Source organism: Nonomuraea sp. NPDC049129 (assembly GCF_040648495.1).
GTDB lineage: Bacteria > Actinomycetota > Actinomycetes > Streptosporangiales > Streptosporangiaceae > Nonomuraea.
In genome coordinates this window covers 1-56113 of sequence record NZ_JBEZDU010000040.1, presented here as the reverse complement: position 1 = coordinate 56113, position 56113 = coordinate 1, and the positions used below count along the sequence as shown (strand labels likewise).

Below are 56113 nucleotides of genomic sequence, written 5' to 3'. Positions count from 1 at the left end.
TCGGGGTCGGGCTCGAGGGGCGACGGACTCTGCGTCTCGACCGGGTGCGCCGGCGACGGCGCGAACAGGTCGTCCATGTAGAAGTCGAGGAAGACCGGCCCGCGGTGCGGCGCGACGGCCGTGCGGAAGGCCGCCTCGACGTCCTGGCCGATGGAGTCTGCTCCGGTCGCGGTGAACGACAGCTTGGTGATCGGCCCGAGCAGCGGCGGGTGGTCCATCTCCTGCAGGGCCCCGCTGCCCCAGCGTGAGCGCGGGGCCCGCCCGCCCATGACGACCACGGGGGAGCCGTTGAAGTGCGCGGTCGCGACGCCGCTGATCCCGTTGGTGATGCCGGGGCCCGCCGTGAGGACGGCCAGCCCGGGTTTCCTGGTCAGCCGGGCCGTGGCCTCCGCGGCGAACACGGCGCTCTGCTCGTGGCGTACGTCGAGGATCCGCATGCCCTCGTGCACGGCGCCGTCGTAGAGGGGGAAGACGTGCCCTCCCGACAGCGTGAACATGGTCTCGACACCATAGGCCTTGGACACGGCGACGGCGGCGTCACCGGCGTGCTTCGCAGACTCCATGCCGGGAACCTACCAACGAGCCATCAGAGTAAACAGATGTCAACGGTTGCGTCGTCACGCAGCCATGGCGGCCGGTTCCCGGTCCTCACCTGCAGCAGACATTCGCCATGCCGGCCGGCGCCTGCACAGTGATCTTCCTTGGCGAGGCAGGCTCCTTCATGATGTCGAGGTTGACGTTCTTGGCAAGCGCGTCCACGTCGTAGGACAGGCCGGGGACCAGCACGGTGACATCGCCTCTGGTTCTGACGACCGCCCGGACCTTCGTCGGAGCGTTTTCGAAGGACAGGTCGACGCGGCCCGAGCCGATCTCCACGTCGGCCTCGCCGCCCGTGAGCCTGCTACCCGTGACATCGCCGGAACCACTCCTGGCCCAGACGGTGCCCGATGTCTCGGCCACCCGCAGCGGACCCGACTCGGAGATCATCCGGACGTTGCCGAAGATACCGTTGACCGCCAGCATGCCGTTGGCCGACTCCGCCGCTACATCGGTCTCCACCGGCACGAACAGCGCGTAGTCGACATCGCAGACCGGCGCGTGCCGCTCGTCCGTGCCTGGGCACGAGGCATCGAGCCGCAGCGTCCGGCCGTCCCAGTCCTCCTTGACGGTCGGCTTCGTCTTCGACCAGCGCACTGACCGTTCGAGGAACAGCTCGCCCGCCTCGCCGGGATGGATGCTGACATTCACGCTTCCGCGCCCCGCGATCACCTTCAGCTGTGACAGCTTGAACGAGATGCTCCTGCTGGTCGTCTCCGTCGGTGGACTGGCGTGGGCGAACCCATCCCAGAACGCGGTACCGCTGATCAGCAACGCGCACACGGTCGCCACGGCGCCCGCGCTCAGCCACAGCGCCCTCATGGCAGACTCCTGATCTTGAGGAACTGCAGGACGGCGAGGACCCGGCGGTGGTCGCCCTCGGCCGGGGACAGGTCGAGCTTGGTGAAGATGTTGCCGATGTGCTTGCCGACCGCTCCCTCGCTGAGCACCAGCTCCTGCCCGATGCCCGCGTTGGAGCGGCCTTCGGCCATCAGCTTGAGCACTTCGCCCTCCCTGGGCGTCAGCCGGTCGAGCGGGTCGCTGTGCCCGCGCAGCAGCAGCTGGGCGACGACCTCGGGGTCCAGCGCGGTGCCGCCCGCCGCCACCCGGCGCAGCGCGTCGATGAAGTCGGTCACGTCGGCCACCCGGTCCTTGAGCAGGTAGCCGACGCCGCCGGTGGCCGAGGCGAGCAGCCGGGCCGCGTAGCGCTCCTCCACGTACTGCGACAGGACCAGCACCGGCATGTCGGGATGCTCGCGGCGCAGCACGAGGGCCGCGCGCAGGCCCTCGTCCGTGTGTGTGGGAGGCATCCGTACGTCCGTGACCACCAGGTCGGGCAGGTGCTCCTCAGCGGCGCGCAGCAGGCCCTCCGCCTCGTCCACGGCCGCCACCACCCGCATGCCGGCCGCGTCGAGCAGCCGGACGAGCCCTTCGCGCAGAAGTACGGAGTCTTCCGCAAGTACTACTCGCACGACAGGTCCACCTCAATGGAGTCTTCCGCCAGAACTACTACTCGCACGGCAGGTCCACCTCGATCGTGGTCGGCCCGCCGAGCGGGCTGGACAGGCGGAGCGTCCCGTCGACCGAGTCGATCCGCTGGAGTAGGCCGCGCAGGCCGGTGCCGCCGTCGAGCCGGGCGCCACCGCAGCCGTCGTCGAAGACGCGCAGGCACAGCCGGTCGCCCTCGCGGACCACGCTCACCTGGGCCTTGGTGGCCGCCGCGTGCTTGGCGATGTTGGTGAGGGCCTCGGACACGATGAAGAACGCCACCGCCTCGATGGTAGGAGAAGCGCGCAGATCGATGTCGACGCGCAGCCGCACCGGGATGGGGGCGCGCGCGGCGATGCCGGAGAGCGCCGCGTCGAGGCCCTGGTCGTTGAGCACGGCGGGATGCAGGCCGCGGACGAAGTCGCGCAGCTCTTTGAGCGCCTGCTTGGACTCCTCGTGCGCCTGCGCGATCGCCTCGCGGGCGGGCTCGGGCAGGTCGGTCAGCGTGGCGCGGGCCAGCCCGAGGTTCATGGCCAGCGAGACCAGCCGCTGCTGGGCGCCGTCATGCAGGTCCCGCTCGATGCGCCGCCGCTCGGCGTCGGCCGCGTCGATCACCCCGGCGCGGCTCTCGGTCAGCGTCTCGATCCGCTGCCCCAGCTCGTGGCGGCTGGGGCCGAGCAGAGTGCGCGCCACCGACAGGTCCAGACGCGCCATTCCCCGCGCCAGCGTCGGAGCCACCAGCAGCAGGACGAACCCGACCGCCATGTACACGGAGACCACGCCCGGTTCCCTCAGGTTGAACTCGAACACGAGCGGACGCTTCTGCAGCATCGGCTGCAGGAACGCCGTCAGCCCCACCCCGGCCGCTCCCCACGCGGCCGCCACCAGGACGGTCCCGGCCAGCCCCACCAGCGGCGAGAGCAGGTGGTAGCCGATCTGCCGCCAGGTGATGCGGCTGCGCCAGGTGGTCGGCGAGCGCACCGGCGGGATGCGCGCCCCCAGGAACGCCTCGAACCGGGAGCGCTGCACCCGGGTGAAGAGCGGCAGACCGCGGCGCATCAGGGGCGGCACCGCGGCGCACACGAGGGTCAGCCCGGCGAGGATCACGCCGACAGGCAGCCCGATCACGACATGCGCCGTGTCCAGCCAGGCGCGTGCCGACCACGGGCGGGGGACTTTCATGGCACCAACGGTATTGACCTCCGGGGCTCGCGCGACATGGGCTTGGTGTGTGCCTGCGGGGTAGGGCTAGCCCCACCCCGCGGGCGAAGAGGGGCCAGCCTCACAGCGGTGGGACGGACCAGCCCTTCTCCCTGTACAGCGGGGCGTGCTCGGCGTTGACGAACAGCCGATCCTCGGGATTGGGGATGCGGAAGTAGCTCTGCGGGTGCAGCAACTCCCTGGCGTTGTCCGACAGGTCGAGCACATAGCGGTCGGGCGCCCGTCGCTGGGCCAGGAAGCGCAGCTCGAACGGCAGCAGCGCGAGCGGGTTCGCGTGGTCCCAGAGGCCCAGCCCCGCCTCACGGGCCCGCCGTACGGCCTGCCTGGCCCGGCCCAGCGCCCCCGCTTCGGCGACCGTCCTGGCGCTGCCCGGCGCCGGCACCGCGTCGGCCAACCGGCCCTCCTGGCGGACGAACGGGTCCACGTTGGGCCAGATGAAGTAGGGGATCACGTGCCCGGCCGCGAGCAGTCGCTCGTTGTACGGATCGGGGCGGGGCTTGTCGCGCTGGTCGCGGTTGACGTAGCAGAGGAGCCTGCCGTACCGGTCGAGGATCTCGTACGCGAAGGCCAGCCTGATCTTGAACGTTTCGTCGGTGAGGCCCTGCTCAGTGATGTCGAGCTGCATCATGGTCTTGAGCGCCTGGGTGGCCGGGGCGGCATGGGCGGCGTGGTTGGGCGCGGCCGCCGGGCCCAGCCTGCCCAGCAGGTTGTTGTGCAGGGCCGTGCGGAGCGTGAGCTCCTGGTAGCCCTTCTCGAACGGGTCGGTGAGGAAGGTCGTCCAGGCGGGCTTGTCGATGGAGACGAAGCCCTTGGGGAAGTCGGGGAAGTTCGGGTTGCGGGGTAACTCGAAGCTGACTTCGGGAGCGTCGACACCGAGCAGACGTACGCCGAAGTTGCCGTCGGCCGCGATGTTGATCGTGTCGCCGTCATGCACGATCTTGTTCACCGGCTGGGCCGCGCCTTTGGAGCGGCCGAGAAGAGCGTGTCCGACTGTGACGCCGGGAACGGGTTGTTCGATCGCCTTTGCCATGCCTGCATCATCACCCCGCGATGGCCGCAAGTCCCGAAATAGTTGAACGAATCGGTATTGCGGGCCGTCTCACGTGGTGACGGATGAGCTGGAGGTCCAGATGTTACAGATCGGGGTAGCCGTGGCAGCCGCCGCGGCGATGTCCATGGGGGCGGGCGTGCTGCCCGACGGGATGCTCTTCCTGGAGACCCACCCACCGGCCAAGAAGTGGGAGACCTACAAGACGACGGAGTCGAAGAGCCTCCCGCTCCGGCTGAACCCGTGCGAGCGCCGCACCGCCTCGACCGCCGACCGCCTGGCGACCCGGGCCGTCCACTACCGCTCGGAAGACACGATCAAGTACGAGCAGCTCGTCGTCTACAAGAGCGTCTCCGCCGCCCGTACGGCGATGCGGGGGCTGCGCGCGGACCTGTCCCGGTGCGCGAACTTCGGCAAGGGCCCCGACCGCCACCACTACTACACCAAGCCCCTCAAGGTGGGCGACGACGCTCTCCGGGCCGGCAGCAGCTTCTTCGAGAGCGGTGAGCAGACGGTCGTCGTGCGGAACGGCGCGACCGTCTACGTCGTGGGCGGATCGGGCTGGGCGGCGAAGAGCCTGCCGCTCAAGCGCTTCAAGGGCCTCATCTCCCAGGCGGAGCGGATGAGGGCGAAGGTCTGCGACCTGCCGAAGGCGGCCTGCTGAAGAAGCTGCCTCACGGGCGGCGCAGGCGCGTGACGAACTTGTAGCGATCGCCGCGATAGAGCGACTGCGCCCACTCGACCGGGTTTCCGTCGGCGTCGAAGGCGTGCCGCGTCAGGAGCAGCATCGGCAGCCCGACGTCCACGCCGAGCGCCTTCGCGTCATAGGGCGTGGCGAGCACGGTCTCGATGATCTCCTCGGCGTCGGTGAGCCGGACGTTGTAGGCGTTGTGCAGCGTCTCGTACAGGGACGCGTGCACCTCGAGCTCCCGCCGCAGCCTGGGGAAGCGGCGGGCCGACAGGTGAGTGGTGTCTATCGAGACGGGCTCCCCGTTGGCCAGGCGCAGGCGGTGGATGCGCAGGACGCGTCCGCCCGGGTTGATGGCCAGCCGCCGCGCGAGCGGCTCGTCGGCGGTGATGTAGCCGATCTCCAGGATCTTGGTGTCGGGCTCGAGGCCGGCCGTGCGCAGGTCGCCGATGTACGACGTCAGCTGCAACACCTGCGCCACCTTCGGCTGGGCCACGAAGGTGCCCTTGCCCTGGATGCGCAGCAGCCGCCCCTCGACGACCAGCTCGGTCAGCGCCTGACGGACGGTGGTGCGCGAGGTCTCGAAACGTACGGCCAGCGTCCGCTCGGGAGGCAGCGCCGCGCCGGGAGGCAGGCTCTTGGTGAGCTCGAGCAGGCTCCGTTTCACGTCGTAGTACTTCGGTACGCGAGGGCCGTCGTCCGTCACGCTCTCACCTTCACTTCTGCCACGGCGGTGAGGGCGTGTCTGATCACCGCGAGATCATCGGAACTCAGATTGGCCCGAGCGGTCAACCACCGGCACGACACAGGCAGGGGCGCGCTCGTCGTCAGACCGGGCTCGCCCGCCGTGATACATGCCGGATCGGGCAGCTCAGGTTGATTGTGAAGGATATACACAGTGGCAGGCGTGGCCGCAACCGAGGCGGTAGCCGAGCTCGGGACAAAGATGAGTGACGTGTCGATCACCTCCGTTGCGCGCCGAACGGTCCCGCTCCGAGGATCGACCGAACGGAACAGTGTGACGGTTTTCACAGTGTGAGATTCCCGAAAATCAGCGGTTGACCGCACGGCGACACGCCCGTGTTCATCGGTGTTCGCGGCCTGGTGAGCACGCCGGCGGGAGGGGCGGGCCGGGTCGCCGGTTTGGTTGTTGCGGCGGAAAGCACGCATGATGCACTCGTGCCGACTCTCAGCGACCTCGTCGTCCGCCACACCGCTCTCGACGCGGCGGACCTCGACTGGCTGCACTCTCTGGTCTCCGACTGGCAACTGCTGGCCGACCTGTCGTTCGCCGACCTCATCCTGTGGGCGCCGCTCCAGGGCGAGGGCGGCGGCTGGATCGCGATCGCGCAGATGCGCCCGACCACCGGACCCACCGTCTACCACGACGACATCGTCGGCACCGTCGCGGCCAAGGGCGAGCGCTACCTGATCGACACGGCGTGGAACGAGCGGCGCATCTGCCGCGAAGGCGACCCCGACTGGTCGACGGGCGTGCCCGTCCGCGAGGAGACCATCCCCGTACGGCGGGCGGTCCCCGTCGGCGAGGCCCGCTTCCTCGCGGTGATCCAGCGCTCCACCAACCTGTCCTCGGCGCGCACCCCGTCGCGCCTGGAGCTCACCTACCTGCAGAGCGCCTCCGACCTGGCGCAGATGGTGGCCGAGGGACGCTTCCCGTTCTCCGGCGAGGAGCCGATCCTGGTCCGCTCCCCGCGCGTCGGCGACGGCCTGCTGCGGCTGGATAGGGCGGGGCGCGTGACGTACGCGTCTCCGAACGCGCTGTCGGCCTACCGGCGGCTCGGTCTGCACGCGGATCTGGTCGGGGCCGAGCTGGGCCGGGTGACCGCCACGCTCTGCTACTCCGACGAGCCGATCAACGAGGACCTGATGATCGTGGCCAGCGGGCGCGCGGCCAAGGAGACAGAGGTCGAGTCCGGCGGGACGATCGTGCAGCTCCGGGCGATCCCGCTGATCGTCGGCGGCGGCCGCATCGGCGCGCTGGTGCTCATCCGTGACGTGACGGAGCTGCGCCGCCGCGAACGTGAGCTGATGACCAAGGACGCGACCATCCGCGAGATCCACCACCGGGTCAAGAACAACCTGCAGACGGTGGCGGCCCTGCTCCGGCTCCAGGCACGGCGCCTGCGCGTGCCCGAAGGGCGGGAGGCGCTGGAGGAGGCGGTGCGGCGGGTCGGCTCGATCGCGATCGTGCACGAGACGCTCTCTCACGCGCCGGAGGAGTTCGTCGACTTCGACGACATCGCCGACCGCGTGATCGCGATGGCGGGCGAAGTGTCGGCGGCGGAGGCGGCGGTCACCCCGCGACGGATAGGCAGCTTCGGCACCCTTCCGTCGCTCATCGCCACACCTCTGGCGATGGCTCTCACCGAACTTCTCCAGAACGCCTTGCAACACGGCCGCCCCAAACACCTGCAAGTGGTCGTGGAACCGACTCCCGACAGGCTGCACGTGACCGTCTGGGACGACGGTCAGGGTCTGCCCGACGACTTCGAGCTGGACAATTCCACGAGCCTGGGCCTGCAGATCGTCCGCACGCTCGTGGTCGGCGAGCTCTCGGGCAAACTCTCGATCGCCCCTCGCCTGGAGGGCGGCACAGAGGTGACGCTCTCCATCCCACTGCCGGCCGCCTGACGGCGTGCCCTTGTCACGGGCGCGCTTATCGGCGGCCCGCCACGTGCGGGTTCAGCGCGCGTCTCCCTGGAGGCCCTCCACCACGGATGGCGGGTAGGGCCGGCCCATGCCTGCCGTACGAGCTGCGGATCGGGCGGTTCGGCTAGGCGGAGGCGCGAGCGCGGGCACGGGCGCTGCGGCGCTTCAACGCCCTGCGCTCGTCCTCGCTCAGGCCGCCCCAGACGCCGGCGTCCTGGCCGGACTCAAGGGCCCACTTCAAGCACAGGTCGACCGCCGAACACGAGCGGCACACCTGCTTGGCCTCTTCGATCTGCATGAGTGCCGGGCCGGTGTTGCCGATCGGGAAGAACAGCTCGGGGTCGACGTCACGGCAGGCAGCTCGGTGGCGCCAGTCCATGCGTTTCACTCCTTAGTAGATGGAACCTCTGGTCGGCTCCGTGCGGCTACTACTTTGTGAAGAGTTTCACTAACTCGCGCGAGCAACGACCCGGATCCTGCGTTGGACCGGGGTTGCCCGCTGAGCGTCGGAGCGGACCCGGTAAGGCTTGTTAAAGGTCCTACGTTCCGACGTCAAAGTTGAGCCTGTCAGCCACTGAGAGTGCACGCAAGAGGGTTGGTAGGAAGTTTTGGTGTGGATGGATGTCGGATGCGTCACACAATGACCGAATGTAACCAGCTAGACCAGAACTTGTAATGCGTTCGGGATAGAGCGGAATGTCACTGATTCCCGTTCCCCCAGGTAGTCGCCGTCCAGCTCGAAGGCCACAGGGCGGTCTGCCGCGAGCGTGAACTCGGACTCGTCGTGGAGCTGGACGAGGTGCCGGCCCGATGGAAGGGTGTCACGCTCCGTGAGGATCTGCCGGATGGCGGGAAGTATCGAGGTCACGCCTATCTCTTGGAGTCCCAGCAGGTCGAGCCCGGTCTCGAAGCCGGCCCAGGGTGTGGGCAGGACCGGCCGGGTGCCGATGTAGGTCCAGGGCGAGGTGTTGGAGATGATCGCCATGTACACGCCCTTGGCGGCGGGAATGCCGGGGCCGCTCAGCGTCATCGCCGGGTGGCGCTTGTCAGTGGCGAAGTAATGGCGCAGCGCGGTGTTGACGTAACGCGTGGGTGTCGCCTTCCGGCCCGTGCCGCGCAGCCCCTCGACGGCCCGGATGACCTCGGCGTTGTACCCCATCCCACCGCCGAAGGTGAAATATCGGCTCTGATCCTCCCAAAGGGCTTGCCCCAACCCCACGGTCCTGCGGCGGCCGTCACGCAGCGCCTCGAGCACAGCGCCCGTGGCCTCGACCGGGTCGTTCGGCAGGCCCAGGTCGCGGGCGAACACGTTCGCGCTGCCCCCGGGGATGACGATCAGCGCGGGCCGCCCGGCGCTGGGGTCGTCCTGGTACGCGGGGTCGTCGCCGTTGACGGCGTTGAGCAGGCCGTTCACGGCCTCGTTGATCGTCCCGTCGCCGCCCAGCACGGCCACCACGTCGTAGCCCTTGGCGTGCGCGGTGGTGGCCAGCGCGGCCGCGTGGCCCCGGTACCGGGTCTGTTCCACGGTCAACTCGACGGCGGCGCCGAGCGCGCGGATCAGTACGTCACGCCGGCGGGCATTCGTGGTCGTGGCCTTGGGGTTGACCAGGAGCATCGCTCGCATGTCGTTCAGACTAGCCGGTGCCCGATATCTGGCTTATCGGCCATTAGTCGGAATCTGGAGGCGGCGAGGGGCACCGATAGGGTTTGGGGCGTGAACCGACCTTGGACACTTCTCGCCGCCGCGCTCATCGTCGCCCTGGAGGGCCTCGTGGCGCTCGGTCTCGGTCTGTACGTCGCGGTGGAGACGCTGGCCGGCGCGGCGGAGGACATCACCAGCGCGCTGGCCGAGTCGGCGTTCGGGGTGCTGATCGGCGCGGGATTGGTCTGGGTGGCCTGGGGCGGCCTGTACAAGATGGAGCGATGGGGGAGATCGCCCAGCGTGCTGGCCCAGATCTTCGTGCTCCCGGTCGCGATCACGCTCATCCAGTCGGACAAGCCGCTCTATGGGATCCCGCTGATCGTGGTGGCCGTCGCCGGCCTCGGCACGTTGCTCGCGCCCCCCACCACCCACGCCCTATATGGCGAGGACTCGCAGAAGGGTTAGCTGTCGAGGGTCGGTCGTCGGCCCTCGATCGCGTTAGTCGTCCAGGGTCAGTCGTCCGCGGTCAGGCCCTCGCGCAGCTGGGCCAGCGTGCGGGCCAGCAGCCGTGAGACGTGCATCTGCGAGATGCCCAGCTCGGTGGCGATCTGCGACTGGGTCATGTTGCCGAAGAAGCGCAGTAGCAGGATGCGCTTCTCACGGGGCGGCAGTCGTTCGAGCAGCGGCTTGAGCGACTCGCGGTATTCGACGCCTTCGAGCGACTCGTCCACGATGCCCAGCGAGTCGGACACGGCGGGCGCGTCGTCGTCACCGGAGTCGGGCGCGTCGAGGGACACGGTGGAGTAGGCGTTGGCCGACTCCAAGCCCTCGAGGACCTCCTCCTCGGTCATCTTGAGGTAGGCGGCCAGCTCCGCGACGGTCGGTGCCCGGCCTTCGCGCTGCGACAGCTCGCTGATCGCCTTGGTCAGCGACAGCTTGAGCTCCTGGAGACGGCGCGGCACGCGCACCGCCCAGCCCTTGTCACGGAAGTGGCGCTTGATCTCGCCGACGATCGTGGGCGTGGCGTAGGTGGAGAACTCCACGCCGCGGTTGAGGTCGAAGCGGTCGATGGACTTGATCAGTCCGATGGTGGCGACCTGGGTGAGGTCGTCGAGCCACTCGCCCCGGTTGCGGAAGCGGCGAGCCAGATATTCGACCAGAGGAAGGTGAAGCTCGACCAGCTCGTCCCTGATGCGCTGCCGACGCGGCTCGTCAGGCCCCAGCTCGGACAGCTCGGCGAAGAGGATGCGGGCCCGCACCCTGTCGGGCACGGCGTGGTCGCTGGTGGCCATGGCTCCAGTCCTTTCCGTCACGCCGGCCTCGCCGTGCCTCGGCGCTTACGCAGGACGATCGCCATGCGATCGGGAGAGTCGATCACCGCTTCCACATCGTCTGCCAGGGCGGTCAAGACCATCCAGGCGAAGTCGTCCCGCTTTGGCGCGGAGCTGCCGACCGTCGCGACCTCGACCCTGACCTGCATTTCCTGCCCGGTCAGCTCGAACTCGGCGGTCAGATCGGTCCCGGGCACGGCCTCGCTCAGCAACATCGCGCACGCCTCGTCGACCGCGATCCGCAGATCCTCGATCTCGTCCAGCGTGAAGTCGAGCCGTGCGGCCAGTCCGGCAGTGGCCGTACGCAGTACGGACAGGTAGGCACTCGCGGCCGGGAGCCTGATGCTCACCACGTCGCGGATGCCGGCCACGCCCTCAGCCCGCGTCTCGGTTTCCTCGGTCACGTTCCTCCTCGCGAATACGGCGCTGACTGCAACTTACCGCCCCCGGGAGGTGGTTGGCGGAATCAGACTCGCCATCGACCGAAAAGGCTCTGCGCGGAAGGTCGCCGCACAGAGCCTTTGTGCCGATTTAGGCGGCCTTCGTCTCCCAGAAGATCTTGGAGATTTCGTCGATCTTGCCGAGAAGGTCCTCGGCCTTGGTGACCTCGACCGTGCCCTTGCCGCCGGCCGCGCCGGCGAGCTTCGTGGCCTCCCAGAAGAGCTGGTGAAGCTGGGGGTACTGCTCGAGGTGCGGGGGCTTGAAGTAGTCGGTCCAGAGCACCCACAGGTGGTGCTTGACGAGCTCGGCCCGCTCCTCCTTGATGGAGAGCGCCCGGGCCCGGAAGATCGGGTCCTCGTTGGCCGCGTACTTCTCCATGATCGCCTTGACCGACTCCGCCTCGATCCGGGCCTGCGCGGGGTCGTACACCCCACAGGGCAGGTCGCAGTGGGCAGAAGCGACATGCTTGGGTCGTAGCAGTCGTGCGAGCATCAGAAAGTCCTTCCTTGATGCTGAATCAGCTTGGTCCAACTACCGACCTTACTCGGGTCCAAACGCCTGCGGCGGAGGGGGTCACAGCCCATGAGAGTGCGTGTCGAGGGGGATTCGATGCGGCCGGCGCTGGTGCCCGGCGACTGGCTCCTCGTACGGCGTGGCGCCGCGGTGCATCCCGGCGATCTGGTCGTGGCGCGGCTCCCGGGCGAGCCCGAGCGGCTCATCGTCAAGCGGGCCCAATGGCACGGCGACGACGGCTGGTGGCTGGAGAGCGACAACCAGCGGGCCAGCGGGCGCCGCGACAGCTGGGACTTCGGCCCGGTGAGCGACATCGTGGGCCGGGTGGTGCTGCGCTACTGGCCGCTCCTGCGGCGGGCACGGTAGGCGGCGACGTTGGCCCTGCTGGCGCACCGGGCGGAGCAGTAGCGGCGCGAGCGGTTGGAGGAGGTGTCGAGGAAGGCCCGCAGGCATCGTGGCTCCTGGCAGCGGCCGAGCCGGTCGGCGCCCAGCTCGGCGACGAGCGCGGCCAGGCCCATCACGGCGCCGGCGGCGGCTGTGCCGTGCGCGTCCACAGCCAGGTGGAGGTGCCAGTGCTGCCCGTCGTGGTCCGACAGTTGGGGGCGCACCGGATGGCGCACGAGCAGCGCGTTCAGGCGCGCTACGACGGCCTGCTCGCCGCCGGTCCCGTCGAACACGGCCGCCAGTTCGTCACGCAGCTCCAGGAGCTCCGGCGGCGGGTGCGGATCGTTCACCAGCCGGACCGCCCACTCGGCGTAAGAGGTGAGGTCCATGCCGGAGTATTACACGAGCCGCGGGGCGCCCAGCCTCGGACGCCCCGCATATGGGCTCTCAGGGGCTGCGGGGCTCGCTTTGGAGGCCCCGCTGAAGGTCAGCCCTCCGGGTGCAGGACGCGCCTGAGGAAGGAGCGGGTCCGCTCCTGCTTCGGGTCGCCGATCACCTCGGTGGGCGTCCCCTCCTCGACGATCACCCCGCCGTCCATGAACACCACGCGGTCGGCCACCTCGCGGGCGAACCCCATCTCGTGGGTGACCACCAGCATGGTCATGCCCTCCTCCGCCAGCTTGCGCATAACGGCGAGCACGTCGCCGACCAGCTCCGGGTCCAGCGCCGAGGTGGGCTCGTCGAAGAGCATCAGGTCCGGGTTCATGGCCAGCGCCCTGGCGATGGCCACCCGCTGCTGCTGTCCGCCGGAGAGCTTGCCGGGATATTCGTCGCACTTGTCGCCGACACCGACCTTGGCCAGGTTCTCCCTGGCGACGATCTCGGCCTCCTTCTTGCTCCGGTTCAGCACCCGCTGCTGGGCGATCATCACGTTCTGCAGCGCGGTCAGGTGCGGGAAGAGGTTGAACTGCTGGAACACCATGCCTACGTGCCGCCGGGCCGCGTCGATGTCGGCGTCGGGATGGGTCAGCTCCAAGCCGTTGACGAACACCCGGCCCTTGGTCGGCGTCTCCAGCACGTTCACGCAGCGCAGCAGCGTCGACTTGCCCGAGCCTGAGGGGCCGATGACGCAGACCACCTGACCGGGTTCGACGGTGAAGTCGATGCCCTTGAGCACCTCGTTGTCGCCGAAGTACTTGTGGAGTTCCCTGATCTCTACGGCGTGCGTCACCGTTTCCTCCCCTGGCGCGCTTCGAGGCGGCGTACCACGAACCCGAGCGGAATCGTGATCAGCAGGTACGTGGCGCCGGCCACGATCAGCGGCGTGCTGTTGGCCTGGTCGATCGTGGTGTCGGAGCCGAACTTGGTCAGCTCGGTGGTCGCCGCCGTCACGCCCAGCGTGAAGACCAGCGAGGAGTCCTTGAACAGCAGGATCAGCTCGTTGGTCAGCGGCGGGATCACGATCCTGATGGCCTGCGGCAGGATGATGGAGAGCATCGCCCGGCCCGGCTTCATGCCGAGCGACCTGGCCGCCTCCATCTGACCCTTGGGCACCGCCTGGATGCCCGCGCGGAACGACTCGGCCATGTAGGCGGCGGCCACCAGGCCCAGCGCGAGCGCCACCGTACCGTAGACGTCGCCGGGGAGCTTGAACCCGGGGAACGCGATCGGCAGGCCGAACCCGAGCAGCAGGAAGATGATCAGCGCGGGCAGGCCGCGGAAGATCTCGATGTAGACGAGGGCGACCACCCGGTAGGGGACCACCGAGGACAACCGCATCAGCGCCAGCACGAGACCGAGCGCGAAGCCGATCACATAGCCGGCGACGGTGAAGATCAGGGTGTTCTTCAACGCGACCGTGAACAGCGTGGGGAACATCCCCGCGGCGACCTTGCCGTTCAGGAAGTTCTCGAAGATCTTCGGCCAGTCCGCGAGCAGGATCACCGCGAGGAGGACGAGGACGAAGACGGCGTACTGGATGGCGAGGCTGACGCGGCGGCGCTGGCGGGGGCTGAGCCCGCTTTTCGCGGGCTCAGCCGTGGTCGGCGTGGTCGTCATGATCAGGAGGTGGGCGTCGGGGTCGTGACGGGCGCGGCGCCCATCCACTCCTGGTACTCCTTGGTCCAGGTGCCGTCCTTGATGGCCTCGGCCAGGGACTCGTTGATGACCTTGAGCAGCGCGGCGTTGCCCTTCTTGACGGCGAAGCCGTACTGGGCGTGGGTCGGCACCTGGCCGGACAGCTCATAGGCGGAGGAGACGTTCGGCTTCTTCATCCAGTCGACGACGACCGGCAGGTCCTGGATCACCATGTCGACCTGGCCGGACTGCAGCGCGAGCAGCAGCTTGCCGGAGTCCTTGAACTCCTTGGCCTCGATGCCCTTGCTCTTGGCGAGCGTGAGGCTGGTCGTGCCGGCCTGCACGCCGACGCTCAGGTTCTTGCTCTTGGCGGTCTCGAGGTCGGGCACACCGGCGCCCTTCTTGGTCACCAGGCCGAGCACTTCGTCGAAGTAGGGGTTGGAGAAGTCGAGGTGCTGCTTGCGGTCCTCGGTGATCGTCATTCCGGCGGCGGCGACGTCGCACTTGCCGGCACTGAGCGCGGCACCGCCCTTGATCGAGTCGAAGTCGATGTCCACGATGTCCTGTGTCACGCCCAGCTTCTTGGCGACCAGGTCGATCATGTCCACGTCGAACCCGACGACCTTGCCGCTGGCGTCCTTGGACTGGAACGGCGGGTACGGCAGGTTGGTGCAGGTGGTCAGCTTTCCGGGGGCGACCAGCTGTACTCCGCCCGCCGCTGTGGCGGGTGCGGAGGACGAGGCGCTGGTGCCCGTCTGCGAGGTGCTGCCGCAGGCGGACAGCGCCAGGGCGGCGGTCAGGGCGAGCGCACCGGTGGTGTAGCCACGGCGCGTCCTGGGCCAGAGGGCCATGTGCGGGCCTCCTCGAGTGATATGTAAGGAAAGTTGGTTTTTGTGAAGTTTAAATGGCCTTTTGCTGCGGACCGTCATCTGAGAATTAACAATGCGTCAACAGAACGGAGTCGGTCCTGAGACAGACCCCATCTCAGCATGTGGCACTATGGAGCGACGGGTGACCCCCGTAACCCCTCTTACGAGACGATCGGGGAGGGGCACCTGGCGGCTACCGAAGCCAGGCCTCTCGCGCCGTCTGCCGAAGGTCTCATCCGTCCGATGACTACTGGGGTCGCTGTGACTACCACACCCGCTTCCGTTGAATCCCTCGATCTCGATCCCGCCTTCGCGTTGCATCGCGGCGGCAAGCTCGAGGTCCGATCCACCATCCCCGTCCGCAACGCCGACGACCTTTCCCTTGCCTACACCCCCGGGGTCGCCCGCGTCTGCACCGCGATCGCCGACACGCCGTCACTCGTCAACGACTACACCTGGGTCTCCAACGTGGTCGCCGTCGTCTCCGACGGCACGGCCGTGCTCGGCCTCGGCGACATCGGCCCGGCGGCCGCCATGCCCGTGATGGAGGGCAAGGCGCTGCTGTTCAAGGAGTTCGGGGGCGTCGACGCGGTCCCGATCTGCCTCGACTGCACCGACGTCGACGCCCTGGTCGAAACCGTCGTACGACTGGCGCCCTCGTTCGGCGGCATCAACCTGGAGGACATCAGCGCGCCCCGCTGCTTCGAGGTCGAAGACCGGTTGCGGGACCTGCTCGACATCCCGGTCTTCCACGACGACCAGCACGGCACCGCCATCGTGGCCCTCGCCGCGCTGACCAACGCGGCCCGACTGACCGGCCGCTCTCTGGGCGACCTGCGCGCAGTGGTGGCCGGAGCCGGCGCGTCCGGGGTCGCGGTCACCCGGATCCTCCTGGAGGCCGGCATCGGCGACATCGCGGTCGCCGACTCCAAGGGCATGATCTACGACGGCAGGGAAGGGCTCAACCCGGTCAAGCAGGCCCTGGCCCGCGACACCAACAAGGCGGGCCACAAGGGCTCGACCGAGGAGGCCCTGGCGGGCGCCGACGTCTTCCTCGGCCTGTCCGGCTCGACGGTGTCGGAGGCGGCCATCGCCTCGATGGCCGCGGACTCGATCGTGTTCGCCCTGTCCAACCCCACCCCCGAGGTGCATCCCGAGGTGGCCGCGAAGTACGCCAAGGTGGTCGCGACCGGCCGCTCCGACTTCCCCAACCAGATCAACAACGTGCTGGCCTTCCCCGGCGTCTTCCGCGGCGCGCTCGACGTACGGGCCACCACGATCACCGAGAACATGAAGGTCGCGGCGGCCGTCGCGCTCGCCGACGTGGTGGGCGCGGACGTCAGGGCCGACTACGTGATCCCCAGCCCGTTCGACGCGCGTGTAGCGCCCGCGGTGACCGCCGCCGTGGCCGCCCAGGCCCGCGCCGACGGGGTCGCCCGCCTGTAGTTCTGCGGGAAGCCGTAACTCCCTTAGGAAACCGCCAAATTTCCTTTACTCTCCGTGCTATAAAGAGGGCTCTCTGTAAGGATGCGGGCGCCGACTCCTGTTGCCGCGAGGAGAGCGATGGAACGCGAGCCCAATCGACTGCTACAGCAGCTGATCGCGGAGGCCGGCTTCTCCCACAAGGGGTTGGCCAGGCGCCTCAACGACCTGGGAGCCGCGCGTGGCACCCCTGGCCTGAAGTACGACCACAGCTCCGTGCTGCGCTGGATCGGCGGTCAGCGGCCTCGGGACCCTGTGCCGTGCCTCCTTACCGAGATTTTCGCACTCCGGCTCGGCAGGCCCTTCTCCCCCGTGGAGGTGGGCATGCCGGCCGTCGTTACACCCCTGGATCTCGGACAGGAGTTCACGCACACGTGGAAGGAGGGGGTCGCGACCGTGACGGCGCTGTGGCGGGCCGATATGGAGAGGCGGCGCTTCCTGATCGATTCGACTTTCGCGATTGGTGCGGGCTCGGTAGGGGCCGTCCGCTGGCTGACAGCCCCGCCGGAGGAACGCCCGGGCGGCTCCGGCGCACGCCGCGTCGGCAGGGCCGACATCACCGCGATCCACGAGGTCACCCGTTCCTTCGGTGAGCTCGACAACAGGTTCGGCAGCGGACGCGTCCGCGCGTCGGTCATCAAATACCTCGACACCGCGGTCTCGCCGCTGCTCAAAGAGGGCGCCTACGGCGAGGCCACGGGCAGGCAGCTGGCCGGGGCCGCCGCGGAGCTGACCCGCCTGGCCGGTTGGATGGCCTACGACCTGGAGCAGCACGGCCTGGCCCAGCGCTACCTGATCCAGGCGCTGCGCCTGGCCCAGGGCGCCGACGACCACGCGCTGGGCGGCGAGATCCTGGCCGGCATGGCGCACCAGGCCATCTACATGGGCCAGCACGCCCACGCGCTCGACCTGGCCAGGGCCGCCCAGCTCTCGGCCCGCCGCGCGGGCGTCCACACCCTGCTGTGCTCCGGCCTGGTGCTGGAGGCGCACGCTCAGGCGGGCCTTGGCGACGCGCGCTCCTGCGGCAGCGCGCTGCACGCGGCCGAGGTGGCCTTCGACTCGCGGGCTCCCGCCGACGAGCCGGCCTGGCTGAGCTACTTCGACGAGGCGTACCTGGCGGCCAAGTTCGCCCACTGCTTCCGCGACCTGGGAGAGGGGGAGCGGGTCGTCCGGCAGGCGCACCGCTCGCTCGACATGGACGGCCGCTACGTGCGCGGGCGGATGTTCAACCTGTCGCTCCTGGCGGCCGGATTGCTGCAGTGCGGGGAACTGGAGGAGGCGTGCAAGGTGGCGGAGACCGCGTTCAAGCTGGCCGGTGAGCTGCAGTCGGTGCGGTCTCGTTCGTACGCGGCCGACCTGCGTCGGCGGCTGGAGCCGTACAAGAGCGAACCCGCGGTGCGGGCGCTGCGCGAGCTATCCGCTGTTTGAGCCTCCCGCTATTAGATGAGCCCGCCGCCGGATCTCCGGCGGCGGGCTCGTTATGTACCTATCTATTACTGCATCATCTCGCCGTTGGGCCCGACGATCGACTTGGTCGCGGCGTACTGGGCCTTGTTGTAGACGTCAGCGGTCTCGCCGTCGAAGTAGGCGGAGCTGATGAAGTCGATCCGGCCGTTGCCGTCCTGGTCGTGGAACATGCTCGTCACGCCGTTGACGAAGCCGGTGCGCTTGTTGTTGTCGTACTTCATCAGCCAGGGGCCGCCGTCGGCGCCGGGGGTCATGGAGCACTTCAGCACCTGGTGCGTCTCGACCTTGAAGGTGTTGACCTGGTAGGTCTTCGTACCGGTCTTGCCGGCGCACCACTTGGGCGTCACGCCGGTGAAGGCCTTGTCGCCGTCGGGGTGGGGGGCGCTGGGGTAGCCGAAGGCGGTGACGGTCTGGCCCATGGGCTGGTTCCAGGCGACACCCTGGCCGCCGACGATGTCGCCGAGGCGGCCCAGGTCCTTGGCGATGCCGATGACGTACTCGGCCATGTAGAACTTGCGCGAGGTGCCGGGCTTGACCCACTTTTGTGTGTAGTAGTGGGTGATGGAGTAGTTGCCGAGCTTGTCGACGCCCTTCTCACCCAGGCCCTTGTAGGCGGCGTGCTCCAGCTGCGTCACGGGGAGCGTCTCGGGCGCGCCGAACTTGAAGCCGTTGCCCTTGCCGGTCCTGGCGGCGTCGTACTCCTTCTTACCGACCTCGACCTTCTCCAGGACCGCGCCAGGATAGTCGGGGCCCACCTTGTCGGCCGGGGTGTCGGCACCCTCGGACCAGCAGTTGCCGAGGGTCAGGACGCACTTGGCGTACTCGGCGGGGCTGATCTCAACCGGCTTGACCCACTTGTCGCCACGCCACTCCTGGAACTCCTTGAACGACACCTTCTTGTCGTTGGGGAGCGCGAAGCCGTTGTGCACGGCCACGAACGCGAAGTCGCCGTCGTAGTCGTCGTAGGTGTCGAGGTCGTAGGTGGTGAACGCGTAGGCGCCCGCGTACACGCCGAACGGCGCCTTGCCCTGGTAATAGCCGGGGACGAACACCCACTTGCGGAAGACGTCCTTGCCGCGCTCGTAGACGCAGTGGCCGGCCGTGGCGACCAGGTTGCGGTTCCTGGCCTGGACGGAGGTGGCCGAGCACCAGCGGTAGTTGCCGCCGCTGTCGAGGAAGAAGACCTTGCCGATGGTCTTGGGCAGGTTCACGGCCTTGGTCTTGGTGGCGGCGGGCGTGGTGCCGGTGGGGGAGGCCGAGCCGGGCTTGCCGTCGGGCGCCTTCGCCTGCGTGGAGACCAGCTTCTGGACGTCCTTGGCGTCGACGTTGTACTGCGTGGCCTTCTTGAGGGCGGCACCGTTGGCGTCGAGCCAGAAGTAGGCGTTGCTGTAGGCCTCGGCGGCCTTGGGCGCGAGCGGGTCCTGTACCCAGTCGGGGGCGGCGGCGTTGGCGGGGAGGGTGAGGGCGGCGGCGCTCAGGCTGGCGGCGGTCAGGGGGACGAGCAGGCGCTTCACTGAGGATCTCCACAAAGTTAACAAGCAGGTTGTTAAGACCCTATCGACCCTCTGGTCACTCTGGTAACAGATTGTTCGGGAGTGTTACAGAAATGGTGGAGTACCAGGTCATGGCCTAGTTTGTGCAAGAGAAAGGCCGAAGGGCCCGGCAGGATGCCGGGCCCTTCGGTAAAGCTGGTGGACGATGACCTAAGCCCTCGTCCGGTTCAGCGAACTACTTGACGAGCTTGCCGGACCACGAGGCCGCAGCGGCCTTGTAGATCGCAGCGGTCTCACCGTCGAAGATCGGCGAGGTGATCGTGTCGTAGCGCTTGTTGCCATCGAGGTCAACGATGAGGCTGGTGACACCGGTGACGTAGCCGAGACGCTTGGCGTTGCTGTAGTTCGCCAGCCACGGGCCACCGTCGTAACCGGCGGTGACGGCGCACTTCAGCGACTGCTGCTCCTCGACCTTGCGGGCCGGGATCTTGACGACCTTGCTGGCGGTCTTGCCGTAGCACCACTTCGGCGTAACGCCGGTGTAGGGCTTGCTACCGTCAGGGTTGGGGCCGAAGGGGTACCCGAAGGTACGAACGACCTTGCCCGGAGCCTGGTTCCACGCCACACCCTGGCCGCCGACGTTGTCGCCCAGACGGCCGACGTCCTTCAGCGCGGCAGCGGAGGTGTACAGGTCGTAACGGACGAACTTGGTGTCCGTTCCCGGCTTGTACCACTGCTGCGTGAAGTACTCGGTGATGAGGAAGTTGCCGCGGCGGTCCTGGGTCTTGTCACCCTTGCCGTGGTACCCCTTGTACTCGCTCTCGGTCACGACCGAGGTGACGGGCTCACCGAAACGCTTGCCGTTGCCAGTGCCGAAGCCGGCCCGACGGTACTCGTCAGCGGTGACTTCGACCTTCTCGACGACAGCACCAGGGAACTCGGGGCCGGTCTTCTCCTTGGCCGTGCCCCGCTTGATGCCGTAGTAGTCAGCCCGCTTCGGGTCGAGACGCCCGGCGCGGTACTCGTCGAAGCCAACCTCGACTTCCTTGACGAACTTCTCGCCCTCGTAGGCCTTGAAGGTCGCCCAGTCCACCTTGGAGGCGCTGTTCTGCACGCCGCCGATGCCGTTGTAGACGGTGACGAACGAGTAGTCGCGGTCGAAGTCCTCGTAGACGTCGAAGTCGTAGTGGGTGAAGGCCTGCTTACCCACGTACAGACCGTAAGGCGTCTTGCCCTGGTAGTAACCCGGGACGAAGACCCAGCGCGAAACGACCTCGTCGTTGCCGGCGATGTCGTAGACGCAGTGACCGGCCGTGGCGACCAGGTTGCGGTACTGCGACTGGACCGAGGTACCCGAGCAGTAGTAGAGCTTGCCGTCGCGGCCCTCGAAGAACACCTTGCCGATGGTCTTCGGCATGTTGACGTTCTGGGACTTGACGGCGACCTTCTTCTCCTCGCCAATCGGCAGGGAGGAGCCGGGCTTCGTGTCGGCGCTATAACCGCCACCACGGGAGATCTTCTCAACCTCGAGGGAGTCGGGGTTGAAGGCCACAGCCTGCTTCAGCGCCGCGTTGTTCGACTTGGTCCAGAAGTTCAGGGTCTCTTCTGCCTGAGCCTGAGTCTTCGCCAGGGCGTCGGACGCGACGTCGCCGGTTGCGTTGGCCGCAGCGGTGCCGGCGAGGCCGGCAGCCAGCAGACCGGTGGCCAGAATGGCGCCACCGGCGGGGAGGAGGATGCGCTTCAAGGTAACTCCTTGGTCTGTCGTGGAGCGCTTCTTGCGCCCCATGCGTCAGTAAAGGGATAGCCAGGAACATACAGTGTCGATCTTGAAGTTAGGTAGCTGCTTTGGAGGGAAAAACAGCCCTAAGTCCGGCGTGATCGTTCTGTGATGTTTAAGTCGCGATAGAGGATGACTTGCCGGAAGTGCCGGATGACACCGTTTCCGCAGATCAACATAAGGAAGTTGTCAGTGTGACTGCGGTGGCTCCAGTGCCGCCCTCCCGACTGCGATCCGACTGATGTGACGCAGATCACACCACCTTGATGGCACCGTCCGGGCGCCCCATGCGTCCAAACGCCCTTCAGATTTGCCCGGGAACGCCGAAGGGCCCGGCGATGCCGGGCCCTTCGCGAGTTACCACTGTGCGCACCGTCCTGGAACGGTCGCGGTGTGTTACTTAGATGATCTTGCCGGACCACACGTTCGCAGCGGACTTGTAGACCGCAGCGGTCTCACCGTCGAAGTACGGCGAGGAGATGTAGTCGACTCGCTTGTTGCCGTCCTGGTCGTTGAAGGTGCTGGTGACACCGTTCACGTAGCCGAGACGCTTGCTGTTGCTGTAGTTGAGCAGCCAAGGGCCACCGTCGGCGCCCTCGGTCATCGCGCACTTGAGCGCGACGTGCTCTTCGATCTTCTTGGCGGCCGAGCCGACGACCTTCTTGCTGGTCTTGCCGTAGCACCACTTGGGCGTGATGCCCGTGTAGTTCTTGTGGCCGTCAGGGTGCGCCGCGGCCGGGTAGCCGAACACGCGGACGTACTTGCCCGTGGGCTGGTTCCAGGACACGCCCTGGCCGCCCACGACGTCACCCAGGCGACCGACGTCCTTGGCAGCGCCTTCGATGATGAAGAACTCGGTCTTGTAGAACTTGGTCGCCGTGCCGGGCTTGAACCACTGCTGCGTGAAGTAGTGGGTGATGGTGTAGTTGCCACGAGCGTCCTGGGCCTTGGTGCCCGGGCCCTTGTAGGCGTCGTACACCGCCTTGGTGACGTTCTCGGTGACAGGCTCGCCGAACTTGTACCCGTTGCCCTTGCCGACCTTGGCGGCGTCGTACGCCTCCTTGCCGACCTCGATCTTGGCGACCTCGGCGTTGGGGTAGTCCGGACCAGCCGGCTCGGCCTTGCTGCCGCGCTTGGCCCAGCACGCCTCGATCGACGTCGGGTCGAGCTTGCACTTGCGGAACTCGTCCCGCGAGATCTCGACGTCCTTGGCGTCCTTGATGCCCTGGTACTTCTCGAAGTCGGCCTTGGAGACCTTCTTCGCGGTACCGCCACCGAGCTGAATGCCGTTGTACACGGTCACGAACGCGTAGTCGCGGTCGTAGTCCTCGTACACGTCGAAGTCGTAGTGGGTGAAGGCCTGCTTACCCACGTAGATCCCGAACGGCGTCTTGCCCTGGTAGTAGCCGGGGACGAAGACCCACTTGGACATGACGTCCGAGTTGGTGGCCGTGTCGTAGACGCAGTGACCGGCCGTGGCGACCAGGTTGCGGTACTTCGACTGGACCGAAGTGGCCGAGCACCACTTCTTCTCGCCCTTGCTGTTGACGAAGAACACCTTGCCGATGGTCTTCGGCATGTTCACGTTCTGGACCTTGGTGGAGGTCTTCTTCTCCTGGCCGATCGGGACGGACGAGCCAGGCTTGCTGTCGGCGCTGTAGCCGCCCTTGCTCTGCAGCTTGGCGACGTCGCCGGAGTCCCAGACGTTGGACTCCTTCGCGGCCTTGAGGGCGGCGTTGTTGGTAGCCGACCAGAAGTCCGCGATGGCCTTGGCGTCAGCGGCGCTCTTCGCCATCGGGTCGGAGGCTACGTCGCTGGCGGCCGTGGCCGTACCGGCGAGGCCGGCAGCCAGAAGGCCGGTAGCCAGGATGGCGCCACCGGCGGGGATGAGGATGCGCTTCAAGGGAACTGCTCCTTGCTCTGTCGTGGGTCGCAACACGCGTCCCATGCGTCAGTAAAGGGATAGCAAGGAACATAGCGTGGTGATCTCCGCAGGTAAAAGCCGTTCTGCCCCATCCGGTAGGCGCCCTTACCGTCGTGACCTTTCCGTTACCAGTCAGAGATCTTAGCGGAGCGTGATCAAATTGCCACGTTTTCGCAGGGTATGAAGGGGGTTCGGCGAAGGGGCTGTGAGGAGTGCGACACGCTTCGCGGTCGCTCCAATGTGACTCAGATCACAGGAACCAGATTGGCGCGAGCTCCGTCTAATATCGCCAAATCCGCATAAATGATCTTGTGGGAGCACAAAAAAGGGGCTCGGCCGAACCCGGCCGAGCCCCTTTTTGGGTGTTGAGTGGTTACTTGTACAGCTCGCCGTTCGGGCCGACGATCTTGCCGGACCACGTGTTCTTGGCCGAGTTGTACACAGAGGCCGTCTCACCGTCGAAGTACGGCGAGGTGATGTAGTCGATGCGGTCGTTGCCGTCCTGGTCGGCGAAGGTGCTGGTCACGCCGTTGACGTAGCCCAGACGCTTGCCGTTGCTGTAGTTGGCCAGCCAGGGGCCGCCGTCGAAGCCGGGCGTCACGGCGCACTTGAGGCCGATGTGCTCCTCGATCTTCAGCCACGGAGCGCCCACGGCCTTGGCGGTGGTCTTGTTGTAGCACCACTTCGGCGTCACGCCGCTGTAGGGCTTGTTGCCGTCGGGGTGCGGGCCGGCCGGGTAGCCGAACGCGCGGACCTGCTTGCCGGTGGGCTGGTTCCACGACACGCCCTGGCCGCCGACGACGTCGCCGAGACGGCCGGCGTCCTTGGACAGCAGGATGTAGTAGCGCCCGCCCCAGTTCCGCTTGGGGCCGACGAAGCCGTCGTACTCCTTCTTGGTCACCTGCTTGACGCCGTTGAAGGAGATGCCGTTGTAGACGGTCACGAACGCGTAGTCGCGGTCGTAGTCCTCGTACACGTCGAAGTCGGTGTGGGTGAATGCTTGCTTGCCCACGTAGATTCCGAACGGGGCCTTGCCCTCGTAGTAGCCGGGCACGAAGACCCAGTTGTCGAGCAGGGCCTTGTTGCTGTCGGTGTCGTAGACGCAGTGGCCGGCCGTGGCGACCAGGTTGCGGTAGTTCGACTGGATGGACGTGGCCGAGCAGTAGCGGAACTTGCCCTTGCCGTCGACGAAGAAGACCTTGCCGAGCGTCTTGGGCATGTTGACGTTCTGGGCCTTGCCGGGGGCCTTCTTCTCCTCCCCGATGGGAGTGGCGCTGCCCGGGTTGCCGTCGGGGCTGTAGCCGCCCTTCGAGACGACCTTCCTGACTTCCTTGGCGTCCCAGGTGTACGCGGTGGCGGAGCGGAGGGCGGCGAAGTTCGACGCGGCCCAGAAGGACGCGACCGAGGAGGCCTGTTGCGTGTTGCGGGCCATGGGGTCGGTGGCGATGTCGCCTTGTGCCTGAGCGGTGCCTGCCAGGCCGGCGGCCAGGAGGCCGGTCGCCAGGACGGCGCTACCGGCCGGGAGAAGGATGCGCTTCAAGGTAAAACTCCAGACGCGGGGCGCCTCGTGCACCCCAGAATGCAGCAAACGGACAGGCGGGAACCTATCGGTCTGACTCTGGTCGTGTGAATTACCCGATACTGGAGTCAAGCGCGACGATCATGGCCGTGACCATCTCGAGATGTGAAACCGGCTGATCACTCGGGGTGGCGATACGCTGGGTGTAACTTACGTCACATTTTGCGGTGTTGCGAGCCCTGCGGCGCGTCGGTAGACCTCGCCGGTCGTGGCGTTGAAGGTCGGGGAGGACACCGCGTCGTAGGCGCCCTTGGCGTCTCTGTTCCAGGTCAGGCTGTTGATCCCGGTGAGGAGTCCGAGCTTCTGCACGGGCTGGTAGTTGAGCAACCAGGGGCCGCCGCTGGCGCCGGCGCTGAAGTCGCACGGCTGGAGCTGCACGCCGTACTGAAGGTCGAGGCTGGGAGCGACCGTGCGTCTTGTGCTCCCCGAGCAGACCTTCAGCGTCTTGCCGTCGAACGGGTGGCTGCCGTCGGGCTGCGGGCCCGCCGGGTAGCCGAAGGCGGTGATCGTGAGAGCCAGGCCCTTGCCGAGCGTCAGGCCCTGCCCGCCGACGTTGTCCTGCAACCGGCCCACATCCTGCATGGTGAGCTGGCCGTTCTTCTCGACCCACTTGAAGCCGCGGTGCACGGTCACGAACGCGTAGTCGAAGTCGTAGTCGCCCTTGCCCGGCCAGTCCTCGTGCATGCTGATCGACGCGCCCACGTAGATGCCGTCGGGCGTCGCCCCACCGGGACCCGGATTGGGGACGAAGATCCAGTAATCGGCGGGCTTGCCCTGGCGCGAGTCGTACGCGCAGTGTCCGGCGGTCGCCACCACGCTGCGGTTCTTGGCCGCGATCGAGCTGGCCGAGCACCAAAATTCCTTGTCGCCGAAGCGGAAGAAGACCTTGCCCATGGTCTTAGCGGCCGCGCTGTCCTTCGGGAGGGCGGGTCCGACGTTCGGCGGGATCTGCCGGCTCTTCGCCGGGACGACCCGCAGGCTCTTCGCTGGGACGATCTGGCCGCCACCGGAGGCGGTCTTGGAGGTGGGCGAGGACTGCGAGGCCGGCGTGGCGGGGCTGTACTGGTCGGCATTCTTGAGCCGGTCGGGCTTCCAGTATTCGGCGACCTTCTTCATGTCCGCCGCCGACTTGGCCAGCGTGACCGAGTAGACCCGGCTGTTCGGCGCGGCCGAGGCGGTCCCCGCGAGGGCAGGCAGCATCAGCAGCGCGCTGAGCGCAGCCGCTACCAGGTGCCATGCCCGGGGGATCATGGAAATGCCTTGCCTTTGGGGGTTAGTACTTCTGGGGGTGTAACGATGGATTTTTCCAGATCACTCACTGTATTGCAGCTCGGATGGAGATTCGTTATCTGATCAAGCGTGACTTGTGTCCCATAAGGAGTGCGTCAAGGGGTTCGATCCGGATAGCGTCTCCGATCCATGTGAGGATCGTTTCCGCATGTCAGAGGCATAGTACATGAGCCGACTTCGTTGTCCATCCGCCTTTCCTGTGTGTTTCTTGATCACGCGTGAGAAGGGCCCCGGCCGGGAGTAGCCGGGGCCCAGGGTGGGGTGCTACGGCATGTTGCCGGTCCACCGGTTCGCGGCGGCCTTGTACACGTTGTAGGTGTCGGTGTTGAAGTACGGCGACGAGATGTGGTCGTAGCGGTCGTTACCGTCCGTGTCCCACGCGACGCTGTTGACACCGATCAGGTAACCGGTACGGGTGGAGCTCTTGTAGCTGTAGAGGAGCGGTCCACCGCTGGCGCCGGCGGTGAAGGCGCACTTGAGGCCGATGTGCTCCTGGAGGTTGTACTTCGGCGCGGCGGGCATCGGGGCCGTCTTGCCGTAGCACCACTTCATCGTGCGGCCGGTGAACGGCTTGTCTCCGTCGGGGTGCTCGCCCGCCGGGTAACCGAAGGAGAACACGTTCGCCTTGGTGCTGCGGTTCCAGGTGAAGCCCTGGCCGCCGACGTTGTCACCGAGGCGGCCGACGTTCTTCCGCGTCCACTGCCACTTGTCGTTGACCTTCTCCCACTTGACCTTGATGCCGTTGTAGACGTTGACGAACGCGTAGTCGTAGTCGTAGTCCTCCTTCACCACGAAGTCGTCATGCGCGTTGAACGTCTTGGCGGCGTAGATGCCGTAGGGGGCCTTGCCCTCCCAGGCGTTGTTGCCGTCCCAGTACGACGGGATGAAGATCCAGTTGTCGTAGAAGGTGTCCTTCTTGGTGTCGTAGACGCAGTGGGCCGACGTTGCCACTAGGTTGCGGTACTTGCCCTGCACGGAACTGGCCGAGCAGTACCGCCAGCTCGCCGGATTCGCCGGGTTCGACCCCGGCAGCGTGAAGAACACGCGTCCGACCGTGTTGGGCAGATTGACCTGCTTACTCTTGATGCTTTTGGTCTTCTCCTCACCGATCGGGGGGACGGATCCGGGTGGGCCGTCGGGGGTGGAGTTGACGCCCTTGACGCCGTTGGAACGTGCGTCGAGGTTCGTGTCGTAATCGGCCGCCCGCTTGATGCGGTCGGGCGTCCAGAACTGGACCGCCTGCTCCGCGGGAGTGGCCGCGTTCTTGGACACGACGTCGGAGGGTGGGGTCGCGTTGGCGGCGGTGCTGCCGACCATCCCCGCGGCCAGGCCGATGGCCGTCAGACCGGCGAGCGGGATCGCGATACGCCTTGCTCGGGAATACATGAAGCTCCTCTCAGTTCTCGGCGGCCCAGAGCGGGGTACTGCGCCCCGGTGGGCCAGGAAAACGTTCGGAACGTTAATGAATGGCGCAACCCGACAGCCAGGAAACGACGTGAAAAAGTCTGGCCCGGTTCCATTCCGTTATGGAAATAACCAGATCGCATGTATTCCTAGAAAGCATTCCTGCAGGTCGATGCCGGTGTTAATTTCCTCTGGCACCACTGGTAACAGTGATTATCAAATGCCACCGCTTATCAACCGAATGTTATTCTGGTTAGATGGGTGACATGGATCCACGCACCCCCTGTCTCATAGGTACGGCCCAGCGCACCGTTCACGAACAGCCGGGCCCGGAGCCACTCGACCTGTGGGAAAACGTCGCGCGCGAGGCGGCTCGCGAGGCGCGGCTGCCGGTCGAGCGACTCGACTCGATCCAGCTCGTCTACACCGACTCGTGGCAGTACGACTCCCCGGTCGGCCGGCTCGCCGACCGCCTCGGCGCCGCGCCCCGGCACCGGGCCTACTCCATGGTCAGCGGTACGGCCCCGCAACTCCTCATCGGCGAGGCCGCGGCCAGGATCGCGGCGGGGGAGCTCGACTCGGCGCTGATCGCCGGCGCCGAGGCGTTGGCCACGCGCCGGTCCTACCGGCAGGCGGGCGAGCACGTGCCGTGGAGCCATCCGGCCGATCCCAAGCCGCCCTACGGCTGGGAACGGCCGCCGCATCCGGCGGAGCTGGCCCACGAGCTGTTCCTGCCGGTACACACCTACCCGATCATGGAGACGGCCCGCCGCGCGTCCCTCGGTATGTCGATAGATGAGGAAATGGTGGACCGGGGGCGGATGATGGCGCCGATGACTGAAGTCGCGGCCGCGAACCCGCACGCCTGGCGGCGTACCGCCCGAACTCCGGAGGAACTGGTCACCGGCAACCGCTTCATCGGCTGGCCGTACACGCGCAACACCGTGGCCGTGGGGGAGGTCGACCAGGCCGCGGCCGTCGTCCTGGTCGCCGCCGGGCTCGCCGACCGGCTCGGCGTACCGCGCGATCAGCGCGTGTACCTGCGCGGCTGGGCTTACGGCGAGGACACGTGGGAGGTGGCGGCGCGGCCCGCGCTCGGCGCCTCGCAGGCCATCGCGCGCACCGCCGAGGCCGCGTTCGCGCGGGCCGGGCTGGGCCTCGACGACATCCACGCGCTCGACCTCTACAGCTGCTTCGCGATCGCGCTGCGGCAGGCGTGCGACGCGATCAAGCTGGACCCCCTCGACCGGCGCGGCCTGACGGTCACCGGCGGCCTGCCGTACGCGGGCGGCCCCTCCAGCGACTACGTCCTGCACTCGACGGCCACCATGGCCGGGCTGCTGCGCGCCCAGCAGGGTCACGGGCTGGTGACAGGGGTCGGCATGCACCTGACCAAGCACACGTACGCGATCTGGTCCACGGACCCGGGCGGCACCCTAGGCGATGCCGCGCCTGTCTTCACCGCCGATCCGGTGGAGATCGTCGCCCTGTACGACGGTCCCGCCACGGTGGCCGGCTACACGGTGACGCATGGGCGCGACGGGGCGCCGGAGAAGGGCATCCTCGTCGTGGACCTGCCGGGCGGGGGGCGCGCTCATGCTCACGTACTGGAGGCCGAGCTCCTGACGGACGCCATGTCCAGGGAGCTGGTCGGCCAGGGGGTGCGGCTGGCGTCCGACGGGAAGGTCAATGTGGCGCTCTGGTGAGGTTAAAGACTGTGCAAGAATTGTGACCGCGCGATTACTATCTGCTGTTGACATTTTTATGTCAGGGGCGGACGCTGGTGTCATGCGGAGGACCACGGTGCGGATCGACGACGCACTCCTCAACGAGGCCAAGGCGTACGCGGCACGAAACGGACGCAGTCTCACCTCAGTGATGGAGGACGCTTTGCGACAACTACTCAACCGCTCCACGGAAGTGGCCGCCCGGCCTCGAGTGGAGCTCCCGGTGTCCGGCGCCGCGGCCGGGCCCAAGCTCACCTGGGCCGAGATCAAGGAGCTGATGGAAGCGGACTTCGTGGAGCATGAGCTGGCGAAGATGGCGCGCTGCGGAGGCCGCGATGCGGATGCCTGACGTCAACATCCTGGTCAACGCCCAGCGCCGCGACACCGAGCACCATGACGAGTGCCTGACCCTCGTCGAGGAGCTCGTCAATGGCGACGAGGCCTATGCGGTCAGCGACTTCGTGATCAACGGTTTCCTGCGGGTCGTGACCAACCACCGCATTCCGCAGAGCACCTCGTTCGAGACGGCCTTCAAGTTCGCGGAGAGCGTCCGCAACCAGCCGCATGCCGTCCTGGTGAACGCCGGATCGAGACACTGGGAGATCTTCGCCAAGATCTGCCGTTCATCGGGCGCCACCGGCAAGCTCCTGCCCGACGCCTATCTCGCCGCACTGGCCATCGAGCACGGTTGTGAATTCGTGACCTGCGACGCTGATTTCGCCAAGTTCCAGGGCTTGCGCTGGCGGCATCCCCTCAACTGAACTGGGGAGTGAAACAGCACTCCTCGGCAGGGGATGTCCGTGGCCGATCAGTTCGACGTCATCGAGGCGGGCGCCCGTGGCCGGCGCCGGTGGGTCGGGATCGGTGTGGTGGCGGTGCTGCTGGCGGTCCCCGTCGTCAGCCTGCTGGCCAGCCGTGACCCGGAGCCGGATCGCGCGCCGCCGACGCCGACCCCCGCACCGCTGCCCATCCGGTCGTTGACCAGGATCGAGGGCGCGCCCAACGTCGTGAGCGCGCCGGTCAAGGCCAAGGGCGGCAACGAGGTCATCGCGGTGGTGTTCCCCGACGGGACGCGGGCGGCGGTTCGCTACCCCGCCGAGCTGCGGCTCAACGAGCTGGGCGCGCGGCCGTTTCAGGGGGCCTGGATCGCCGGGCAATACCGCAGCTTCTCTGCCCCCTACGGCGGTGAGATGGAGATCTCCAGGGGTGCTCAGCCGATCAGGAACCTCACGCCCAACGTCACGCTCTGGCCGGGACCGGCGGGTGTCGGTTCGGCTGGGCAGGTGCTGATGTTCGCGTTCGGCAAGTGGCGGCTGGCGATGTACGACCGGCGGGAGGGGCTGACCTTCGAAGATCGGCTGGCGACGGCCAAGGGCCTGCGCGGGAAGGTCGGCAAGGACGGCTACCTCGTCCTGAGTGGCGGTGGCTCGATCCGTCTGGCGAAGCCGGGCGAGACCATCCAGGGCGAACCGGTCGGGCCGCAGCTCTGGTTCGGCGGCGGGACCGGCGACATGGTCGTGTTCATCCCGACCCCCAGCTGCCGGAAAAACGCCAGGACGCCGTCGGCGACCAACGGCCTCAAGCGGCCCGCCCGTACCGTATGCAGGGGCGATGTGCAGATCGTCGCCTCGGGCTCGCGCGCTTTCGTCCAGCAGGCCATCGCCGGGATCCGGATCACCCTGAAGTAAGGTGCGGCCATGTTCGCCGTAACCGCCTCACAGACCGATCCCGACAATCCTCTCGCCGGGCTGACGCTCGGCGAGCATCCGGAGCCGCAGGTCCCGGACGGCTGGACGACCGTCACCGTACGGGCGACCGCCCTCAACCACCATGACCTGTGGACGCTCAAGGGCGTGGGCATCAGGCAGGACCGGCTGCCGATCGTGCTCGGCTGCGACGCGGCCGGGGTGGACGCCGACGGTAACGAGGTCATCGTGCACTCGGTGATCGGCTCGGGGGCCGACGAGACGCTCGATCCCAAGCGTTCGCTGCTGTCGGAGGTCCACGACGGCACGTTCGCCGACCGGGTCGCCGTGCCGCGCCGCAACCTGGTGCCCAAGCCGGCCGCGCTCAGCTTCGAGGAGGCCGCATGCCTGCCCACGGCCTGGCTGACCGCCTACCGCATGCTGTTCGACAAGGCCGGTCTCGAGCCCGGATCCACCGTGCTCGTGCAGGGTGCCGGCGGCGGGGTCGCCACCGCGCTGATCGCGCTCGGCCGGGCGGGCGGTTACCGGGTCTGGGCGACCAGCCGCTCGGCCGCCAAGCGGGAGCAGGCCGCCAAGCTCGGCGCGGACCGGGTGTTCGAGCCCGGCGCGCGGCTGCCCGAACGGGTCGACGCCGTCATGGAGACCGTCGGTCAGGCCACCTGGGACCATTCGCTCAAGTCGCTCAAGCCCGGCGGCCGCATCGTGGTCTGCGGCGCCACCAGCGGCGCGGTCCCGCCCGCCGACCTGAACCGGGTGTTCTTCCTCCAGCTCTCGGTGATCGGCTCCACGATGGGCACGCGTGACCAGCTCCAGCGGCTGGCCGTCTTCCTGGAGCAGACCGGACTGCGGCCGGTCATCGACCGGACGATGCCGCTGACCGACGCACGCGACGGCTTCGCCGCCCTGGCTGAAGGCGACATATTCGGAAAAATCGTCTTTACGCGCTGAATAAGTGAAGGGTTACCTATGCGCACCCGGGATGATACAAAGAAGGTGAGGTTGTATCACCCGGGAGGCGCCGTCATGGACGTCGAACCGTTCGGCCCAGGCTCGTTGCACTGGGACACCGCCGGTGAATACCGCAACCTGCTCGTGGCGGGCAGCGCGCTGGTCCTCCAGACCATGCACCCCGCGGTGGGCGCGGCCGTCGCCCGGCACTCCACGTACAAGCAGGACCCGTGGGGCCGCCTCCACCGCACACTCACCTCGGTCCAGAAATGGGTGTACGGCGGAGTGGGCGGCCCGGCCGAGGGTGAGCGGCTGCGCGAGCTGCACAAGCCGATCAGCGGGGTGGACGAGCAGGGCAGGTCCTACCACGCGCTCAACGGCGCGGCCTGGGCCTGGGTGCACCTGTCGCTGTTCGAGCGCTTCGTCACCCTCAATCGCTACTTCGGCACTCCCTACACCGAAGACGCTGAACGGCGGCTCTACGAGGAGTCGCGGCAATTGGGGGCCATCCTGCGGGTGCCGGAGCGGGAGATGCCCGCGACCGTCGAGGAGTTCTGGTGCTACTTCGACGAGATGACGGCCGAGCGGCTGGAGCCGCATCCGACGGCGATCGACGTGCTCGCCGTCATGCGGGGGACCCCGATGCCGCCCGGGCTGCCCCGGCCGCTGCGTCGGCTCTGGGCGCCGGTGGGGGTGGGATCGGGGGAGTTCAACTACTTCGTGACGGTGGGGACGCTGCCGCCCATCGTACGGAAGAAGCTGGATCTGCCCTGGTCGGCGCGGGACGAGTGGCGGCTGCGGCAGCTCGGGCGGGCGGTGGCGGTGATCGCCCCGCGCCTGCCGGAGCGGCTGCGGTATATGCCGATCGCCTATCACGCCCGGAAGACCGCCCGAAGCCTGCGCGGCTTGGAGCAGGCCCTTCGCTCGGCGTAGCGAGCAGGGACTGCCGGGCCCTCCGCTCGGCGTAGCGACCGGGGACTGCGTGGCTTGGAGCGGGCCCTTCGCCCGGCGTAATGACCCGTCGGGGTCAGGGTTTCAGTGAGTCGCGGATCTGCCGGGCGGCCTCGTCGAGTGTGGCGCGTACCTCGTCGATCGCCTTGCGGGTGAGCGGGGCGGCCGACGCCTCGCGGCGCACCTGCGCGACGAAGTCGGCCAGGCGCTCGCCCAGCTCCGCGTCGAGCTCGGCGCGGTTGGGTGGCGCGCCGCCCAGCGTGCTCCAGACCTCGGACCAGATCCTGCGCCACTCGCCGGTGAGCCGCTCGCCCTGGTCCTGCCAGTTGGTGGCGTGCTCCATCCACTGGCGTTTCTGCTGCTCCTTGAGCCGCTGGATGTTGGCCTTCTGCTGGTCGCGCACGCGCCTGGGATCGTCGGCGACGCCGGTGCGTACGTCCTTGGCCATCTTGGTGAGCTCGTCGCGCAGCGACTTGACCGTTTCGCGAACGTCCTCCTTCACCTCACGCGCGATGTCGCGTACCGAGGCGGAGATCTCCTGCTCCAGGTCGTCGAGCTCGTCCAGGCGGGCGTTGAGCTCGTCGCGACCCCGGTCGGTGATCGAGAACACCTTCTTGCCCTCGATCACCTCGTGCGTCACCAGGCCCTCCTCCTCCAGGCGGGCCAGGCGCGGGTAGATCGTGCCGGGGGAGGGGGAGTAGACACCGAGGAAGCGGTCCTGCAGCAGGCGAATGACCTCGTAGCCGTGCCGAGGGCTCTCCTCCAGCAGCTTCAGCAGGTACAGCCGGAGCCGGCCGTGACCGAAGACAGGGCTCATCGCTTCTCTCCCTTGAGCAACGTGACCTCGCCGGAGACGGTCGTCGCCGTCACCGAGGCCATGCCACCACCCAGCCGTCCGGACACCGACTTGTTGCCCGGGCGGCTCGCGTCTGACAGGTTTTCGAACGTGCTGACCAGCCTGCCGGAGGTGGATCGCATGCTGACGTCCGCCTCCACGTTCTCGGGCAGCCTGACCAGGATGTCACCGGACACGCTGTTGAAGGTCACATATCCGGTCGGGCGCAGCTCCAGATCGGCGGTGATCCGTCCGGACACGGTGTTGGCGCGCAGGCGGCGCGGCGTGCCGTCGGCGACGGTGAGCTCGCCCGAGACGCTCTTGAACGCCAGATCGCCGTCCATCGCCCGGCTCTCCACGGTGCCCGAGACGGTCGTGGCGCTCACGTCGCCGCTCACCCCGTCGAGCACGATGTCTCCGGAGACGCTCCTGACCTGGGTCGCCTTCTCGAACCCGGCGACGACCGCCGAGCCGGAGACGACTCCCACGTTGACCGTGCACTTCTTGGGCACCGCGAGCGTCAGGACGCTCTTGCGCCGGTCGCGCCGCAGCCAGCCGAGTATGCCCTCCCAGGTGAGGTCTTTGTAGGCGACGCTGAGCTCCCCGCTCTCCTCGTCATAGGTCACGATCAGCGGAGCGGAGTCGATCTCGGCCACCTCCAGTGTCGGTGGTCCGTCGGTGGCCAGCACGGCCACTCGTCCCGCGACAATCCGCACGTCAAGCGCGGTCACCGAGCCGAACGTCAGCTGCTCCGGCCGCTCGATCGTCCACTGCCGCATGATGCCTGTCCCTTCCGACGACACGTCCACACAAGACACGATATGTCGCGTCTGTTGAAAACTCAAGATGTATCGCGTGTGGCAGGCGATGAGCGCCGTCCGTGCTTCTCATCGGGCGCGAGGGTCCGGCGCGCCTCCGTCTTCTCATCGGTCGTGGCGGTCCGGTCCGTCGCGCCGCGTCAGTCGTCTTCGTCGTCGAGCCGGGCCAGCCAGGTGGCCAGGCGCTCGACCGGCGTCTCGAACTCGGGATTGAGGTCCACGAACTCACGCAGCCGCTCACCCAGCCACAGCAGGCTGACCTCTTCCTCGCCACGCCGCTCGACCAGCTCCTCGATCCCCCGGTCGGTGAAGTACATCGCTCTCCATTCATCAGTCGCGCAGCCGCGTCGTCAGGTCGCCGGCTGGGGTCCAGGCATCGGCGCGTCCACGTCTGACTTTAGTCAGCAGGCCGCGCCGCTCGAGCTCGCGCGGATCGGTCCGCGCGGTCGGCAAGACGATCTTGTGAGTACGCGCATGGCCTGCGACCCGCACCTCTTTCAGCAGTAAGCCCCCGCCGATAGCGGCGAGGGCTTATGCGGTGAAGCGACTGGCTGACTAGCCGAACAGCTCGCTCAAGATCCCCTCGAGCTCGTTGTCGTGGGAGGAGTGCGAGCCGGTCGCGGGCGAACTGTTGGGAGTCCGCGAGACGCGACGCAGCGCGCGGCCGTTCAGCAGGTCCGGGTCCTCGGCCAGCTTGAGCGTGAGGTAAGGCCACGGCCCCATGTTGACCGGCTCGTCCTGCGCCCACACCAGCTCGGCCTGCGAGCCGTAGCGGGAGAGCTCGGCGGCGAGCTCCTCCGCCGGGAACGGGTAGAGCCGCTCCAGGCGGACCAGTGCGACGTCGTCACGGCCCGACTTCTCGCGCCGGTCGAGCAGGTCGTAGTAGATCTTGCCCGAGGAGAGCACGACCTTGGTGACCTTGCCCGGCTCGACGATGGTGTCGCCGAGGACCGGCTGGAAGGTGCCCGAGGTGAAGTCGGACGCCTTCGAGACCGCCCGCTTGTGACGCAGCAGCGACTTCGGCGTGAAGACGACCATCGGCTTGCGCCTGCCCGACTCGACCTGCCACCTGAGCAGGTGGAAGTAGTTGGCCGGAGTGGACGGCTGCGCGACCGTCATGTTGTCGAGCGCGCAGACCTGCAGGAACCGTTCGATGCGGGCCGAGGAGTGGTCGGGACCCTGGCCCTCGAAGCCGTGCGGCAGCAGCAGCACGACAGCCGACCTCTGGCCCCACTTCTGCTCACCGGACGAGATGAACTCGTCGATGATCGTCTGGGCGCCGTTGACGAAGTCGCCGAACTGTGCCTCCCAGGCCACCAGGGCGTCGGGACGCACGACGCTGTAGCCGTACTCGAAGCCCAGCGCCGCGAACTCGCTGAGCAGCGAGTCGTAGATGTAGAACTTCGTGGTGCCCTGGTTGAAGACCTTGAGCGGGGTGTGGTCTTCGCCGGTCACCCGGTCGACCAGCACCGCGTGGCGCTGGGTGAACGTGCCCCGCCGGGTGTCCTGGCCGACCACGCGGACCGGGTGGCCGTCGATGAGCAGCGAGCCGAAGGCCAGCGTCTCACCCATGCTCCAGTCGATCGCGTCCTGCTCGACCGCCTGGCCGCGGCGCTGCAGCACCGGCGCCAGGCGCGGGTGCGGCGTGAAGCCCTCGGGCAGGTTGAGCTGGGTGTCGACGATCCGCTTGAGCGTCTCGTCGGTGATCGCCGTCGGCGTGTCGTTGTGCGACCACTTGATCACCTCAGCGGGCGGCACCCGCATCGCGCCCGCCTCCGGCGGCTTCTTGGCCGCCTCGCGGGTCTCGGTGAACGCCTGCTCCAGCTTGGCCTGGTAGTCGCGCAGCGCCTGCTCGGCCTCCTCCACCGTGATGTCGCCCCGGCCGATCAGCGCCTCGGTGTAGAGCTTGCGAGTGGAGCGCTTGGCGTCGATCAGGTCGTACATCAGCGGCTGGGTGAAGGCGGGGTTGTCGCCCTCGTTGTGGCCGCGGCGGCGGTAGCAGATCAGGTCGATGACGACGTCCTTGCGGAACGCCTGGCGGTATTCGTAGGCCAGCTCGCCTACGCGGACGACGGCCTCGGGGTCGTCGCCGTTGACGTGGAAGATCGGCGCCTGGATCATCCGGGCCACGTCGGTCGCGTAGACGCTCGACCTGGACGAAGCGGGCGAGGTCGTGAAGCCGACCTGGTTGTTGACCACCACGTGCACGGTGCCGCCGGTGCGGTAGCCGCGCAGCTGCGACAGGTTGAGCGTCTCGGCCACGACGCCCTGGCCGGCGAAGGCCGCGTCGCCGTGGATGAGCACCGGCAGGACCGTGAAGCCCTCCTCGCCGCGCTCCAGCAGGTCCTGCTTGGCGCGGACGACGCCTTCGAGCACTGGGTCGACCGCCTCCAGGTGAGACGGGTTGGCCACCACGGAGGCGGCGATCGTCTTGCCGCTGGGAGCGGTGAAGGTGCCCGACGCGCCCAGGTGGTACTTCACATCGCCCGAGCCGTGCGCGGTGCGCGGGTCGATGTTGCCCTCGAACTCACCGAAGATCTGCCCGTAGGACTTGCCGACGATGTTGGCCAGGACGTTGAGCCGGCCGCGGTGGGCCATGCCGATGACGACCTCGTCGAGGTCCTCGTCGGCGGCGTCGCTGATCACCGAGTCGAGCAGCGGGATCAGGGACTCGCCGCCCTCCAGCGAGAAGCGCTTCTGCCCGACGAACTTGGTCTGCAGGAACGTCTCGAAGGCCTCGGCCGTGTTGAGCCGGCTCAGGATGTTGAGCTGCTCGTCACGGGCCGGGGAGGCGTGCGGCTTCTCCACCCGCGCCTGGATCCAGGCCCGCTCCTCGGGGTTCTGGATGTGCATGTACTCGATGCCGACCGTGCGGCAGTAGGAGTCGCGCAGCACGCCCAGGATCTCGCGGAGCTTCATCAGCGGCCGGCCGCCGAAGCCGCCGGTGGCGAACTCGCGCTCCAGGTCCCACAGCGTCAGGCCGTGGGACTGGATGTCGAGGTCGGGGTGCTTGCGCTGCTTGTACTCCAGCGGGTCGGTCTCGGCCATGAGGTGGCCGCGGACGCGGTAGGCGTGGATCAGCTCGATCACGCGCGCGGACTTGGCCACGTCGTCATCGTGCGAGGCCGAGATGTCCTGGACCCAGCGGACCGGCTCGTAGGGGATCCGCAGCGCCTCGAAGATCTCGTCGTAGAAGCCGTCCTCGCCGAGCAGCTGCCGGTGGATCGTGCGCAGGAAGTCACCCGACTGGGCGCCCTGGATGATCCGGTGGTCATAGGTGCTGGTCAGCGTCATGACCTTGGAGACGGCCAGGCGCGAGAGCGTGTCGGGCGAGGCGCCCTGGTATTCGGCCGGGTATTCCATCGCGCCGACGCCGATGATCGTGCCCTGTCCGGGCATCAGGCGCGGGACCGAGTGGACGGTGCCGATCGTGCCGGGGTTGGTCAGCGAGATCGTGGTGGCCGCGAAGTCGTCGACTCCGAGCTTGCCCGAGCGGGCCTTGCGGACGACCTCCTCGTAGGCCATCCAGAACTGCCGGAAGTCCATGTCCTCGGCGCCCTTGATGGAAGGCACCAGGAGCTGCCGCTCGCCGTTGCTCTTCTGGACGTCGATGGCCAGGCCGAGCCCTACGTGCTGCGGCTTGACCAGGGTCGGCTTGCCGTCGACCTCGGTGTAGGAGTAGTTCATCTCCGGCATGGCCCGCAGCGCCTTGATGACGGCATAGCCGATCAGGTGCGTGAAGGAGACCTTGCCGCCGCGTCCCCGCTTGAGGTGATTGTTGATCACAATGCGGTTGTCGATGAGCAACTTGGCCGGGATGGCCCGGACGCTGGTCGCGCTCGGAATGACGAGCGAGGCGTCCATGTTGGCGGCGGTGCGTGCGGCGGCACCGCGCAGTTTGACTTCCTCGGCGCCCGCGGGCACCGGGGCCGCAGGCTGCTTCGGCTTGACATCGGGGACCGGGGCAGCCGGTGCAGCCTTGGGTGGAGCCGCCATGGGAGCCGGAGCGGTCGCTGTGCCGTTCGCCGCCTCCTTGGCGGGCATTCTGCCCGGTCCATAATCAGGGTTGTAGTCAGCGAAGAAGTTCCACCAAGCCCGGTCCACAGACTCAGGATCTTGGAGGTACTTCTGGTACAGCTCGTCGACAAGCCACTCGTTCTGTCCAAAGCTTGCCAGCGGGTTTGTCCGCGACGACTCAGACGACACGGCGGAAATCGCCCTCTTCCGCAGATCGGCGTTGATGTTAGAGAACCTGTCCAAGGTTACTCGTCTTGCCCGGCGGCGCGCGCAAGAGACGCCCCGCGGCCTCGCCCGATCCTCTCAAGAGAGTCCGAAGAGGTCACGCCCCCCTAGTCAATCCAGGGGGTGCCGCAATTATCACTGTTTGGTATCAACAGCTGTGCGGCAGGTTTATTTCACTCCAGACAGCACTCTGGTGCTGATCCGCACCTCGGGGGACAGCTCGGTCAGCAGGTTCGCCAGCTCCTCGCCCGCCTCCTTGAGCTCCTCCATGGACATCGGCTCCAGCCGCTCCAGGATGAAGATCGCGTTCGTGGTCTCCTCGGTGAGGCGGGTGCGCGCTACCTGGCGCCAGTTCCACCTGCGGCAGGTGACGCCGATGTCGTCGCGCCAGATCACCTCGCCGGGCTCCGGGGCGCCGAGCGCCTCCGCCTCCTCGTCGCCTTCGGCCCTGACCAGTCGCGGCGGGCCGGCGTAGTGGTCGAGGTCCTCGCCGCCGATCGGCAGCGCGTGCTTCACGCTGATCGAGTTGTACGCGTCGACGGCCTGGTTGATCTCCGGCAGCGGCAGCCTGCGTGTCAGGGCGTCGACCGAGGGTCTGGTCTTCTGCGGCTTGGCGCCGAACGCGCGGTAGGCGTCCTTCCACGCGTCGATCTTCTCGGTCTGTACGGGCTGCTCCGAGGCCGCGGCCAGCCAGGCGCGGGAACGGTCGTCGGTGGGCCCGTTGCGCAGGCCGTGCGCCGTCATGACCAGCACCGCGAAGTCGGGACGCAGGGCGAAGACCGCCTCGTCCACCCAGATCTCATCAAGCATGCGGCCCAGTTTATTCGCCAAGGAAACTCGCAAAATTCTCTTTGCAAAATTGCCTTTGCGGTTTAGCCTTCGTCTATGGAAGAGCAGTTCAAGATCAGTGATCCTCAGGTGCTCAAGGTGGTGGCGCACCCCCTGCGGGTGCGGCTGCTCGGCCTGCTGCGGGGCGACGGCCCCGCGACGGCCAGCGAGCTGGGGCGCAAGGTGAGGGAGAGCTCCGGCTCGACCAGCTACCACCTGCGCGAGCTGGCCAAGTACGGCTTCATCGAGGAGGACCCCGAGCGGCGCGACGGCCGGGAACGCCGCTGGCGGGCCCGCCATCAGTACACCTCCTGGGACAACCTGGAGATGGCGGCCACACCGGAGGGGCAGGAGGCCGTCCGGATCATGCAGCTGCGCCAGCTGGAGGCGCTGGGACGGGCGGTCGAGGCGTTCGAAGCGGGGGAGTGGCCCGCCGAGCTGGTCGAGGTCTCCGGGATGAGCGACCATCTGGTGCGGCTGCCCGCCGCGGGTGTCCGTGAGCTCAGTGAACGCGTCGACGCGCTGGTGCGCGAGCTCAGCGAACGTTACGCGGACGACCCCGGCGCCGTGCCGATGACCGTCTGGACGGCGGCCTTCCCTCGAAGGCCGCGGGAAGGGCAGGACGGCTGATGACTCCCCGATCCGCGTTACGGCGCTACCTGCTGGTCAGCTTCCTGACCTGGCTGCCGCCCGGCCTGATGACGGCCGTCATGGTGTTGCTGATGACCGACCGGGGTCTCAGCCTGGCCCAGGTCGGGTTCGCCGTCATGGTGTTCTCGATCGTCACCATCGGCCTCGAACTGCCCACCGGCGGCCTGGCCGACGTGATCGGCCGCCGGACGGTCCTGGCGATCTCGGCCGCGTTCACCGTCGCCGCGCTCGCGCTGATGGCCGTCTCGACCACGTTCTGGATGTTCCTGGCCACCGGCGTGCTCAAGGGCGTCGCCCGCGCCCTGTCCAGCGGCCCCGCCACCGCCTGGTACGTCGACACGCTCCACGACCTCGAAGGACCGGACGCCGACCTCAAGCCGGGCCTGGCACGCGGCGGCGCGATGGAGTCGGTGGCGCTGCTCCTGGGCGTGCTGGTGGGTGGGTTCGCGCCGCTCGCGGTGCCGCCGGCGGTGATGACGCCGCTGGCGCTGCCGCCGCTGCTGGGCGCGGCGGCCGGGCTCGTACTGCTGGTGACGGTGCTCTTCGCACTGCCCGAGGCCGCGCACCCGCAGCGCGTCGGGCGGTCGCTCGGGCGGGTTGTCCGGGACGTGCCCGCGACCGTGGCCGAGGGTGTCCGGCTGGCGGCGGGTGGACCGTTGCTGCGTCGCCTGATGCTGGCCGCCGCGGCGTCGGGCGTCGCACTGGCCAGTGTCGAACTGCTCACCCCCGGCAGGCTGGCGGCGCTGGCCGGCACGGCGGAGCTGGGCAGCACCGGCTATGCCGTCGTGGCGGCGCTCGGCTTCGCCGGCAGCGCGTTGGGCAGCACGATCGTGCCCAGGGTGGCCAGGGCCGCGGGCGGTTCGGTACGCGGCGCGGTGGCGGGCGTCGTCCTGACCGCCCTGGCCATCGCCGCCCTGGCGGCCACGGCGGGCCTCGACGGGGCGCCCGGTTTCGCGGCCACCGGGCTGGCCTATGTCGTCATGTTCTCCGGGCTCTCGGTGGCCGGAGTGCTGTGCTCGGAGATGACGCACCACGCCGTCACGGCCGCCCAGCGCACGACGGTGACCTCGACGAGTTCCCTGTCACTGCAGGCGGGGGCGGCGCTGGCCAACACGACGTTCGGCACATTGGCCGGCCATGCCGGCCTGTCCGCCACGTGGTCGCTCGCCGCGGGGGTGGTCCTGGCCTCCGCGCTGCTGTTCGTCCGCATGCCCGCGCTCCGGCCGGCTCGCCCAGCCCGGTAAAGGGGCCCGTACGGAGCATGACTCACGGGAGAGCGGGCACCGACGGGGCGGTGTCGGTCCAGCCGACCTGGAGCATGGTCGAGGTACCCGTGGCCGGCTTGCCGTCGACCTCGGCCGTCAGGCTTTCGGCCAGCGACACCATCTCGTCGGTGTCGACGATCACCTCGGTCTCTGGCCTGTGACGGACCCGATCGAGAGCGATGAAGAGTTTCGTACCGGTCCTGCCCAGAGCGTCCTTGGCCGTCCCCCGGGAGCGTACGCCGGGCATCGTCAGCAGCGCTCGGTAAGCCGCGGCGCGGACTTCCTTCGGCGCGGGAAGATCGCGTAGCAGAGTGAGCAGCGCCGCTGCCACGCCGCTGTCGACGGCGTCCTCCGGAGCCCTCGCGACCCGCACGGCCTTCGTGAGCCAGGCTTTCAGACCACTCGGGTCCGCGGGCAGCTTCTGGACCTCCTCGTACGACAACTTCTGTTCAGCCAGATAGAAGGGGCTCGAACGCTTCGGGGCGATGAGCTGGCCCTTGTCCACTTTGGTGTCCAGGGTCACGGGGCCGTCACCGGCAGGGCGGCTCAACCTGGACGGGGAGCCGTCGCGGCGCCATGCCTTCTCGTCCGCCGCGCTCTTCGGTCGTGCCCCCAGACTCCGGAGCCCGAACCAGGCCTTGCCATCGGTCGAGGTCCAGACTTCCGCGATCTGCCGCTCCTCCACCCAGTAGCGGTTGGCGCCCCTCCCGAACTGCTCGGGCTGGGTGCTCCGCAGCAGCGTCCTGGTATGCCAGTAGGCGCCTTCCGCCGGAGTCGTCACCGTACGGGTGGTGGCCGCGAGCCGCAGGTCCGGCGCGGCCAGGAGGCCGGGCGCGTTCGGCATAGTGATGGCGCTCGCCACGGCCAGGCCGATCCCGATGGCGATCAGCGGCCGGATCGGGGTGGTCACGCGTTTCATCTGTTTCACGCCTCCCTATACGCCTGAACGGCCCACGGGGTTGCCTGTGGGACGGCCCTTGATCCGAGGCAACGCCCGGCGTGGCCCAGGCGTATTAGGAGGCGTGAAATCGGACGGACAGACGTGAGCAGCGCGGAGGAACACGCATTCGCCGCGTTCGTGGCCGCGCGCGGCACCAGCCTGCTGCGGGTCGCCTACCTCACCTGCGGCGACGAGGCGGAGGCGGAAGACCTGCTGCAGACGGCGCTGGAGCGTACATGGCGCAGCTGGGACCGGGTGCGGTACGCCAACCCCGAGCCCTACATCCGCCGCGTCATCGTGAACACCGCCATCAGCCGGGCCCGGCGGCGGGCGATCCTGCGCGTCATCCCGGTGCGCACCCCGCCGGAGTCGGCGGCGCCGGAGACCGACATCGACCTGCGCCGGATGCTCATGGAGGTCCTGCGCGCCCTGCCTCCCCGGCAGCGCGCGGTGATCGTCCTGCGGTACTGGGAGGACCTCGGCGAGACGCAGACCGCCGAGATCCTCGGCTGCTCGGTGGGCACGGTGAAAAGTCAGGCATCCAAGGCTATGGCCAAGCTCCGTTCGGCGCTCGGCGACGGAACGCTGGAAGGAGTGATCAGGAATGTCCGTACTTGAGGAGCGCCTTCGCCAGATCATGGCGGACGAGACCGCGAGATTGCGGGCCGCGCCCGACCTGGTGGAGCGGGTGCTCCGGTCCTCGCGGAGGAGGAGGCAACGAGTCAAGTTCGCCGCCTTGGCCGCGTCGGCGGCCGTCGTCGCGACGGCGGTCCCGGCCTTTCTGATCCTCGGGCCAGGCCCCGCGACCGTGCTGACGCCCACGGTCAGCACGTCAGCCGCGACCCCTGATCCGACGCAGCCGGACACTCCCGCCATCGACGACACCCCGCCGCCCCCGTCTCCGACCCCCGATTTCGGGGACCTGGGCGACGGAAGGGCCTTCGGGCGCGTCAAGGTAGGTTACCTGCCCGACGGGTTGAAGTGGGGCAACTGGTCCCTGAACTTCGGCGACAAGTACACGACCTCATGGAACTACGACGGGGACAAGCACGGCTTCTACTGCGTCCAGATCTACGTGTACGAAGGCGAGACCGTCCAGGAAGTCGATGACCGCATCCAGAAGTACCGCAGGGAGGGGAAGGGTGAAGAGGTGACCATCGGCGACCGGACCGGGTACCTGATCACGCAGTGGGTCGGCGAGGACGGCGGGAACGGTACCCCGACCTTCACCCTGACCATGAGCGAGGGGCGGAGGGCCGACGTGATGATCAGCCCGGTGTACGCCAAGAAGCTTGGCGGTGCCAAGACGAAGCGTGAGCTGTTGAAGATCGCCGAAGGGCTCACAGCCGACTGAAACCAGGCCCGCCAGCGGTTCTGCGGCCGGACAAAGCGGCCGTCACCGGCCGTTTCCCGGGCCAGCCCGCCGATCGGTAGTAGAACATGGTTCGGGCACAATGCTGAGCATGGCGAAGTTTGTGGTGACTCCATCCAGCGAGACCCAGCGCGCGGCGTGGCTCGGCGGCACGATTCCCGAGGTCGAGCGGGTGCGGCCGGGACTGTGGTCGGTTCCGGTGCCGATCCCGGTCAACCCCCTGCGTTACGTGCTGGTCTACGTCCTGGAACTGCCCGACGGGGTCGCCATCGTCGACGCCGGATGGAACACCGACGAGGCGTACGAAGCGCTCGTCGCGGGGTTGCGGGTCGCCGGGTATGCGATCACCGACGTCAAGGGCGTACTGGTGACCCACATCCATCCCGATCACTACGGCCTGGCCGGGCGGGTCCGGGAGATGTCGGGCGCGTGGATCGCCCTGCACCCCGCCGACGCGCGCCTCGTCCACGATCGGTACGACGACAGCGCCATCGACTCGCTGGTCGAGCGCGAACGGGCGCAGCTGGTCCGGTCCGGCGTGCCCGAGCTGACCCTGGACGAGCTGGCCGGCGCCTCGATGATGATCAGGCACATGGTGTCGATGGCCAAGCCCGACCGGCTGGTCGAGGACGGCGATCGGCTGGACCTGCCCGGCTGGGACCTGCGGGCCGTCTGGACCCCTGGGCACTCGCCCGGCCACCTCTGCTTCGTGTCGCCGTCCAGGAAGCTGCTGTTCTCCGGCGATCACGTGCTGGCCAAGATCACGCCGATGGTGGCCGTGCATCCGCAGTCGGCGCCCAACCCGCTGGCCGACTACCTCGACGCGCTGGCCGCCGTACGGAAGCTGGATGTGGAGGAGGTGCTGCCCGCGCACGAGTACCGGTTCCTGGAGCTGGCCGAACGGGTCGACTACGTGATGGCGCATCACGAGGAGCGGCTGGCGGAGATCGAGCGGATGCTCGGGAGCGCCTCCGGCGGGGTCTGCTGCTGGGACATCGCGACCGGCCTGACCTGGTCGCGGCCCTGGGAGACGATCCCGCCGTTCATGCGGCGCGCGGCCACCAACGAGACGCTGGCGCACCTGGTGTGGCTGGAGTCGCGGGGACGGGCGCGGCGCGTGCTCGGCGAGCCGGAGCTGTGGTTCGCGGGCGCCTGACCAGGCGACATTTATTTCATGTAAACCCAGTAGGAAATGTTGACTTCTTGACCGCGGCTGCGTAGCGTCGAGTGCATGAGCCCGGACCTCACCCGGCGCGCGCATGTCGACTTCTGCCGCGTCGTCAGCGCACAGTGTCACTGATCACGACTTAGTCCCCGTCCCCCCTTTATTTGAGGACATCTCGTGATCAAGCGTCTCGCTTCCCTTGTCCCTCTTCTCCTCGCCGTCACGGCGTGCGGCACCGCCCAAGGCGCCGCCGAAACCCAGGAACTGCGCTACCAGGGCAGTGTCGGCACCGTCACCTTCCCCGAGCTGGCCGAGGAGCTCGGCTATCTCAAGCCCGTCAAGCTCAAGTGGATCGGCAACACGACCAGCGGACCGCAGGACATCCAGACGGCCGCCACGGGACAGAGCGACTTCGGTGGCGCGTTCAACGGCGCCGTGGTCAAACTCGTCGCCGCCAAGGCCCCGATCAAGGCCGTGATCAGCTACTACGGCAGTGACCAGAACTCCTACCAGGGCTACTTCACCCTCCAGGACAGCCCGATCCACAGCGCCCGCGACCTGATCGGCAAGAAGGTCGGCATGAACACCCTGGGCGCCCACGCCGAGGCCGTGCTGAAGGAATACCTCAAGCGCGGCGGCCTGACCCCGGCCGAGATCAAGCAGGTCGAACTGGTCGCCGTCCCGCCCGTCAGCACCGAGCAGTCGTTGCGCCAGAGGCAGATCGACGTGGCCGTGCTCGGCGGCATCCTGCGTGACAAGGCGCTGGCACGCGGCGGTCTCAAGGTCCTGTTCAAGGACGTCGACCTGTTCGGCGACTTCTCGGCCGGGACGTACGTACTCACCGACCGCTTCATCAAGCAGAACCCGAACACGACCAGGAAGTTCGTCGAGGCCACTGCCAAGGCCATCCAGTGGACCCAGACGCACACCCGTGAAGAGGTCGTGGCCGAGTTCAAGAAGATCATCGCCAAGCGGGCCAGGAACGAGGACTCCACCACCGTCGGCTTCTGGAAGAGCAGCGGTGTCGCGACCAAGGGCGGGGTGATCGAGCCGCAGGAGTTCCAGCGGTGGATCTCCTGGCTGGAGGGCGCCGGCGAGATCAAGCCCGGCCAGATCAAACCCCAGGACGTCTACACCAACGCCTACAACCCGTTCGTCTCGGGAGGCTCCTGATGAAGATCGAGTTCGTGTCCGTGACCAAGGAGTTCGCCGTCCGTGGCAGCTCTTTCACCGCTCTGTCCGACATCTCGCTCGACGTGGCCGAAGGCGAGTTCCTCACGCTCGTCGGCCCCAGCGGATGCGGCAAGTCCACCCTCCTCGACCTGCTCAGCGGCCTGACCCTGCCCACGCGCGGCGAGATCCGCATCGACGGCGTCCCCGTCTCCGGTCCGGGTCTCGACCGGGGCATCGTCTTCCAGCAGTACGCGCTGTTCCCCTGGCGGACCGCGGTGGCGAACGTGGAGTTCGGGCTGGAGGCCAAGGGGGTGCCGCGGCGCGAACGCCGTGAGCGCGCCCGCGGCTACCTCGACCTGGTCGGGCTGCGCGGCTTCGACGAGCGCTACCCGCACGAGCTGTCGGGCGGCATGCGGCAGCGGGTCGCCATCGCCCGCAGCCTCGCCTACGACCCCGACGTCCTGCTCATGGACGAGCCCTTCGCCGCCCTCGACGCCCAGACCCGCGAATCCCTCCAGGAGGAGCTGCTCCGCATCTGGAACAAGACCGGCAAGACCATCGTGTTCATCACCCACGGCATCGACGAGGCGGTCTATCTGGGGCAGCGGGTGGCCGTCATGACGCCCGGCCCCGGTCGTATCCGGGCCGTCGTACCGGTCTCGTTCGCCTCCCGCGAGGGGGACCTGCGCGCCGATCCGGTGTTCGGTGAGTACCGCCACGCCATCTGGACGCTGCTGCGCGAGGAGGTGACCTCCGTTGGCCAGACCCTCACTCAGCCTCTCCGCCTCCCCGCTTGACGACGACCACCTCCACCCGCCCGCCGTCACGACCCTCGCGCCGGTGCGTCCCACCGCCGTCCGGCGCCGTAGCCTCTGGGGCGTCGCCCGCCGGGTGGTCAACGCCTCCGCCGCGATCGTCGTGCTGGCCGCCGTCTGGGAGATCCTGCCCAGGGCCCAGGTGGTGGACCCCACCTTCCTCCCGCCGTTAAGTGACGTCCTGACCGCCTGGTACGACCTGCTCCGCAGCGGCGAGCTGGCCGACCATGCCCAAGCCTCCCTGGCCAGGTCGCTGGCCGGGTTCGGGGCGGCCATCGTGGTCGCCATCCCGCTGGGCCTGCTGATCGGCTGGTACCGCCCGGTGGCCGAGCTGCTGAACCCGGTCCTGGAGCTGTTCCGCAACACCGCCGCCCTGGCCCTGCTGCCCGTGTTCGTGCTGGTCCTGGGGCTGGGGGAGACGTCCAAGGTGTCGATCATCCTGTACGCCTGCGCCTGGCCGATCCTGCTCAACACCATCGCGGGCGTCAAAAGCGTCGACCCGCTCCTGATCAAGTCGGCGAGGTCCATGGGGCTCGGGCCGTACCGGCTGTTCCAGAAGGTCATCCTGCCCGCCGCGGTGCCCACCATCTTCACCGGCATCCGCCTGGCCGGGGCGTACTCGATCCTCGTGCTGATCGCCGCCGAGATGGTCGGCGCCAAGGCGGGGCTCGGCTACCTCATCAACTACGCGCAGTACAACTTCCGGGTGCCCGACATGTACGCGGGGATCATCACGATCTCGGTGCTCGGCCTGCTGTTCAACCTGCTCCTCGTACGCCTGGAGCGACGCTTCTCCACCTGGAGGACCACGTGACCATGCACCTGAACGCCTTCCTGATGGGCGTCGGCCACCACGAGGCCGCGTGGCGGCACCCGCTGACCGAGCCGAGCCGCATCACCGACATCCGGCACTTCCAGGAGCTGGCCCGGATCGCCGAACGCGGCAAGCTGGACTCGGTGTTCCTCGCAGACGGCCTCGCCCTGTGGGGAAATGTCCGGCACAACGCGCTCGGTGGGCTGGAGCCCCTCACCCTGCTCGCCGCCCTGGCCGCCGTCACCGACCACATCGGCCTGATCGCCACGGTGTCCACGACGTACAACGAGCCGTTCCACGTGGCGCGCAAGTTCGCCTCGCTGGACCACATCAGCGGCGGCCGGGCGGGCTGGAACATCGTCACCTCCGCCGGCGAGGCCGAGGCCCGCAACTTCGGCATCGAACGCCCGCCGCACAGCGAGCGCTACCACCGGGCGGAGGAGTTCCTCCAGGTGGCGAACGCCCTCTGGGAGAGCTGGGCGGACGGAGCGGTCGTCGGCGACCGGCGCACCGGGGTCTACGCCGACCTCTCCCTGGTCCGGCCGATCGACCACGTGGGCACACACTTCAAGGTGCAGGGCCCGCTGAACGTCCAGCGCTCGCCCCAGGGCCGCCCCCTCCTGGTCCAGGCCGGGTCGTCGGAGGACGGCAAGGAGTTCGCGGCGCGGTTCGCGGAGGCGGTGTTCACCGCGCAGCAGACCCTGGAGGACGCACAGGAGTTCTACGCCGACCTCAAGGGCAGGCTCCCCGCGTACGGGCGCCGGCCCCAGGACCTCAAGATCCTGCCCGGCGTCTCGCCCATCATCGGCTCGACCGAGCGCGAGGCGCTGCGGCTGGAGAAGGAGCTGGAAGACCTCATCGTCCCGGCGTACGGCGTGCAGCAGCTCTCGAACATCCTCGGCGTCGACCTCACCGCCCACCCCTTGGACGGCCCACTGCCGGACATCCCGCCCAACCCGGACGGCCAGCAGAGCCGCATCAAGCTGATCAAGGACCTGGCGGCCCGTGGCGACCTGTCGATCCGCGAGATCATCGGCAAGCTCGCCGGCGGCCGCGGCCACCGGGTGGTCGCGGGCACGCCCGAGCAGATCGCCGACCAGCTCCAGGAGTGGTACGAGAACGGCGCGGCCGACGGCTTCAACATCATGCCCCCGCACCTGCCAGGCGGCCTCGCGGACTTCGTCGAGCAGGTCGTCCCCGAACTGCAGATCCGCGGCCTGTTCCGCAAGGAGTACGAGGCCCGCACCCTTCGCGACCACTACGGATTGGCCACCGCCTCATGAGCATCGTCACCGTCGTCGGCAACCCGCGCTCCGGATCGCGCACATTGGGGGCGGCGGTCGCGGCCACCGACGCCATCGCCGCCCGGCTCGGCCACACGGGCCCGAGGGACGTCATCGACCTGTCGGCCCTCGCACCGGAACTGCTCCTCCCGCGGAGCACCGCGAATGTGGAGATCGCCCTCGAACTCCTCACCAGCGCCTCGGTGGCCGTCGTGGCCAGCCCCACCTACAAGGCGACCTACACCGGCCTGCTCAAGGCGTTCCTCGACCGGCTGCCCCCGAACGCCCTGGCCGGCACCGCCGCCCTGCCGATCCTCGTCATGGGAGACCCCAAACACGCCCTGGCAGTGGAGGTCCACTTCCGCCCGCTCCTGGTGGAGCTGGGGGCTTTCGTCCCCACCCCCGGCCTGGCCCTCCTGGAGTCGGAGCTGCCAGGAGACGACGGACCCTTGGCCCGCTGGGCGGATCACGTCGTGCCACAGATAACGGTCAGGCAAGGAGTGTTGAGATGACCATCTCCCTGGATCGCGACGAGTTCCGCACGGCCCTGGCCCAGCACGCCGCCGGAGTGGTCATCGTGACGGCCAGACCGGAGGGCGTCCCGGTGGGCCTCACGGCGACCTCGTTCTCCTCGGTGAGCCTTGATCCGCCGCTGGTGTCCTTCTACGTCGACCAGTCGTCCACCACCTGGCCCTGGCTCCGGCTGGCCGATCATTTCGCGGTGAACGTCCTGGCCGGCCACCAGCACGACCTGGCCACCCGCTTCGCCCGGCGCGGCATCGACCGCTTCGCCGAACCCACCCGGTGGCAGCCCGGCCCGCACGACACGCCGTTGCTGGAGGACGTCTCCGCACATCTCATCTGCATTCCGCACACGACCGTGGAGATAGGCGACCACACCCTGGTGGTCGGCCTGGTCACCGCCGCCCAAACCACCCCAGCCCGCCCGCTCCTCTACCACCGAGGGCAGTACGGACGCTTCCTTCCGCACAACTGACTGTAGGCGGCCCGCTCCCCGCCGTACGTGGCCCGCTTAACGGATGCGGACCCGGGCGCGTGCGGTGGGGAGGGGAAGATCAAGCAGGGTGCGGATGCCGGGCGGGGCGGTGCAGACGGCGGGGATGGCGTTGATGGCGTGGGCGGCCGCGGCGGCCAGCCCGTGGGAGACCTCGTCGATCGACATCGTCATCTGCGGCACGCCCTCGATGTGGATCGCGAAGCCCGGCTCCGGCCAGCGCGCCACCTTGCCGGCGTCGGCCTTGTAGATCACCTCGACCGTCATGAACGGCCGCCCCCGCACCAGCCCCGAGAACACCCAGCGTGACGCGCACACCGCGCCCTCCTCGACCCGGCCGGCCGCGATCTCGAACTCCCGCCCGGCCACCTCGAACTCGTCCCGCTCCTCCACCTCGTCCAGCCGCACGTCGAGCGCGTCGGCCACGAGTTGCACGCTCTCGGCGAAGAGCGAGCGCTGGAAGGTACGGAACGGCCGGACCGCTTCGGCGTAGTCCTTGGCCGTGCGGGTGAACCCGACCATGTCCACGACGACCTGGCGCGACGGGTGGCCGCGGAAGTCCGACGACTCGCGTACGTAGATGTGGTCGACTCGGTCCGACAGCCCGGTCAGCGCCAGCGGCAGGAAGTCGCTCATGAAGCCCGGGTTGATGCCGGTGCCGTGGAGCGTGGTGCCGCCCTTGTCACAGGCGGCCTCGATGCGTTCCACCACGTCGGGGCCGTACGACTTGGGGTAGACGAAGCCGGTGGTCGTGATGACGTTCTTGCCCGAGGCGAGCAGCGCGCAGATGGTCTCCAGGTCCAGACTCCGGTCGGGGCCGAAGTAGAAGGACGGCAGCGGCATGTGCAGCACGCAGTCGGCCTCGATGGCCATGACGCGCTCCGGGTCGTCCGTGCAGCTCACGCCGGCGTACGGCAGGCCGACCAGCTCGCCGGCGTCTTTGCCGATCTTGTCGTGGTCATAGACGAGGACTCCCGCGAGCTCCAGCCCCGGCCTGCTGAGCACGCTGCGCAGCGCATAGCGGCCGACGGCTCCCGTGGCCCACTGAACCACGCGAAGGGGCGCGTTTACCGGCATGTCCGGCCTCCGAAGGCCCGGTGGAGGGCGGACAGGAGCTGGAGGTCGCCGCCCATTCGAAGCCCAGAACTCTAGCAGAGAACGAACCTTCTGATCACTATCCGCGACGATCAGTCGTAGTGCGGCGGACTCGGGTTATTGTGCCATTACTAGAACGATGTTCTCCTGCGCTGGAGGTTCGATGCTTCGGTTCGATGACAGGGTCGCGATCATTACGGGAGCCGGGCACGGTCTCGGCAGGTCGCACGCGCTCCTGCTGGCCGAGCGGGGTGCCAAGGTCGTCGTGAACGACCTGGGCGGCGCGCTCGACGGCACCGGCGCCTCCGCGGGTCCCGCCGCCGACGTGGTCGAGCTCATCACCAAGAACGGCGGCCAGGCCATCGCCAACGCCGACAACGTGGCCACGCCGGAAGGGGCCAGGGCGATCGCGCAGGCCGCGGTCGACGCGTTCGGCAAGATCGACATCGTCGTCAACAACGCGGGCATCCTGCGTGACAGGTCGTTCGGGAAGATGGCGGTCGAGGACTTCGACAATGTGCTGGCCGTACACGTGCGCGGCTCCTACCTGGTCAGCCAGGCCGCCTACCCGTACATGAAGGAGGCCGGCTACGGCCGGATCGTCAACACCTCCAGCCCGGCGGGCCTGTTCGGCAACTTCGGCCAGGCCAACTACTCCACCGCCAAGATGGGCCTGGTCGGCCTGACCAAGACGCTCGGCATCGAGGGGGCCCGCAACGGCATCAAGGCCAACGCCATCGCGCCGATCGCCTGGACGCGGATGACCGAGTCGCTGCTGCCGGCCGAGTTCGAGGCCAAGTTCACGCCCGAGCGGGTCAGCGCGCTGGTGGCCTACCTCGTACACGAGTCGTGCGAGTCGAGCGGCGAGGTGTTCAGCGTCGGCGGCGGCCGGGTGGCGCGGGTGTTCGTGGCCGAAGGGCCCGGCTGGAAGTCGGACGAGCTCACGCCGGAGTCGCTGGCGGACAACTGGGCGGCGGTCATGGCCGAGCAGCCCTACGTGCTGTCGGCCGCGGACTCGATGAAGGCCATGCTCTAGGAACGGCGGAGGGGGCTACCTGTAGCCCCCTCCGGGTTTCACAGCCGCTCGACGTTGGGCCCCCGGCAGCGGTTGCGCGTGTCGAAGACGAAGGTGCTCACCTGCTCGACCAGCTCGTAGTCGAAGCAGTCGTGGTCGGTGAGGATCAGCACCGCGTCCGCCTGAGCGAGTTCCTGGCGCGTGGCGTCGATGATCGCAATTCCCTGCGGCAGCAGGAAGTGGTCCACGTGCGGGTCGGCGGCCCGTACATCCGCGCCCAGCTTGCGCAGGGCCCTGGCCACCTCGATCGCCGGCGACTCGCGGCAGTCGCCGGCGTTCTTCTTGTAGGCGAGGCCGAGCACGATCACCCGGCTGCCCTTGATCGGCATGGAGCGCTGGTTCAGCGCGAGCGTCAGCCGGTGGACGACGTGATCCGGCATGTGGTCGTTGATGTCGTTCGCCAGCTCCACGAACCGGAAGTTGTGCCCCAGGCTGCGCTTGACCTTCCACGACAGGTAGGACGGGTCGATCGGCAGGCAGTGCCCGCCGACGCCCGGGCCTGGGGTGAAGCGCATGTAGCCGAACGGTTTGGTGGAGGCGGCGTCGATGGCCTCCCAGACGTCGATCCCGAGCTGCCGCGCGAAGATGGCCAGCTCGTTCACCAGGGCGATGTTGATGTGCCGGAAGGTGTTCTCCAGGAGCTTGCTCAGCTCGGCCACCTGAACCGAGGAGACGGGAACGGCATCGCGCACGATGCGCTCGTAGAACGCCTGGACTCTCTTCAGCGAGGACTCGTCGATGCCGGACACGATCTTCGGGGTGTTGTCCAGCCGCCAGCGGGTGTTTCCCGGGTCGATCCGTTCGGGGCTGTAGCCAAGGTAGAAATCCTCGGGCGCCTGCAGTCCGGAGCCTTCCTGAAGCAGGGGCAGGAGATATTCCTCGGTGGTTCCGGGATAAGTCGTGGACTCCAGCACCACTGCGGCGCCCGGCCGTAGGAGCGGCGCGATGGATTGCGCGGCCGAGGCGATGTGCCGGAGATCGGGCACGCCCTCGCGAAGCGGCGTCGGCACCGTGATCACACAGATGTCGAACATCTCGGCGTCGGCGTAATCGGTGCTCGCCAGATAGCGGCCGCAGCGGTGTGCGGCGATCAGCTCGTCGTCCCCGATGTCCTCGACATAAGATTCGCCGGCGGCCAATCGCTTGATCCGCCACTGGTCCACGTCGATGCCCACAACGTCGAATCCCGCGCTTACCGCCCGCATCGCCAGAGGCAGGCCGACATAGCCTTGGCCGACGACCACCAGTTTCTCTCCCATGTCAGGAGCCCCCGTTACATCGAGATGAGACACGATCCGACTGTAGGAGGCCGGAGTTCTCATATCGCCGATTTGATGGCGATGCCCGGCGTGTCGTCTGATGGCGTTTCCGTGGCAAGGCCAGCGATTAGGGGTGCATAAGGGCATTAAACGGAATATTTCCGCGCGCCCAAAAAAGGGTCGCCCGTACGGGGATACCTTGTTCAAGCTTTCCGGTAAGTGTTGCAAGCAGCTATTGAAGGGTAAAGGGCGGTTCAATAGGACGCTATCCTAGGCTTTTCTTGATCACATATAGGTTTTTCGCGTCATGCCGTTCAAGGCGTGGTCCTCCCGAATGTCGTAGCGTCTTCAACGGGATTGGCGACATTCGGGTCGCATTTCTCATGGCTGGACTTTAGCCGCATTTATGGCAAACGAGACGAATCAGGCGAGCGGCGACGCTCGCCGTATGTGTTCTTGACGAGCCGCAGGCTGCGGCGAGCCAGCCGATTGCCTGAGTAGCACAAGATACAGTGAGGAGTTGTGGCGCATGTCAAAATCACATAGCGATGCGCCCGATCGAGCAGTCCGCAAGGCCCTCCCCGAAGCTCTCAAGCGCGAAGCGACCAGCAAAGTCAGCTATTCCCGTTCTCTGGGGAATGTCGGTCGGCTGTGGACGGGGGTGAGTGCGGCGGTCGTGCTGGTGGCAGGTGCGGTGGTGGGGCTGCCGCAGGCCGCGAGCGCGACGCCGCCGGTGGACATCGGTGTCGCGGAGCCCTACGCGGTCGTGGCCGGGGTGTCGGTCACCAACACGAATCTGACCACGGTCACCGGAGACCTCGCGATCAGTCCCGGCAACACACTGACCGGCTTCCCGCCCGGCACCGTGAACGGTGACCGGGACCTCGGCAACGCGGCCGCGGCGGCGGCCAAGGCCGACGTGGTCGCCGCCTACAACGACATCGCCGGGCGGACCCCGGACGCCACGGTGGCGCAGCAACTGGGCGGCACGACCAAGGGGCCCGGCCTGTACGCCTCCAACACTGGCTCCTTCGCGATCAGCGGAACGCTCAGCCTCGACGCGCAGGGGGATCCGAACGCCGTCTTCATCTTCCGGGCGACCACCCTGACCGCCGCCAACGTCTCCAACATCGCCCTGCTGCGCGGCGCGCAGGCCGACAACGTCTTCTGGCAGTTCAGCGACACCGTGACGCTGGGCAACTACTGCACCTTCCGCGGCAACGTGCTGGCCCAGAACGCCGTCACGGTTAATGTCGGTGCCTACACCAACGGCCGCATCTTCTCCCTGAACAGCTCCATCAACATCACCGGCACCAACAGCACCCCGGCCACTCAGATCACCCTCCCCAACGACCCGCCGACCACGACGACCCTGACCACCTCGCCCAACCCCTCCTGGAGGGGGCAGCCGGTCCTCCTCACCGCGGTCGTGCAGCCGGTCAGCGGCACCCTGACGCCCGCGGGCGAGGTGGTCTTCAAGGACGGCTCGACCGTACTCGGCTCGGGCTACCAGGACGCCGACGATCCGGCCACGCTCACGACCCCGAGCCTCAGCGCCGGGGATCACCACCTCACCGCCGTCTACCTGGGCGGGGACGTCTTCGACCACGAGGCACTGATCCACTTCGCGCCGAGCTTCTCGCCGGAAGTGGTTCAGCATGTGTCGGACAGCCTGTGGGACAGATCGGCCACGCCGGCCGTGCAGTCCCAACCCGACACGCAGGCGATCACGGTCGGCGTGAAGTTCCGGGCCTCGACGAGCGGGACCATCATCGGCATCCGGTTCTTCAAGGGCTCCCTGAACACGGGGACACATACCGGGAGCCTGTGGAGCAGCAGTGGTCAGCTGCTCGCGAGCGCGGTCTTCAGTAGTGAGACGGCCTCGGGCTGGCAGCAGGTGAATTTCTCGACACCTGTCTCGATAACTGCCAATACCACTTATGTGGCCTCGTATCACACTACGTCGGGATATTATTCGATGACCCGGCCTTACTTCACCTCGGCATTCACGAACGGTCCGCTCACCGCACTGGCGAACGGTACGGACCCGAACGGGGTGTACACCTACGGGGCGACCAGCACCTTCCCGACGACCTCCTTCCAGTCCACCAACTACTGGGTCGACGTCGTGTTCGAGCCGTCGGACAGCCTGTGGGACAAAGCGGTCACTCCGGCCGTCCAGTCTCAACCCGACACGCAGGCGGTCACGGTCGGCGTGAAGTTCCGGGCCTCGACGAGCGGGAACATCGTCGCCATCCGGTTCTTCAAGGGCGCTTCCAATACGGGCACTCACACCGGGAGCCTGTGGAGCAGCAGTGGCCAGCTGCTCGCGAGCGCGGTCTTCACCAGTGAGACGGCCTCCGGCTGGCAGCAGGTGAATTTCCCGACGCCTGTCGCGATCGCTGCCAATACCACCTATATCGCCTCGTATCACACCACGTCGGGATTTTATTCGGTAAACCGGCCCTACTTCACCTCGTCGTACACGAACGGCCCGCTCACCGCATTGGCGAACGGTACGGACCCGAACGGGGTGTACACCTACGGGGGGACCAACACCTTCCCGACGACCTCCTACCAGTCATCCAACTACTGGGTCGATCCGGTATTCGACTCCTAGCGAGCCCGTGATTCTCCACCGGCCCGGGCGGGGGGGGGGGCCCCGCCCGGGCGCGCCGCGCGTGGTGGGGGTGCATCACAACCGCGCGCGCGCCCCGCCATGTTCTGGGAAAGCCCACAATGCCCCCACAAA

54 protein-coding genes (1 of these 54 cut by a window edge) are annotated in these 56113 nt (G+C 67.8%); 25 read left to right on the top strand and 29 right to left on the bottom strand.

Going from position 1 to position 56113, the window contains the following annotated elements:
• The 5 genes from AB0B64_RS56495 to AB0B64_RS56475 form a co-directional block, all read right to left on the bottom strand.
• Window positions 1-563, bottom strand: the beginning of a protein-coding gene (locus AB0B64_RS56495) for an acetolactate synthase (RefSeq protein WP_357949576.1). 1084 nt of this gene lie to the left of the window's left edge; 563 of the gene's 1647 nt are visible here — the first part of the coding sequence; the start codon lies at window positions 561-563; its stop codon lies beyond the left edge, outside the window.
• An 85-nt stretch (window positions 564-648) separates the two neighbouring features.
• On the bottom strand, window positions 649-1419 hold the full coding sequence (locus tag AB0B64_RS56490; RefSeq protein ID WP_357949578.1) for a hypothetical protein: 771 nt from the start codon (window positions 1417-1419) through the stop codon (window positions 649-651).
• Complete coding sequence (locus AB0B64_RS56485) at window positions 1416-2069, bottom strand: response regulator transcription factor (protein ID WP_358203762.1); 654 nt, start codon at window positions 2067-2069, stop codon at window positions 1416-1418. Before AB0B64_RS56485 ends, AB0B64_RS56490 begins: the two co-directional genes overlap by 4 nt.
• A gap of 37 nt (window positions 2070-2106) precedes the next feature.
• Window positions 2107-3267 (bottom strand): histidine kinase, encoded by a 1161-nt coding sequence (locus AB0B64_RS56480; protein WP_357949584.1) that lies wholly within the window; start codon window positions 3265-3267, stop codon window positions 2107-2109.
• A 100-nt stretch (window positions 3268-3367) separates the two neighbouring features.
• Complete coding sequence (locus tag AB0B64_RS56475; RefSeq protein WP_358203758.1) at window positions 3368-4336, bottom strand: hypothetical protein; 969 nt, start codon at window positions 4334-4336, stop codon at window positions 3368-3370.
• Window positions 4337-4436: 100 nt separating this feature from the next.
• Here AB0B64_RS56475 and AB0B64_RS56470 point away from each other — a divergent pair, with 100 nt between their 5' ends.
• Window positions 4437-5018, top strand: coding sequence for a hypothetical protein (locus tag AB0B64_RS56470; RefSeq protein ID WP_358203752.1), 582 nt, complete (start codon window positions 4437-4439; stop codon window positions 5016-5018).
• 10 nt (window positions 5019-5028) lie between these two features.
• Here AB0B64_RS56470 and AB0B64_RS56465 read toward each other — a convergent pair whose 3' ends face one another.
• Entirely contained in the window at window positions 5029-5748 is a 720-nt protein-coding gene (locus tag AB0B64_RS56465) for a GntR family transcriptional regulator (RefSeq protein WP_357949591.1), read from the bottom strand.
• Window positions 5749-6221: 473 nt separating this feature from the next.
• Between AB0B64_RS56465 and AB0B64_RS56460 the strand changes: the two genes are divergently transcribed.
• Window positions 6222-7694: a PAS domain-containing sensor histidine kinase gene (locus tag AB0B64_RS56460; RefSeq protein ID WP_225301849.1), complete on the top strand. Its 1473-nt coding sequence runs from the start codon at window positions 6222-6224 to the stop codon at window positions 7692-7694.
• 142 nt (window positions 7695-7836) lie between these two features.
• Here AB0B64_RS56460 and AB0B64_RS56455 read toward each other — a convergent pair whose 3' ends face one another.
• Together AB0B64_RS56455 and AB0B64_RS56450 are read right to left on the bottom strand one after the other, a co-directional pair.
• Window positions 7837-8091: a WhiB family transcriptional regulator gene (locus tag AB0B64_RS56455; protein ID WP_225301850.1), complete on the bottom strand. Its 255-nt coding sequence runs from the start codon at window positions 8089-8091 to the stop codon at window positions 7837-7839.
• A 279-nt stretch (window positions 8092-8370) separates the two neighbouring features.
• Window positions 8371-9336 (bottom strand): diacylglycerol kinase family protein, encoded by a 966-nt coding sequence (locus tag AB0B64_RS56450; RefSeq protein WP_357949595.1) that lies wholly within the window; start codon window positions 9334-9336, stop codon window positions 8371-8373.
• 90 nt (window positions 9337-9426) lie between these two features.
• Here AB0B64_RS56450 and AB0B64_RS56445 point away from each other — a divergent pair, with 90 nt between their 5' ends.
• Entirely contained in the window at window positions 9427-9819 is a 393-nt protein-coding gene (locus AB0B64_RS56445; protein WP_357949598.1) for a hypothetical protein, read from the top strand.
• A gap of 47 nt (window positions 9820-9866) precedes the next feature.
• Here the strand turns inward: AB0B64_RS56445 and AB0B64_RS56440 are convergent, their stop codons facing one another.
• From AB0B64_RS56440 to sodN, 3 genes are all read right to left on the bottom strand, one after another.
• Window positions 9867-10646 (bottom strand): RNA polymerase sigma factor SigF, encoded by a 780-nt coding sequence (locus AB0B64_RS56440; RefSeq protein WP_357949601.1) that lies wholly within the window; start codon window positions 10644-10646, stop codon window positions 9867-9869.
• Window positions 10647-10663: 17 nt separating this feature from the next.
• On the bottom strand, window positions 10664-11089 hold the full coding sequence (locus tag AB0B64_RS56435) for an anti-sigma factor (RefSeq protein WP_214640148.1): 426 nt from the start codon (window positions 11087-11089) through the stop codon (window positions 10664-10666).
• Between the two features lie 127 nt (window positions 11090-11216).
• On the bottom strand, window positions 11217-11618 hold the full coding sequence (gene sodN, locus AB0B64_RS56430) for a superoxide dismutase, Ni (RefSeq protein WP_214640147.1): 402 nt from the start codon (window positions 11616-11618) through the stop codon (window positions 11217-11219).
• Between the two features lie 30 nt (window positions 11619-11648).
• Between sodN and AB0B64_RS56425 the strand changes: the two genes are divergently transcribed.
• On the top strand, window positions 11649-12005 hold the full coding sequence (locus AB0B64_RS56425; protein WP_357949604.1) for a S24 family peptidase: 357 nt from the start codon (window positions 11649-11651) through the stop codon (window positions 12003-12005).
• Here AB0B64_RS56425 and AB0B64_RS56420 read toward each other — a convergent pair.
• The 4 genes from AB0B64_RS56420 to AB0B64_RS56405 all read right to left on the bottom strand — a co-directional run bounded on the left by AB0B64_RS56420 (window position 11975) and on the right by AB0B64_RS56405 (window position 14950).
• The gene (locus tag AB0B64_RS56420; RefSeq protein WP_357949607.1) at window positions 11975-12412 is read right to left on the bottom strand and encodes a CGNR zinc finger domain-containing protein; all 438 of its coding nucleotides are present in this window, start codon (window positions 12410-12412) and stop codon (window positions 11975-11977) included. The two genes, AB0B64_RS56425 and AB0B64_RS56420, sit on opposite strands and share 31 nt — an antisense overlap.
• Before the next feature lie 98 nt (window positions 12413-12510).
• Window positions 12511-13254 carry an amino acid ABC transporter ATP-binding protein gene (locus tag AB0B64_RS56415; protein ID WP_225301855.1) on the bottom strand — a complete coding sequence of 248 codons (744 nt, stop codon included), beginning with the start codon at window positions 13252-13254 and terminating at the stop codon, window positions 12511-12513.
• Entirely contained in the window at window positions 13251-14129 is an 879-nt protein-coding gene (locus tag AB0B64_RS56410) for an amino acid ABC transporter permease (protein WP_357949610.1), read from the bottom strand. Before AB0B64_RS56410 ends, AB0B64_RS56415 begins: the two co-directional genes overlap by 4 nt.
• Entirely contained in the window at window positions 14084-14950 is an 867-nt protein-coding gene (locus AB0B64_RS56405) for an ABC transporter substrate-binding protein (protein ID WP_358203729.1), read from the bottom strand. Before AB0B64_RS56405 ends, AB0B64_RS56410 begins: the two co-directional genes overlap by 46 nt.
• 261 nt (window positions 14951-15211) lie before the next feature.
• On the opposite strand from AB0B64_RS56405, the gene AB0B64_RS56400 reads away from it, so the two are divergent.
• Both AB0B64_RS56400 and AB0B64_RS56395 read left to right on the top strand, forming a co-directional pair.
• A complete protein-coding gene (locus tag AB0B64_RS56400) occupies window positions 15212-16414 on the top strand; it encodes an NADP-dependent malic enzyme (protein ID WP_357949616.1) in 1203 nt (400 codons plus the stop codon).
• 117 nt (window positions 16415-16531) lie between these two features.
• Window positions 16532-17878: a hypothetical protein gene (locus AB0B64_RS56395; protein ID WP_358203723.1), complete on the top strand. Its 1347-nt coding sequence runs from the start codon at window positions 16532-16534 to the stop codon at window positions 17876-17878.
• 65 nt (window positions 17879-17943) lie between these two features.
• Here AB0B64_RS56395 and AB0B64_RS56390 read toward each other — a convergent pair whose 3' ends face one another.
• From AB0B64_RS56390 to AB0B64_RS56365, 6 genes are all read right to left on the bottom strand, one after another.
• Entirely contained in the window at window positions 17944-19431 is a 1488-nt protein-coding gene (locus AB0B64_RS56390; RefSeq protein WP_357949620.1) for a hypothetical protein, read from the bottom strand.
• Window positions 19432-19645: 214 nt separating this feature from the next.
• Window positions 19646-21154 carry a hypothetical protein gene (locus tag AB0B64_RS56385; protein WP_357949622.1) on the bottom strand — a complete coding sequence of 503 codons (1509 nt, stop codon included), beginning with the start codon at window positions 21152-21154 and terminating at the stop codon, window positions 19646-19648.
• A gap of 433 nt (window positions 21155-21587) precedes the next feature.
• Complete coding sequence (locus AB0B64_RS56380; protein ID WP_357949625.1) at window positions 21588-23090, bottom strand: hypothetical protein; 1503 nt, start codon at window positions 23088-23090, stop codon at window positions 21588-21590.
• Between the two features lie 394 nt (window positions 23091-23484).
• Entirely contained in the window at window positions 23485-24651 is a 1167-nt protein-coding gene (locus tag AB0B64_RS56375) for a hypothetical protein (protein ID WP_357949628.1), read from the bottom strand.
• 189 nt (window positions 24652-24840) lie between these two features.
• A complete protein-coding gene (locus AB0B64_RS56370; RefSeq protein WP_357949630.1) occupies window positions 24841-25941 on the bottom strand; it encodes a hypothetical protein in 1101 nt (366 codons plus the stop codon).
• Window positions 25942-26244: 303 nt separating this feature from the next.
• Window positions 26245-27366 carry a serine protease gene (locus AB0B64_RS56365; RefSeq protein ID WP_357949632.1) on the bottom strand — a complete coding sequence of 374 codons (1122 nt, stop codon included), beginning with the start codon at window positions 27364-27366 and terminating at the stop codon, window positions 26245-26247.
• Between the two features lie 275 nt (window positions 27367-27641).
• On the opposite strand from AB0B64_RS56365, the gene AB0B64_RS56360 reads away from it, so the two are divergent.
• The 6 genes from AB0B64_RS56360 (at window position 27642) to AB0B64_RS56335 (ending at window position 32698) form a co-directional block, all read left to right on the top strand.
• Entirely contained in the window at window positions 27642-29090 is a 1449-nt protein-coding gene (locus AB0B64_RS56360) for an acetyl-CoA synthetase (protein ID WP_357949635.1), read from the top strand.
• Between the two features lie 97 nt (window positions 29091-29187).
• Window positions 29188-29460, top strand: coding sequence for a DUF2191 domain-containing protein (locus AB0B64_RS56355; RefSeq protein ID WP_357949637.1), 273 nt, complete (start codon window positions 29188-29190; stop codon window positions 29458-29460).
• Window positions 29447-29872 (top strand): type II toxin-antitoxin system VapC family toxin, encoded by a 426-nt coding sequence (locus AB0B64_RS56350; RefSeq protein WP_357949640.1) that lies wholly within the window; start codon window positions 29447-29449, stop codon window positions 29870-29872. The genes AB0B64_RS56355 and AB0B64_RS56350 overlap by 14 nt, the downstream gene beginning before the upstream one ends.
• 39 nt (window positions 29873-29911) lie before the next feature.
• The gene (locus AB0B64_RS56345; protein ID WP_358203699.1) at window positions 29912-30799 is read left to right on the top strand and encodes a hypothetical protein; all 888 of its coding nucleotides are present in this window, start codon (window positions 29912-29914) and stop codon (window positions 30797-30799) included.
• 9 nt (window positions 30800-30808) lie between these two features.
• Window positions 30809-31765 (top strand): zinc-binding dehydrogenase, encoded by a 957-nt coding sequence (locus AB0B64_RS56340; protein WP_357949646.1) that lies wholly within the window; start codon window positions 30809-30811, stop codon window positions 31763-31765.
• 75 nt (window positions 31766-31840) lie between these two features.
• On the top strand, window positions 31841-32698 hold the full coding sequence (locus tag AB0B64_RS56335) for an oxygenase MpaB family protein (RefSeq protein ID WP_358203691.1): 858 nt from the start codon (window positions 31841-31843) through the stop codon (window positions 32696-32698).
• Between the two features lie 94 nt (window positions 32699-32792).
• On the opposite strand, the gene AB0B64_RS56330 is transcribed toward AB0B64_RS56335, so the two are convergent.
• The 5 genes from AB0B64_RS56330 to AB0B64_RS56310 all read right to left on the bottom strand — a co-directional run bounded on the left by AB0B64_RS56330 (window position 32793) and on the right by AB0B64_RS56310 (window position 39421).
• On the bottom strand, window positions 32793-33533 hold the full coding sequence (locus AB0B64_RS56330; RefSeq protein WP_357949651.1) for a helix-turn-helix transcriptional regulator: 741 nt from the start codon (window positions 33531-33533) through the stop codon (window positions 32793-32795).
• Complete coding sequence (locus AB0B64_RS56325; RefSeq protein ID WP_357949654.1) at window positions 33530-34360, bottom strand: DUF4097 family beta strand repeat-containing protein; 831 nt, start codon at window positions 34358-34360, stop codon at window positions 33530-33532. Before AB0B64_RS56325 ends, AB0B64_RS56330 begins: the two co-directional genes overlap by 4 nt.
• Window positions 34361-34509: 149 nt before the next feature.
• Complete coding sequence (locus tag AB0B64_RS56320) at window positions 34510-34686, bottom strand: DUF6104 family protein (RefSeq protein ID WP_225301873.1); 177 nt, start codon at window positions 34684-34686, stop codon at window positions 34510-34512.
• 238 nt (window positions 34687-34924) lie between these two features.
• A complete protein-coding gene (locus tag AB0B64_RS56315; protein ID WP_357950741.1) occupies window positions 34925-38575 on the bottom strand; it encodes a multifunctional oxoglutarate decarboxylase/oxoglutarate dehydrogenase thiamine pyrophosphate-binding subunit/dihydrolipoyllysine-residue succinyltransferase subunit in 3651 nt (1216 codons plus the stop codon).
• Window positions 38576-38779: 204 nt separating this feature from the next.
• Complete coding sequence (locus tag AB0B64_RS56310) at window positions 38780-39421, bottom strand: phenylalanine--tRNA ligase beta subunit-related protein (protein ID WP_357949657.1); 642 nt, start codon at window positions 39419-39421, stop codon at window positions 38780-38782.
• 75 nt (window positions 39422-39496) lie between these two features.
• Here AB0B64_RS56310 and AB0B64_RS56305 point away from each other — a divergent pair, with 75 nt between their 5' ends.
• Window positions 39497-40069: a helix-turn-helix domain-containing protein gene (locus tag AB0B64_RS56305; RefSeq protein ID WP_357949660.1), complete on the top strand. Its 573-nt coding sequence runs from the start codon at window positions 39497-39499 to the stop codon at window positions 40067-40069.
• Window positions 40069-41334: an MFS transporter gene (locus AB0B64_RS56300; protein WP_358203675.1), complete on the top strand. Its 1266-nt coding sequence runs from the start codon at window positions 40069-40071 to the stop codon at window positions 41332-41334. Before AB0B64_RS56305 ends, AB0B64_RS56300 begins: the two co-directional genes overlap by 1 nt.
• A 22-nt stretch (window positions 41335-41356) precedes the next feature.
• On the opposite strand, the gene AB0B64_RS56295 is transcribed toward AB0B64_RS56300, so the two are convergent.
• Complete coding sequence (locus AB0B64_RS56295; RefSeq protein ID WP_358203671.1) at window positions 41357-42274, bottom strand: CU044_5270 family protein; 918 nt, start codon at window positions 42272-42274, stop codon at window positions 41357-41359.
• Between the two features lie 123 nt (window positions 42275-42397).
• Between AB0B64_RS56295 and AB0B64_RS56290 the strand changes: the two genes are divergently transcribed.
• The 9 genes from AB0B64_RS56290 (at window position 42398) to AB0B64_RS56250 (ending at window position 49914) form a co-directional block, all read left to right on the top strand.
• Complete coding sequence (locus AB0B64_RS56290; protein WP_358203666.1) at window positions 42398-42913, top strand: SigE family RNA polymerase sigma factor; 516 nt, start codon at window positions 42398-42400, stop codon at window positions 42911-42913.
• Entirely contained in the window at window positions 42900-43649 is a 750-nt protein-coding gene (locus tag AB0B64_RS56285; RefSeq protein ID WP_358203661.1) for a hypothetical protein, read from the top strand. The genes AB0B64_RS56290 and AB0B64_RS56285 overlap by 14 nt, the downstream gene beginning before the upstream one ends.
• A gap of 109 nt (window positions 43650-43758) precedes the next feature.
• On the top strand, window positions 43759-44823 hold the full coding sequence (locus tag AB0B64_RS56280) for an MBL fold metallo-hydrolase (protein WP_357949673.1): 1065 nt from the start codon (window positions 43759-43761) through the stop codon (window positions 44821-44823).
• A gap of 186 nt (window positions 44824-45009) precedes the next feature.
• Window positions 45010-46005, top strand: coding sequence for an ABC transporter substrate-binding protein (locus tag AB0B64_RS56275; protein ID WP_357949676.1), 996 nt, complete (start codon window positions 45010-45012; stop codon window positions 46003-46005).
• On the top strand, window positions 46005-46802 hold the full coding sequence (locus tag AB0B64_RS56270) for an ABC transporter ATP-binding protein (protein ID WP_357949679.1): 798 nt from the start codon (window positions 46005-46007) through the stop codon (window positions 46800-46802). The genes AB0B64_RS56275 and AB0B64_RS56270 overlap by 1 nt, the downstream gene beginning before the upstream one ends.
• Window positions 46762-47634 carry an ABC transporter permease gene (locus tag AB0B64_RS56265; protein WP_357949682.1) on the top strand — a complete coding sequence of 291 codons (873 nt, stop codon included), beginning with the start codon at window positions 46762-46764 and terminating at the stop codon, window positions 47632-47634. Before AB0B64_RS56270 ends, AB0B64_RS56265 begins: the two co-directional genes overlap by 41 nt.
• 2 nt (window positions 47635-47636) lie before the next feature.
• Window positions 47637-48917 carry an LLM class flavin-dependent oxidoreductase gene (locus AB0B64_RS56260; protein WP_357950744.1) on the top strand — a complete coding sequence of 427 codons (1281 nt, stop codon included), beginning with the start codon at window positions 47637-47639 and terminating at the stop codon, window positions 48915-48917.
• Complete coding sequence (locus AB0B64_RS56255) at window positions 48914-49429, top strand: NAD(P)H-dependent oxidoreductase (RefSeq protein ID WP_357949685.1); 516 nt, start codon at window positions 48914-48916, stop codon at window positions 49427-49429. The genes AB0B64_RS56260 and AB0B64_RS56255 overlap by 4 nt, the downstream gene beginning before the upstream one ends.
• Window positions 49426-49914, top strand: coding sequence for a flavin reductase family protein (locus tag AB0B64_RS56250; RefSeq protein ID WP_358203655.1), 489 nt, complete (start codon window positions 49426-49428; stop codon window positions 49912-49914). The genes AB0B64_RS56255 and AB0B64_RS56250 overlap by 4 nt, the downstream gene beginning before the upstream one ends.
• Window positions 49915-49950: 36 nt before the next feature.
• Here the strand turns inward: AB0B64_RS56250 and AB0B64_RS56245 are convergent, their stop codons facing one another.
• Entirely contained in the window at window positions 49951-51009 is a 1059-nt protein-coding gene (locus tag AB0B64_RS56245; RefSeq protein WP_357949691.1) for a dihydrodipicolinate reductase, read from the bottom strand.
• 181 nt (window positions 51010-51190) lie between these two features.
• On the opposite strand from AB0B64_RS56245, the gene AB0B64_RS56240 reads away from it, so the two are divergent.
• Complete coding sequence (locus AB0B64_RS56240) at window positions 51191-52063, top strand: SDR family oxidoreductase (RefSeq protein ID WP_357949694.1); 873 nt, start codon at window positions 51191-51193, stop codon at window positions 52061-52063.
• 38 nt (window positions 52064-52101) lie between these two features.
• On the opposite strand, the gene AB0B64_RS56235 is transcribed toward AB0B64_RS56240, so the two are convergent.
• A complete protein-coding gene (locus AB0B64_RS56235; protein WP_358203650.1) occupies window positions 52102-53361 on the bottom strand; it encodes a nucleotide sugar dehydrogenase in 1260 nt (419 codons plus the stop codon).
• A 661-nt stretch (window positions 53362-54022) separates the two neighbouring features.
• Here AB0B64_RS56235 and AB0B64_RS56230 point away from each other — a divergent pair.
• Entirely contained in the window at window positions 54023-55981 is a 1959-nt protein-coding gene (locus AB0B64_RS56230) for a DUF4082 domain-containing protein (RefSeq protein ID WP_358203647.1), read from the top strand.
• Window positions 55982-56113 lie beyond the last annotated feature (132 nt).

Excerpts from the sequence above, each read along its gene's own strand:
- AB0B64_RS56490 (WP_357949578.1), bottom strand. The coding sequence starts at position 1,419 with ATGAGGGCGCTGTGGCTGAGCGCGGGCGCCGTGGCGACCGTGTGCGCG.
- AB0B64_RS56480 (WP_357949584.1), bottom strand. The coding sequence starts at position 3,267 with ATGAAAGTCCCCCGCCCGTGGTCGGCACGCGCCTGGCTGGACACGGCG.
- AB0B64_RS56475 (WP_358203758.1), bottom strand. The coding sequence starts at position 4,336 with ATGGCAAAGGCGATCGAACAACCCGTTCCCGGCGTCACAGTCGGACAC.
- AB0B64_RS56470 (WP_358203752.1), top strand. The coding sequence starts at position 4,437 with ATGTTACAGATCGGGGTAGCCGTGGCAGCCGCCGCGGCGATGTCCATG.
- AB0B64_RS56455 (WP_225301850.1), bottom strand. The coding sequence starts at position 8,091 with ATGGACTGGCGCCACCGAGCTGCCTGCCGTGACGTCGACCCCGAGCTG.
- AB0B64_RS56450 (WP_357949595.1), bottom strand. The coding sequence starts at position 9,336 with ATGCGAGCGATGCTCCTGGTCAACCCCAAGGCCACGACCACGAATGCC.
- AB0B64_RS56440 (WP_357949601.1), bottom strand. The coding sequence starts at position 10,646 with ATGGCCACCAGCGACCACGCCGTGCCCGACAGGGTGCGGGCCCGCATC.
- sodN (WP_214640147.1), bottom strand. The coding sequence starts at position 11,618 with ATGCTCGCACGACTGCTACGACCCAAGCATGTCGCTTCTGCCCACTGC.
- AB0B64_RS56420 (WP_357949607.1), bottom strand. The coding sequence starts at position 12,412 with ATGGACCTCACCTCTTACGCCGAGTGGGCGGTCCGGCTGGTGAACGAT.
- AB0B64_RS56405 (WP_358203729.1), bottom strand. The coding sequence starts at position 14,950 with ATGGCCCTCTGGCCCAGGACGCGCCGTGGCTACACCACCGGTGCGCTC.
- AB0B64_RS56400 (WP_357949616.1), top strand. The coding sequence starts at position 15,212 with ATGACTACTGGGGTCGCTGTGACTACCACACCCGCTTCCGTTGAATCC.
- AB0B64_RS56395 (WP_358203723.1), top strand. The coding sequence starts at position 16,532 with ATGGAACGCGAGCCCAATCGACTGCTACAGCAGCTGATCGCGGAGGCC.
- AB0B64_RS56370 (WP_357949630.1), bottom strand. The coding sequence starts at position 25,941 with ATGATCCCCCGGGCATGGCACCTGGTAGCGGCTGCGCTCAGCGCGCTG.
- AB0B64_RS56365 (WP_357949632.1), bottom strand. The coding sequence starts at position 27,366 with ATGTATTCCCGAGCAAGGCGTATCGCGATCCCGCTCGCCGGTCTGACG.
- AB0B64_RS56360 (WP_357949635.1), top strand. The coding sequence starts at position 27,642 with ATGGGTGACATGGATCCACGCACCCCCTGTCTCATAGGTACGGCCCAG.
- AB0B64_RS56350 (WP_357949640.1), top strand. The coding sequence starts at position 29,447 with ATGCGGATGCCTGACGTCAACATCCTGGTCAACGCCCAGCGCCGCGAC.
- AB0B64_RS56340 (WP_357949646.1), top strand. The coding sequence starts at position 30,809 with ATGTTCGCCGTAACCGCCTCACAGACCGATCCCGACAATCCTCTCGCC.
- AB0B64_RS56335 (WP_358203691.1), top strand. The coding sequence starts at position 31,841 with ATGGACGTCGAACCGTTCGGCCCAGGCTCGTTGCACTGGGACACCGCC.
- AB0B64_RS56330 (WP_357949651.1), bottom strand. The coding sequence starts at position 33,533 with ATGAGCCCTGTCTTCGGTCACGGCCGGCTCCGGCTGTACCTGCTGAAG.
- AB0B64_RS56320 (WP_225301873.1), bottom strand. The coding sequence starts at position 34,686 with ATGTACTTCACCGACCGGGGGATCGAGGAGCTGGTCGAGCGGCGTGGC.
- AB0B64_RS56310 (WP_357949657.1), bottom strand. The coding sequence starts at position 39,421 with ATGCTTGATGAGATCTGGGTGGACGAGGCGGTCTTCGCCCTGCGTCCC.
- AB0B64_RS56305 (WP_357949660.1), top strand. The coding sequence starts at position 39,497 with ATGGAAGAGCAGTTCAAGATCAGTGATCCTCAGGTGCTCAAGGTGGTG.
- AB0B64_RS56300 (WP_358203675.1), top strand. The coding sequence starts at position 40,069 with ATGACTCCCCGATCCGCGTTACGGCGCTACCTGCTGGTCAGCTTCCTG.
- AB0B64_RS56295 (WP_358203671.1), bottom strand. The coding sequence starts at position 42,274 with ATGAAACGCGTGACCACCCCGATCCGGCCGCTGATCGCCATCGGGATC.
- AB0B64_RS56285 (WP_358203661.1), top strand. The coding sequence starts at position 42,900 with ATGTCCGTACTTGAGGAGCGCCTTCGCCAGATCATGGCGGACGAGACC.
- AB0B64_RS56280 (WP_357949673.1), top strand. The coding sequence starts at position 43,759 with ATGGCGAAGTTTGTGGTGACTCCATCCAGCGAGACCCAGCGCGCGGCG.
- AB0B64_RS56270 (WP_357949679.1), top strand. The coding sequence starts at position 46,005 with ATGAAGATCGAGTTCGTGTCCGTGACCAAGGAGTTCGCCGTCCGTGGC.
- AB0B64_RS56260 (WP_357950744.1), top strand. The coding sequence starts at position 47,637 with ATGCACCTGAACGCCTTCCTGATGGGCGTCGGCCACCACGAGGCCGCG.
- AB0B64_RS56255 (WP_357949685.1), top strand. The coding sequence starts at position 48,914 with ATGAGCATCGTCACCGTCGTCGGCAACCCGCGCTCCGGATCGCGCACA.
- AB0B64_RS56250 (WP_358203655.1), top strand. The coding sequence starts at position 49,426 with ATGACCATCTCCCTGGATCGCGACGAGTTCCGCACGGCCCTGGCCCAG.
- AB0B64_RS56245 (WP_357949691.1), bottom strand. The coding sequence starts at position 51,009 with ATGCCGGTAAACGCGCCCCTTCGCGTGGTTCAGTGGGCCACGGGAGCC.
- AB0B64_RS56240 (WP_357949694.1), top strand. The coding sequence starts at position 51,191 with ATGCTTCGGTTCGATGACAGGGTCGCGATCATTACGGGAGCCGGGCAC.
- AB0B64_RS56235 (WP_358203650.1), bottom strand. The coding sequence starts at position 53,361 with ATGGGAGAGAAACTGGTGGTCGTCGGCCAAGGCTATGTCGGCCTGCCT.